General features: G+C 35.3%; 41 protein-coding genes. 23 read left to right on the forward strand and 18 right to left on the reverse strand.

The features are described 5' to 3' along the window. Window positions 1-785: 785 nt before the first annotated feature. From infC to BW926_RS12010, 9 genes are all read right to left on the reverse strand, one after another. Entirely contained in the window at window positions 786-1,286 is a 501-nt protein-coding gene (infC, locus tag BW926_RS11970) for a translation initiation factor IF-3 (protein WP_179078014.1), read from the reverse strand. Window positions 1,287-1,449: 163 nt separating this feature from the next. Then, a complete protein-coding gene (thrS, locus tag BW926_RS11975) occupies window positions 1,450-3,369 on the reverse strand; it encodes a threonine--tRNA ligase (RefSeq protein WP_076447365.1) in 1,920 nt (639 codons plus the stop codon). A gap of 277 nt (window positions 3,370-3,646) precedes the next feature. Further along, complete coding sequence (locus BW926_RS11980) at window positions 3,647-3,841, reverse strand: hypothetical protein (RefSeq protein WP_076447367.1); 195 nt, start codon at window positions 3,839-3,841, stop codon at window positions 3,647-3,649. 53 nt (window positions 3,842-3,894) lie between these two features. After that, entirely contained in the window at window positions 3,895-4,500 is a 606-nt protein-coding gene (locus tag BW926_RS11985; RefSeq protein ID WP_076447368.1) for a DUF4230 domain-containing protein, read from the reverse strand. Window positions 4,501-4,503: 3 nt separating this feature from the next. After that, on the reverse strand, window positions 4,504-5,070 hold the full coding sequence (locus BW926_RS11990; protein WP_076447370.1) for a TlpA family protein disulfide reductase: 567 nt from the start codon (window positions 5,068-5,070) through the stop codon (window positions 4,504-4,506). A 1-nt stretch (window position 5,071) separates the two neighbouring features. Further along, window positions 5,072-5,539, reverse strand: coding sequence for a pyrophosphohydrolase domain-containing protein (locus tag BW926_RS11995; protein WP_076447372.1), 468 nt, complete (start codon window positions 5,537-5,539; stop codon window positions 5,072-5,074). Window positions 5,540-5,718: 179 nt separating this feature from the next. Then, complete coding sequence (locus BW926_RS12000; protein WP_076447373.1) at window positions 5,719-8,649, reverse strand: reprolysin-like metallopeptidase; 2,931 nt, start codon at window positions 8,647-8,649, stop codon at window positions 5,719-5,721. Between the two features lie 202 nt (window positions 8,650-8,851). Beyond that, window positions 8,852-9,349, reverse strand: coding sequence for a DinB family protein (locus BW926_RS12005; RefSeq protein ID WP_076447375.1), 498 nt, complete (start codon window positions 9,347-9,349; stop codon window positions 8,852-8,854). A gap of 21 nt (window positions 9,350-9,370) precedes the next feature. Further along, window positions 9,371-10,510, reverse strand: coding sequence for an acyl-CoA dehydrogenase family protein (locus tag BW926_RS12010; protein ID WP_076447376.1), 1,140 nt, complete (start codon window positions 10,508-10,510; stop codon window positions 9,371-9,373). A 190-nt stretch (window positions 10,511-10,700) separates the two neighbouring features. Here BW926_RS12010 and BW926_RS12015 point away from each other — a divergent pair, with 190 nt between their 5' ends. The 5 genes from BW926_RS12015 to purF all read left to right on the forward strand — a co-directional run bounded on the left by BW926_RS12015 (window position 10,701) and on the right by purF (window position 16,405). After that, window positions 10,701-12,560: an endonuclease gene (locus BW926_RS12015; protein ID WP_076447378.1), complete on the forward strand. Its 1,860-nt coding sequence runs from the start codon at window positions 10,701-10,703 to the stop codon at window positions 12,558-12,560. Between the two features lie 156 nt (window positions 12,561-12,716). Continuing rightward, window positions 12,717-13,322, forward strand: a complete 606-nt coding sequence (locus BW926_RS12020) for a SatD family protein (RefSeq protein WP_076447380.1) — start codon at window positions 12,717-12,719, stop codon at window positions 13,320-13,322. Between the two features lie 2 nt (window positions 13,323-13,324). Beyond that, entirely contained in the window at window positions 13,325-14,020 is a 696-nt protein-coding gene (locus BW926_RS12025; protein WP_076447381.1) for a DUF3307 domain-containing protein, read from the forward strand. 29 nt (window positions 14,021-14,049) lie between these two features. Further along, the gene (purC, locus tag BW926_RS12030; RefSeq protein ID WP_076447383.1) at window positions 14,050-14,769 is read left to right on the forward strand and encodes a phosphoribosylaminoimidazolesuccinocarboxamide synthase; all 720 of its coding nucleotides are present in this window, start codon (window positions 14,050-14,052) and stop codon (window positions 14,767-14,769) included. A 136-nt stretch (window positions 14,770-14,905) separates the two neighbouring features. Then, complete coding sequence (purF, locus tag BW926_RS12035; RefSeq protein WP_076447385.1) at window positions 14,906-16,405, forward strand: amidophosphoribosyltransferase; 1,500 nt, start codon at window positions 14,906-14,908, stop codon at window positions 16,403-16,405. 124 nt (window positions 16,406-16,529) lie between these two features. On the opposite strand, the gene BW926_RS12040 is transcribed toward purF, so the two are convergent. From BW926_RS12040 to aroB, 5 genes are all read right to left on the reverse strand, one after another. Continuing rightward, window positions 16,530-17,237 (reverse strand): porin family protein, encoded by a 708-nt coding sequence (locus BW926_RS12040; protein ID WP_076447386.1) that lies wholly within the window; start codon window positions 17,235-17,237, stop codon window positions 16,530-16,532. A gap of 454 nt (window positions 17,238-17,691) precedes the next feature. Then, window positions 17,692-18,315, reverse strand: coding sequence for a porin family protein (locus BW926_RS12045; protein ID WP_076447388.1), 624 nt, complete (start codon window positions 18,313-18,315; stop codon window positions 17,692-17,694). Between the two features lie 140 nt (window positions 18,316-18,455). Further along, entirely contained in the window at window positions 18,456-19,079 is a 624-nt protein-coding gene (locus tag BW926_RS12050) for a porin family protein (RefSeq protein WP_076447390.1), read from the reverse strand. Between the two features lie 294 nt (window positions 19,080-19,373). Continuing rightward, window positions 19,374-19,958, reverse strand: coding sequence for a porin family protein (locus BW926_RS12055; RefSeq protein ID WP_076447391.1), 585 nt, complete (start codon window positions 19,956-19,958; stop codon window positions 19,374-19,376). A gap of 581 nt (window positions 19,959-20,539) precedes the next feature. Continuing rightward, entirely contained in the window at window positions 20,540-21,586 is a 1,047-nt protein-coding gene (gene aroB / locus BW926_RS12060) for a 3-dehydroquinate synthase (RefSeq protein ID WP_076447393.1), read from the reverse strand. A 103-nt stretch (window positions 21,587-21,689) separates the two neighbouring features. Here aroB and BW926_RS12065 point away from each other — a divergent pair, with 103 nt between their 5' ends. Beyond that, window positions 21,690-22,838, forward strand: coding sequence for a pseudouridine synthase (locus tag BW926_RS12065; RefSeq protein ID WP_228403446.1), 1,149 nt, complete (start codon window positions 21,690-21,692; stop codon window positions 22,836-22,838). Between the two features lie 260 nt (window positions 22,839-23,098). Here the strand turns inward: BW926_RS12065 and pncA are convergent, their stop codons facing one another. After that, entirely contained in the window at window positions 23,099-23,704 is a 606-nt protein-coding gene (gene pncA / locus BW926_RS12070) for a bifunctional nicotinamidase/pyrazinamidase (RefSeq protein WP_076447395.1), read from the reverse strand. Between the two features lie 110 nt (window positions 23,705-23,814). Between pncA and BW926_RS12075 the strand changes: the two genes are divergently transcribed. The 4 genes from BW926_RS12075 to BW926_RS12090 are packed head-to-tail and all read left to right on the forward strand — an operon-like array spanning window position 23,815 to window position 25,776. After that, window positions 23,815-24,351 carry a YfiT family bacillithiol transferase gene (locus BW926_RS12075; protein ID WP_076447396.1) on the forward strand — a complete coding sequence of 179 codons (537 nt, stop codon included), beginning with the start codon at window positions 23,815-23,817 and terminating at the stop codon, window positions 24,349-24,351. Continuing rightward, window positions 24,345-24,806: a DUF1569 domain-containing protein gene (locus BW926_RS12080; RefSeq protein WP_076447398.1), complete on the forward strand. Its 462-nt coding sequence runs from the start codon at window positions 24,345-24,347 to the stop codon at window positions 24,804-24,806. Before BW926_RS12075 ends, BW926_RS12080 begins: the two co-directional genes overlap by 7 nt. Next, complete coding sequence (gene ytxJ, locus BW926_RS12085; RefSeq protein WP_076447399.1) at window positions 24,803-25,183, forward strand: bacillithiol system redox-active protein YtxJ; 381 nt, start codon at window positions 24,803-24,805, stop codon at window positions 25,181-25,183. The genes BW926_RS12080 and ytxJ overlap by 4 nt, the downstream gene beginning before the upstream one ends. Continuing rightward, complete coding sequence (locus tag BW926_RS12090) at window positions 25,180-25,776, forward strand: Crp/Fnr family transcriptional regulator (RefSeq protein ID WP_076447401.1); 597 nt, start codon at window positions 25,180-25,182, stop codon at window positions 25,774-25,776. Before ytxJ ends, BW926_RS12090 begins: the two co-directional genes overlap by 4 nt. Window positions 25,777-25,867: 91 nt before the next feature. Here BW926_RS12090 and BW926_RS12095 read toward each other — a convergent pair whose 3' ends face one another. Then, a complete protein-coding gene (locus tag BW926_RS12095) occupies window positions 25,868-27,298 on the reverse strand; it encodes an aminotransferase-like domain-containing protein (RefSeq protein WP_076447402.1) in 1,431 nt (476 codons plus the stop codon). Window positions 27,299-27,407: 109 nt separating this feature from the next. Here BW926_RS12095 and BW926_RS12100 point away from each other — a divergent pair, with 109 nt between their 5' ends. The 7 genes from BW926_RS12100 to BW926_RS12130 all read left to right on the forward strand — a co-directional run bounded on the left by BW926_RS12100 (window position 27,408) and on the right by BW926_RS12130 (window position 32,667). Next, complete coding sequence (locus BW926_RS12100) at window positions 27,408-28,292, forward strand: DMT family transporter (protein ID WP_076447404.1); 885 nt, start codon at window positions 27,408-27,410, stop codon at window positions 28,290-28,292. A gap of 580 nt (window positions 28,293-28,872) precedes the next feature. After that, the gene (locus BW926_RS12105) at window positions 28,873-29,469 is read left to right on the forward strand and encodes a Crp/Fnr family transcriptional regulator (RefSeq protein ID WP_083672320.1); all 597 of its coding nucleotides are present in this window, start codon (window positions 28,873-28,875) and stop codon (window positions 29,467-29,469) included. A gap of 61 nt (window positions 29,470-29,530) precedes the next feature. Continuing rightward, the gene (locus tag BW926_RS12110; protein WP_228403447.1) at window positions 29,531-30,145 is read left to right on the forward strand and encodes a Crp/Fnr family transcriptional regulator; all 615 of its coding nucleotides are present in this window, start codon (window positions 29,531-29,533) and stop codon (window positions 30,143-30,145) included. A 218-nt stretch (window positions 30,146-30,363) separates the two neighbouring features. Next, a complete protein-coding gene (locus BW926_RS12115) occupies window positions 30,364-30,936 on the forward strand; it encodes a KGG domain-containing protein (protein ID WP_076447405.1) in 573 nt (190 codons plus the stop codon). Window positions 30,937-31,022: 86 nt separating this feature from the next. After that, window positions 31,023-31,646 carry a YciE/YciF ferroxidase family protein gene (locus BW926_RS12120; RefSeq protein ID WP_076447412.1) on the forward strand — a complete coding sequence of 208 codons (624 nt, stop codon included), beginning with the start codon at window positions 31,023-31,025 and terminating at the stop codon, window positions 31,644-31,646. Window positions 31,647-31,713: 67 nt separating this feature from the next. Continuing rightward, the gene (locus tag BW926_RS12125; RefSeq protein ID WP_076447414.1) at window positions 31,714-32,019 is read left to right on the forward strand and encodes a hypothetical protein; all 306 of its coding nucleotides are present in this window, start codon (window positions 31,714-31,716) and stop codon (window positions 32,017-32,019) included. A gap of 147 nt (window positions 32,020-32,166) precedes the next feature. Next, the gene (locus BW926_RS12130; RefSeq protein ID WP_076447415.1) at window positions 32,167-32,667 is read left to right on the forward strand and encodes a CinA family protein; all 501 of its coding nucleotides are present in this window, start codon (window positions 32,167-32,169) and stop codon (window positions 32,665-32,667) included. 15 nt (window positions 32,668-32,682) lie between these two features. On the opposite strand, the gene BW926_RS12135 is transcribed toward BW926_RS12130, so the two are convergent. Then, window positions 32,683-34,164, reverse strand: a complete 1,482-nt coding sequence (locus BW926_RS12135; protein WP_076447417.1) for an aminotransferase-like domain-containing protein — start codon at window positions 34,162-34,164, stop codon at window positions 32,683-32,685. 62 nt (window positions 34,165-34,226) lie between these two features. Here BW926_RS12135 and BW926_RS12140 point away from each other — a divergent pair, with 62 nt between their 5' ends. From BW926_RS12140 to BW926_RS12165, 6 genes are all read left to right on the forward strand, one after another. After that, entirely contained in the window at window positions 34,227-34,850 is a 624-nt protein-coding gene (locus BW926_RS12140; RefSeq protein WP_076447419.1) for a hypothetical protein, read from the forward strand. Then, the gene (locus BW926_RS12145) at window positions 34,843-35,952 is read left to right on the forward strand and encodes an aminotransferase class I/II-fold pyridoxal phosphate-dependent enzyme (RefSeq protein ID WP_076447420.1); all 1,110 of its coding nucleotides are present in this window, start codon (window positions 34,843-34,845) and stop codon (window positions 35,950-35,952) included. Before BW926_RS12140 ends, BW926_RS12145 begins: the two co-directional genes overlap by 8 nt. Window positions 35,953-35,954: 2 nt before the next feature. Continuing rightward, on the forward strand, window positions 35,955-36,602 hold the full coding sequence (gene bioD / locus BW926_RS12150; RefSeq protein ID WP_076447422.1) for a dethiobiotin synthase: 648 nt from the start codon (window positions 35,955-35,957) through the stop codon (window positions 36,600-36,602). Then, window positions 36,602-37,585: a biotin synthase BioB gene (gene bioB / locus BW926_RS12155; RefSeq protein ID WP_076447423.1), complete on the forward strand. Its 984-nt coding sequence runs from the start codon at window positions 36,602-36,604 to the stop codon at window positions 37,583-37,585. Before bioD ends, bioB begins: the two co-directional genes overlap by 1 nt. A gap of 95 nt (window positions 37,586-37,680) precedes the next feature. Further along, on the forward strand, window positions 37,681-38,952 hold the full coding sequence (gene bioA, locus BW926_RS12160; protein WP_076447425.1) for an adenosylmethionine--8-amino-7-oxononanoate transaminase: 1,272 nt from the start codon (window positions 37,681-37,683) through the stop codon (window positions 38,950-38,952). Between the two features lie 611 nt (window positions 38,953-39,563). After that, window positions 39,564-40,484, forward strand: coding sequence for a DUF3078 domain-containing protein (locus BW926_RS12165; protein ID WP_076447426.1), 921 nt, complete (start codon window positions 39,564-39,566; stop codon window positions 40,482-40,484). Window positions 40,485-40,608: 124 nt separating this feature from the next. Here the strand turns inward: BW926_RS12165 and BW926_RS14270 are convergent, their stop codons facing one another. After that, entirely contained in the window at window positions 40,609-40,779 is a 171-nt protein-coding gene (locus tag BW926_RS14270) for a lmo0937 family membrane protein (protein WP_143756546.1), read from the reverse strand. Window positions 40,780-41,057 lie beyond the last annotated feature (278 nt).

Consider the following 41,057-nt stretch of genomic DNA (forward strand, 5'->3'; position numbering starts at 1 on the left):
TACTGATGAGTTCCAGATTATTAGTTTTTTAAATTGCAATCCAAAATTGCTAATTTTCTTGGAACTTTTTTGTCTAAATAAGTTTAAACAACTTCATAGATAAAATTATGACTCAATAAACTCCAATAGATCTTTATTAATCGTCCGATGTTCAGTAGTAGGCATTCCCGTGAGGAAATCCCGGATAAGTAATCAGTTTACCGTTTTTCAATAGTTTAGCTGATTTTATCGCTGAATTTTCAATAGTAACGATATCTTGTCGTCTTCACCATGAAGAAAGTAATACAGGAATATCTACGGTTTTTAAATCTTCAGTAAAACTTTTTCTGAGAAAGCCTTGATTCCGTCATAAAAACCACAATTCCTCCATCATTCCCTGTCTCCACCAGTTGGTCTGTACACCTTGCTTCACTACTGCACCTTCTCTGTTGTAGCCGTAGAAAGGAAAAGAATTTGCTCCTTTAGAAGCAGAATCTGTGTAGAAATAGGAATAAATTCATAAATCAATCCGTAGGATTGGTATCTGGAAACCGACAATATTTCTGAGATAAAGGCTGTCTAAAAAGTACGCCCTGTCTCGGACTCCTTTAGGAGATTCTCAGAGCATCAGTTTACCTTTTGAGACAGCCTATAAACATTTTCCAAATATGATTTCTAAACAGATAAAACGCTATAGAGTTTTATAACTTTTATTTTAAACAACTTCAAAGTTAAAAACAAAAAAACCTCAAAAATAATTTGAGGTTTTGATATTGTGAAATCAGATCCGAAGATCCAGCTGTTGATTATTTAGCAGCTTTTTTAGGACTCATCATCATAATCATCCTTTTTCCTTCAAGCTTCGGAAGCTGATCTACTTTTCCCACATGCTCCAGTTCCTGAGCAAGTTTCAGAAGCAAAATCTCTCCCTGATCTTTAAAGATAATCGAACGTCCTTTAAAAAATACGTAGGTCTTCAGTTTTGAACCTTCTTCAAGGAACTTTTCAGCATGTTTTTTCTTAAACTCGTAGTCGTGCTCATCGGTCTGAGGCCCGAAACGGATCTCTTTCACGACTACTTTCACCTGCTTAGCTTTAAGTTCTTTCTGTTTTTTCTTTTGCTCGTATAAGAACTTTTTATAGTCCAAAATCCTAGCAATAAACGGTTCAGCCTTGTCGGAAATTACTACAAGATCCAATTCCTGCTCCTGCGCAATCTGTCTTGCTTTGTCAGTAGGATAAATTCCCGGCTCTACGTTATCGCCCACCAAACGAAGCTCTCTCACACGAATTTTATCGTTGATCAAGTGTGCGTCCTCCTGTTGCGGACGTCTCTGTGGGCCCCTGTTGTTAAATCTTTGTGCTATTGTATTATAATTTTATTGGTTAATTTTTCATTTAATTAAAAGATTGAAAATTACTGATGTATACTAATCTTTTAATCATTACATTTAAATCTTTTAATGATTTTTATATCGCTGCCTCTTTTTTGAAAAAAGCTGCAAAATCTTCAAGGCTCATTGCTCCAAGATCGCCTTCACCACGTCTTCGTACAGAAATTGTGCCATACTTTTCTTCATTTTCTCCTACTACAAGCATGAATGGAATTTTATTTAATTCCGCATCACGGATTTTCTTTCCGGTTTTTTCGTTTCTGTCGTCAATCCGACCGCTAATATCGTAATTTTCTAAAAATTGTGAAACTTTTTTAGCATAATCTACATATTTTTCGCTGATCGGAAGGATGATAAACTGATCGGGGCTCAGCCATAACGGGAAATCTCCAGCTGTATTTTCAAGCAAAATAGCAATGAAACGCTCCATAGAACCAAACGGCGCTCTGTGGATCATTACCGGCCTGTGTTTTTCGTTATCGTTTCCGATATAGTGAAGATCAAATCTTTCCGGTAAGTTATAATCAACCTGGATGGTTCCAAGCTGCCACTTTCTGCCTAATGCATCTTTCACCATGAAATCTAGTTTCGGACCATAAAATGCGGCTTCACCATATTCAACAACCGTTGTCAGATTTTTGTTTTTTGCTGCTGTGATGATCGCATTTTCTGCTTTTTCCCAGTTTTCATCAGAACCTATATATTTTTCTCTGTTATCAGGATCTCTTAATGATACCTGAGTCACAAAATCTTCGAAGCCTAATGATCTGAAAACGTATAATACCAAATCGATTACTGCTTCAAATTCTCCTAAAAGCTGATCAGGAGTACAGAAAAGGTGAGCATCATCCTGGGTAAACCCACGAACCCTTGTCAGCCCATGAAGCTCTCCACTTTGTTCATATCTGTAAACGGTACCGAATTCTGCATATCTTTTTGGTAAATCTCTGTAGCTCCATTGTGAAGTTTTGTAGATTTCACAGTGGTGAGGGCAGTTCATCGGCTTTAGCATAAATTCTTCTCCTTCATTTGGAGTTTTGATCGGCTGGAAGCTGTCTGCTCCATATTTATCCCAGTGTCCTGAAGTTACATATAATTCTTTTGCCCCGATATGTGGTGACATTACAAATTCGTAACCTCCCTTTTTCTGAGCTGCGGAAAGGAAATTTTCCAATTTTCTTCTTAAAGCTGTACCTTTTGGCAACCATAACGGTAAACCGGCACCTACTTTTTCAGAGAACGCAAAAATTCCAAGTTCTTTACCTAGTTTTCTGTGGTCTCTTCTTTTTGCTTCTTCTAATCTTTCAAGATATTCCGTAAGGTCTTTCTGCTTAGGAAAAGAAATACCGTAAACTCTTGTTAACTGAGGATTTTTTTCATTCCCTCTCCAGTATGCTCCAGCTGCATTCAAAATCTTGACTGCTTTTACAATACTTGTATTCGGGATGTGCCCTCCACGACAAAGGTCTGTAAAATCATCATGTGTCACAAAAGTGATCTCCCCATCATTAAGGTTAGAAATCAATTCTACTTTATATGGATTATCTGCATATACTTTTAGCGCCTCTTCTTTAGAAACAGGATATAATGAGAATGTTGAGCTTTTTTTAGCATTTTCCAATACTTTTTTCTCAATTTTCTCGAAGTCTTTTTCGGATAAATTTTCGTCGCCGAAATCTACATCATAATAGAACCCGCTTTCAATGGCCGGGCCAATTGTCAACTTAGCATTAGGATAAAATTCAAGGATAGCCTGCGCCAGAAGGTGGGCAGAAGAATGCCAGAACGCTTTCTTTCCAAGATCATCATTCCAGGTCAGTAGTTGTACCGTAGAATCCGTGGTGATAGGCGTGGTCGTCTCTACTTGTTTGTCATTAACAATTGCGGAAATGGTATTTCTAGCCAATCCCTCGCTTATAGATTTTGCCACATCTAGCGGAGTAACTCCCGCCTCGAATTCTTTGACACTATTGTCTGGAAGTGTAATTTTTATCATTGTTTACTAAGAAATTTTAAGATGCAAAAATACGGAATTTTTATCTCTTTGAGAAATTGTTGCATGATTATTCATGAAATTTTAACGATAAATCTTACCAATATATGGTTATGGGCTTAAAACTTTAAAATACTGTTGAAAAAGTATAACTTCAATTCTAACCGTTTCGACGCTCGCTTCGCTCGCGCTTCTTATTTTATAAAGAAAGGTCGCGAGCGAAGCGAGCGTCGAAAAAGTTGGTATTAGCGATATAATTAAATAAAAAAATACTAAGCTTTCACTTAGTATTTTCTGTATTATCGGTTTTTCCTGTTTTGTGGTTTTTTGAAGATTTTTGAACATCTTCTTTATCAATATCAGGTGGGTTAGTTTTTTCCGAAGCGGCCGGAATACCCCGAAAATCTTGATTCTGCTCTTTAGTTTCTGCAGCATTTGCAGATTCTTTCTTTTTGTCATTCCCTTTTGAATTCATAGCATTGAAGTTTAAGGTTTAAAGTTTCAAGCTAAGGTTCAGCATTAATTAGGTTAAAGTCCTAAAATCCCGAGCTTGCCTGTCTGGTCTTCAATTTTATAATTCAAAGCCTTTGCCAAAACGAAAATATTATTAAGATTTTCCATTAATTGTTTACGTCCTTCGGTTCGAAGCTGATTTTCATTAACAGATTTAATTGCCGTTTCTTTTGCTTTCTGGGTTACGTTTTTAATATCTTTTTCAGAAATCCTGTTAAAAAATGAATCGTCCAGCGACTGAATTTCAACGCTTGGGGTAATTCTTACGTCTGCATCGGGAAGCTCTTTAATAATCAATTTTTTGTTGATAGAATCTACTTCAAGCTTCATTTTATTAAGATCATAAGAAACCTGTGCATTGGTTTTTGTGTATGTAATAATACCATTGCTGGTCATTTCTTTACCTAAAAATTCGTAGCTCATTTTGGTTTTCTGCATAGAGGAAGAATTCTGTTCCAACACCACCATTTTATTCATTTTTGAAATCTGGTTGGTAAGAATATAATAATCCGACTGCTCCGTCTTTTTATTAGGATTAAAACACGTCCTAAAACTGAAAAACAGAATGGTCATTAAAACAATCCCGCTCAGAAACGGTATTATGATTCTGATATTTCTCAAATCTTACTTCTTAAAAATTTCTTGGATCACAGAAGAGTCATCCTTTTTCAAGATTTCAACCAAATCTCTTTCAATATAGCCTGTGCTAGGCATTTCTACGATTCTTCCGATTTCTTTTCCGTATTTTTGAACGATAATGGTAGGCACTTTCTGGATATTATATAGTCCTTCATCACCGTTTGGAGATTCTTTTTTACGGTTTAAGGCAATAACGGTTAATTTATTATCCGGAAATTTCAATTCTTCTAAAATTTTCATCAGCCTCGGAAAATCCCTGTGACTGTCTTCACACCAGGTTCCCATAAAAACCAGAATATTATATGTATTGACCTTCTGTTTTCTCAGCTGGTCTACCGCCTTTTGATCTATTGCATATTCATCATGCTCCTTCACATACCAATCTGCGTAAGGTGCTTTTAAAAACTGCTCTTTCAGCTGGTTTCCCAAAAGCATTTTACCGTCATTCGTAGTTTCAACTTCGCGGTTTACCACTACTTTTTGAGCGTTGATATGCTGTGCATTAAAAGCCATACAGGAAACAACAGCGATATTTGTAATAAATTTTTTCATACTATTTTTCAATAATTGTCTTCAAATCAGCAGGAGAGTAGTATTTGTTTTTCAAGACTTTATGATCTGCCTTTCTGTAAACATTATACTTTTCGCCTGATTTTTCATAGAACGATTCTACGTCTTTTGCTTTATAAAATTCAACGGTTTCCTGTGCCTGTTCTTCATTATCGCAAGCTTTCGACATATTGGAACGCTGAACTTCGTTGAATAGCTCTACAAATTTACTGCCAAGTCCGAATTCCAGAACCGCACCGCTTAAAACATACTGTAAATCGCAAAGAGCATCTGCAATTTCTACAATATTATTATCGCCGATTGCATGCTTTAGTTCATTTAATTCTTCCTGTAAAAGCTCAACTCTAAGATTACATCTTTCCTTGGAAGGAATCTGCGGAGTATCCAGAATAGGGGCTTTGAAAGTGGTGTGGAATTCTGCTACCTGGTTCAGACTGTCAATTTTATCCATGAATATTTTTATTTAAGGCAAATATAATGATTGGTTAAGAAAAGAGCAAAGATACGAGATACGAGTTTCGAGTTTTTGAATGTGTTTTAAATCCCGGAACACGAAACTCGGAATTCAAAACAAAAAAGACTATCCGTTTCCGGACAGCCTTTATCTCAAAGTTTAATTGAGTCAAGCAATTAGTTTTTAATGAATCTCTTAGTGATTTCTCCTACTTGGATCATGTAAGCCCCTTTGATAAGGTGACTTACTTTCACTGAGCCTCTTTCGAGTTTTCCTGAATTGATTAGTTTTCCACCCATGTCAAAGATTTTGTAATCTTCAGACGTCGTATTTGAAACATTTAAAATGTCTCTGACAGGATTTGGATATAATTTAATATCTGTCATTAAATCTTTTGTATCAAGAATTTCTCCCCTTCCTGAAGAAACAATATTTAAAGTATAATCTTCTACCTGGCCGTAAGTATAAGATCCGCAGGAAGATGTAGGTACAGAGCTGTACTTCATCATCACTCTCATTCTCGTGGTTCCAAGAGCTGCTGATGCCGGAATGGTGATAGGGCCTGTAGCCGGGCTTGTTGTAGAACCTGCTTTAGACCATGCCAATTCTCCGCTGTCTATAAAGTCTCCGTCCTTGTTATAATCGATGTAAACAGCATAAGCCTCATTGTACACTGTAGATGTCCAAACCGGAGTCACGGAAATGGTATAAGCAGAACCTCTTGTAACATTGGTAGATACAGAAGTGAAATCTTCGTAACCTGCAGTTCCTGCTGAAGTATTGTTAATGGTTCCGAATTTTACGTTTCCTATTCTTTCATCAGCTGTATTGGCTGCAGAAGCCGAACAATACGTCACTGTGCTTCCTGCAAGAGTTGTTATGCTTACAATATTGCTTGAAGGAGAAATATTTCCGGCCGCATCTTTTGCTTTTACCGAGAAGATGTATGTAGTTGAAGGAGTAAGACTTGTTACGGTATAAGTCGTTGATGCTGTGGAACCGATCAATGAAGCTCCCTGATAAACATCATAACCTGTAACCGCTACATTATCTGTAGCATCAGACCATGAAAGGCTTGTGCTTGTGGAAGTTGTACCTGAGGCTGCCAATACAGGTGCTGTAGGAGCTATCGTATCTGTGCCACCTGAACCTGCATTTACAGTAATATTTGCATTATTCACATCAAAGAAAATATGATTTGAACCTTTTACCATGATTCTTCCTGTTGTAGTGGATGAATTAGGGATGGTAACCGCTTGGGAACCATCGTTCGGAGTTCCGGCCAATAGGGTAGTCCATGTATTTCCGCTGTCTGTAGACCAAAGAATGTCGACATTTGTTGCATTTACACCATTAGCTGTAGTTCCTGCTACGTTCCAAGTAACAGTTTGAGATGTTCCGCCGGTATAGGTCGTTGCAGAATTCTGTGAGCTTACACTGAATGGGCCTGCGGTTCCGTTTACGGTAATTACGGCATCATCAGAATTATTCCCTGAACCTCCGGCTCTATTGTCACGAACGGTAAACCTGAAATTATATGATCTTGCAACGTTTGATAAAGCCTCAACGGTGATTTCTGAACCTGCTGTAGTAGTGGCTCCTGCTAAAATAGAGGTCATTCTTGGGAAGTATCTCGTAGGTGTAGCCTGCGGTGTCCATGATCTGAAGGTAGGTCCAGAAGCTTTTGTAGCACTTGCTGCAGAGCTTGTTCCTGTCTGGGAAGAAGAAGCATTGTCCATTTGTTCCCAAATATAGGTTAAAGAATCTCCGTTGGCATCAGTTCCGGTTCCTGTTAACATAAATGGTGTGCCTTTCGGAATGGTATAATCTGAACCTGCATTTGCCGTTGGAACTGAATTTCCTGTGTTTGTGCTAACCGGGCAGGTTTTAGCTTTAATATTATTAGTGATTTGCTGTATACTGATCGCATGGAAAAATGCATCAGAATGTGGCTGGATATCCTGTGAAGTGATTCCTGCATAGCCCATGATTGTCGACCCTGATCCGGGCTCCATATTAGCACCAGTTCCTTCATTACTCATTGAGAAGGTATGATTTCCACCAAATTGATGCCCCATTTCGTGAGCTACATAATCGATGTCAAAATTATCTCCCGAGGGAATGGCATCTGCCGGAGAAGTATATCCGCTTCCTTTAGAACCGTTTGTACATACACAGCCAATACAGCCTGCGTTTCCGCCTCCTCCGGAAGCTCCGAATAAGTGACCTATATCATAATTTGCTTCACCGATGACAGAGGTTAAAGTTGATTGTAGCTGAGAATTCCAATTGTTCATCTGTGCTGCTGGAGAATAAGGATCTGAAGAAGCATTTGTGTAAATTACGGCATCATTGTTTGAGATTAAAACCATTCTTGCTGCAAAGTCTTTTTCAAACACTGCGTTTACACGGGTCATAGTATTGTTCATCGCGGCTAAAGCATTGGCTTTTGTTCCTCCGAAATAGGCTGTGTATTCTCCTGTACAGGAAAGCGCTAATCTGAATGTTCTTAATTTAGCATCATCTGCGTTTGGTCTTGCCACAACATTTGTGTTGGTAACACCTTTTTGAGCAACATCAATTACGGTACATTCAAATTTGTTGAGATCGTCTTTCTTATCAAATTTTTTGTAGACAACGTATGTTGAAAGATCTTTATTATAAGGCTCAATGAAAACTGCTGACTTGTCTCCATAAATTTTCATTGTTGAAAGGCCAAGTGGTGAAACACTGAAATAAATTGTCGAATTGGAATCATCTAAACCTTCGCCTACGTAAGACTTGATTTCGGGATATTTTGCTGCCAGCTGAGGATCAAAGTTAGAATTTTCTCTTACTTTAAAATCGTCCATTTTTCCTTCAGAATTAGGGAAGGAGATAATAACCTCTGATTTTTCCCCGGCTGCTAATCTTTTAGGAGCTTTTAACAAGGCATTTTTCAATCCGTTAATGTCCAGGCTATAGATCTTGGGATTGCTGATGCTTGTTTTGTTTTGAAAGATTTCTGAAGTTGTTTTTCCTGAGCTTTCAGACCAGAGACGATCGGTCTGCGCGAAAGAAATGCCCGATAGAAGAAGCATTCCAATCATCGATAATTGTTTTTTCATATTAAATTCTTTTTTGATTGTGGAATATCAAATCTAATAAAAATTTAACTGTCGAAAGAAAATTTTTTAATAAATTTTTAGAATTTAAGTTTAAAATATTATGTAATACATTAAATATAGTTAAAATTTTATTTCAAAAAAGAAAATAGCACTCGTAATTTTACGAGTGCTATTTTCTTATTAATGGTATAATTCTAAATTTCTAAAACTTGTCGTCGGCAGTCGGTCCGTACAGTCCCGGAACTTTATTTCCTGTTGATCTTAAATAAACTACCAACTCCCCTCTGTGATGATATAAATGGTTATACAAAAACGCACGAACTACCTGAATTTTTGGCATAGGAGGGAAGAGTGAATTTCCGTCCATTTCCATTTTCCATTCGTTCATCATGGTACTTTCGTCCCAATTTTCTAAAACTTCTTTTGCTTTGGCAACATTTTCTTCAAACTTAGCGACAATATTTTCTGCTTTAGAAATATCGCCTTTATCATATTTGTATGTTCCCATATCAAATACATCCTGATTGAAAGTTCCATCATACCAATTATAGACCTCTGCAATATGAGAAGCTAATTGAGCTGTTGTCCAGTTCTTTTCCGATGGTTTCCATTCTAAAACGTTGTCCGGAATTGCCTGTAAAAGTTTTCTGGTGCTTTCTGCCTCATGCAGAAATTCTCCTAATAGTGCCTGTTTAATCATTTGTTATATTTTTTGAAATAATTATTTTGTAATATCTCTACCTATTACCAATCTCTGGATCTCAGAAGTTCCTTCCCCGATTGTACATAGCTTAGAATCTCTGTAGAATTTTTCGGCAGGGAAGTCCTTTGTATATCCATAACCTCCAAAAATCTGAACTGCATTATTTGAAATCCTTACACAAGCTTCAGAAGCATATAGCTTGGCCATAGCGCCTTCTTTTGTCATTTTTTGTTTCGCATTTTTCAAAGTTGCGGCTCTTTGAATCAATAATTCTGCTGCATCAATTTCCGTTGCCATATCAGCTAACATGAAGTTGATTGCCTGGAATTCTGAAATTGATTTACCGAACTGATGTCTTTCTTTAGCATATTTTAAAGCTGCTTTATAAGCTCCTCTTGCTGTACCTAAACTTAATGCCGCAATAGAAATTCTACCTCCATCAAGGATTTTCATAGCTTGCTTGAAGCCTTCTCCCACCTCTCCTAACCTGTGAGAATCAGGAACGCGGACATTATCGAAAATCAACTCTGCTGTTTCGGAAGCTCTCATTCCCAATTTATTTTCCTTTTTACCGGAAGAAAAGCCAGGCATTCCTTTTTCTAAAACGAATGCTGTTGAATTGTTTTTTGCTCCTTTTTCACCTGTTCTGGTCATTACTACAGCAATATCTCCTGAAATAGCATGAGTAATGAAGTTTTTAGCCCCGTTGATGATCCACTCATCACCATCTTTCACGGCAGTTGTAGACATTCCTCCCGAGTCTGAACCAGTATTGTGCTCCGTAAGGCCCCATGCTCCGATTACTTTACCTGAAGCCAGCTGAGGAAGCCATTTATTTCTTTGTTCTTCGTTTCCGAATTCGTAAATATGGTTCGTACAAAGTGAATTGTGCGCTGCAACGGAAAGACCTATTGAAGGGTCTACTTGAGAAATCTCGTCAAGAATTGCAACATATTCATGATAACCAAGACCAGAACCTCCGTATTGCTCAGGAATAACGATTCCCATGAAGCCCATCTCGCCTAACTGATGAAACAGATCTTTTGGGAAAGTCTGACTTTCATCCCACTCCATAATATTTGGTCTAATATTCTTTTCAGCAAATTCTTTTGCTGTTTCCGCTATCATTTTAATATTGTCAATAATCTCTGTATTCATATAGATAAAATAGTTAGTTCCAAAGATAACCAAATTGATGGAACGTCCAAAAAAATAATTCAATCTATAGAAATTCAGTCACAAAACTTTAATTTTCAATTTTTTATATTATGAAATTTAATTTAAATTAATGAAAATTTCGGAAATTTGATTAGATTTATTTACTATTTTAGGGTCCAATTTTTAAAGTATGAAAAAACTTTTACTCCTGATAATTTTAATTTCGTTGCATTTCTCAGCCCAGATCCCTACCGGATATTATGATGGAACAGCAGGTTTGACGGGCTATACCTTAAAATCAAAACTTCATGACATTATTTCAGCGAAGAATATCAATTGGAATTATGGGGATCTTACTAATTATTACAATCAGACAGATTTAGATAAATATTACGATCACGATGTATCTAATACGACAATATTGCTGGATATTTATTCTGAAAACCCGGCCGGCCCCGATGCGTATGAGTATACATCTGCAAATTTAATAAGCTCTTCAGGTGGTGAGGGTATGGGATACAACAGAGAACACGCTGTTCCGCAAAGTACATTCAATAGCAATTACCCGATGTATTCTGATTTGCATTATGTTATTCCTACAGATGCCAGGATCAATCAGTTAAGGAATAATTATCCTTATGGAAAAGGAAATTCTACCATACATTATACTTTTACAAACTCTTCCAAAATTGCAAATAGCGCCATCCCCAGTTATGCCTATACCAACAGGGTATATGAGCCTGTTAATGAATTTAAAGGAGATATAGCCCGAATGCTGCTGTATTTTGTGGTGAGATATGAAGATAAACTACCGTCATTTAATTATTCCACCAACATTAATCCGGCAATGGACCGTTCTCCGCTTGATGGAACTGCTGAAAGAGCCTTTGATCCCGCATATATCACCATGCTTATTGAATGGCACGCTCAAGATCCTGTATCTCAGAGAGAAATTGACAGAAATAATGCGGTGTATGCTATTCAAAACAATAGAAATCCTTTTGTTGATAATCCTCAATGGGTAAATGCAATCTGGATTCAGACTCCAGATACTGTTATACCACAAGCTCCTTTAAATTTAATTTCTACCCAGACGGGAGCTTTTTATACAAATTTAGTATGGTCGCCAAGTACAAGCACAGACGTTATCGGATATAATGTTTATCAAAACGGCACATTGATAGCGACCACGAAATCAACATCGATTGTGATAGATCATTTGAATCCAGCCGCTTCGTATTCATTTACAGTAAAAGCTTATGATGCCGGTTATTTACAGTCCGCTGACAGTAATACCGTTACAGTTTCTACTTTAGCTTCTGATCCCAATTCAAAAGATCTTTTTATCGTCAAATATATTGAAGGTACAGGCAATAACAAAGCCCTGGAAATTGTAAATAAAACAGGACATGAAGTAGATCTGAATAATTACAGCATCAGGGTGCAATATTATAATAGTATAAATGATTCTTACTATTTTGGAAACAGCTTTGAACTGGAAGGAAAAATACCAAACAATGAGACTTTTGTAGTGCTTAATCCTAAATCTTCACTCTTATGTTATACCAATTCTAATGCTAAATTTCTTACAGCAGGAGAGGCCTTGACTTTTTCAGGAACACAATATGTTGAATTGGCATACAAATCTGCTACAGTAGATGCTGTCGGAAGTAAATTTGTCAGTAATTCAAATGGTGATGTTTCCCTTTACAGAAAAAATATCATAACTCAACCTAACACATCTTTTACTATCGGAGAATGGGATTCTTATTCAGCAAATTACTGTCAGAACCAGGGAACTCTTTCAGCTTCTGATATATTAGCCGAAAACAATGTTAAAATTTACCCTAATCCTGTACACGACGCTATTTTCGTGAGCGGGAAATTTGAAAATATAAAATCAGCTCAAGTTTTAGATTTTTCCGGGAAATTGATCTACTCTGAACAAAATCCATTTAAAAACAAAAAGAATATTTTAGTTCAACATCTTTCAGCAGGTTCCTATTTGTTGAGTCTGGACGGAAAGGTTTATCAGTTTGTAAAGAAATAATATCTTAAATTAACCTTGAAGATTTGGCGAAAAGAAATTCTTAAAAATAGCTGTTTTACAGTATTATCGATATAAGCAGATTCACTAATAATTAATATCCATAAGTGTTTCTGCTTATATCTTTTATTTATAAGTAATTATGCTTATATTTGTAGAATGATAGCGGTCATTACCGGAGATATTATAAATTCACAACACGCAGAAACAGAAGTTTGGATCACCAGACTTAAAAATCTTCTCGAAAATTGGGGAAGCGCTCCCGGTACATGGGAAATCTACAGGGGAGATGAATTTCAGCTAAAATGTACTATCGATGACGTTTTCTGGCGTTTCTTAGCCATAAAATCACTTATAAAAAGTCTGGAAAATCTAGATGTAAGAATAGCCATTGGTATTGGTGAGGAAAATTTTTCCTCCGAAAAAATTACGGAATCGAACGGAACGGCTTATGTACATTCCGGAAGATTATTGAATGATCTTAAAAGCGACGGACACACCGTTTCTATTAAAACATCCAACGATTCTGTAGACAGGGATTTGAATATTTTACTGAAATGGTCATCCAAAGATTTCGATAACTGGACGATGGCGACCGCGGAAATCATCCATGAAATGATCATGAATAAAGATATCACACAGGAAGATCTTGCGAAGAAGTTTGCCATCTCACAGTCCTCTGTAAGCCAGAGACTAAAGCGCGCAAACTATGAATTGATCGTAGAAACCAATCAATATTTTAGAAAGAAAATTTCAGAACTGTAAGCATGATTTTCATTAAACTCATATTGGCACATTTACTTGGAGATTTTATTCTTCAGCCAAATTCTTGGGTTGCAGAGAAAGAAAGCAAAAAACTGAAGAGCAAATATTTGTATCTTCATGTTCTGATTCACACCGCATTAAGTTTTATTTTCCTTTGGGATTTCGAACTTTGGTGGGTAGCTGCTTTGGTGGGAATTTCACACTTTATTATTGATGCTGCGAAACTTAGTTTTCAGACAATTAAAAATAAAAAGAACTGGTTTTTTATCGATCAGGCTTTACATATTGCAGTAATTGGGGGAGTTTCTCTTTATTTTAATGAATTTAATATTGAATTTTTAAAAGATCAGAGTTTCTTAAAAATATTAATGGCAGCTTTGTTTTTAACGACACCTGCTTCAATTTTTATTAAAATATTATTGTCTTCATGGACACCCGTTCCAGAGACAGCAACGAATATACAAACCGAATCTTTATCAAGTGCCGGAAAATATATTGGAATTTTAGAACGTTTACTGGTTTTCACTTTTATTATGGTGGATCACTGGGAAGGCGTAGGTTTTATGGTCGCGGCGAAATCCGTTTTCAGGTTCAGCGATCTTGCCCAGGCCAAGCAAAGGAAACTTACCGAATATGTATTGATCGGTACATTGTTGAGTTTTGGAATGGCGGTTTTAACAGGAATTTTAATTAAATAATATAAATCTAATAAAAGTAATTTTAGAAAATGGAAAAGTTAGAAATGTTGTACGAAGGTAAGGCAAAACAAGTATTTGCTACCGATAATCCTAACGAAGTAGTAGTACGTTTCAAAGACGATGCTACTGCATTTAATGCTCAGAAAAGAGGATCTGTTGATTTGAAAGGTGAAATGAACAACGCGATCACAACTCTTATTTTTGAATATTTAAATGAAAAAGGGATTAAAACTCATTTCATTAAACAATTAAACGAAAGAGAGCAATTGGTAAAAAAAGTATCAATTATTCCTTTGGAAATGGTGGTTAGAAACTATTCTGCAGGAAGCATGGCTCAGAGGTTAGGAGTGGAAGAAGGAATTAAATCTCCGGTTACCATTTTCGATATCTGCTACAAAAAGGACGAGTTGGGAGATCCGCTTATCAATGATCACCACGCTGTTTTCTTAGGTGCTGCAACTTACGAAGAGCTTGATGAAATGTATGAATTAACTTCAGACATCAACGAAATCTTAATCGATCTTTTCGACAAAATGAACATCATCCTGGTTGATTTCAAAATCGAATTAGGAAAAACTGCTGACGGTGAAATCATCCTTGCAGACGAAATTTCTCCTGATACTTGCAGACTTTGGGATAAAGATACCATGAAGAAGTTGGATAAAGACAGATTCAGAAGAGATCTTGGGGAAGTTACTGAAGCTTACGTGGAGATCTACAACAGACTGAAAACTGTACTTAATAAGTAAGATTTCAGATGTTAGACATCAGATGCTAGATTTTTAGCTCTGAAAATGATTTGTTATATAACAAAATTAAATTGAAGTTAGTTTTAGTCTAAAATCTGATATCTGACTTCTAATATCTATAATAGAAAAAATAGAAATGAAAAGTTTAGACATTCATAAAAGTGAATATTTAAAACAATTTGAAACTCAAACCTACGGAAGAAATCTTTTCAGAACGCAGGAAGAAGAGAGATTGGACGCTCCCAATGAAGAGTGCGGAATCTTCGGAATGTATTCTGATAACGATTTGGATACGTTTTCTCTTTCGCAGTTCGGGCTTTTTGCGTTACAGCACAGAGGCCAGGAAGCGTGTGGTATTTCTGTTCTTAAAGACGGAAAAATCACTAACATGAAAGATGAAGGTTTGGTTTTGGATGTTTATAAAGAGATCCAGGATCCTGAAACTTTTATGGGAAATTCTGCAATCGGACACACTCGTTATACGACTGCAGGAGATAAAAAGAAGTATAATTTCCAGCCATTTTTCGCGAAAAACGAATATGACCAGATTATCCTTTCAATAGCGCATAACGGTAATTTGACAAATGCAAAAGAGCTAAAGGCAGAACTGGAAGCTGAGGGCGTTGTTTTCAGGGCTACTTCCGATTCTGAAGTGATTTTGAGATTAATTCAGAAAAATCTTGATCTTGGCCTTCGTGGAGCTATTAAAGCAACGATGGAGAAAATCGAGGGAGCATATTCAGTGGTGGGAATGACGAGAAATAAATTCTTTGCATTCAGAGATTTCAACGGAATCAGACCTTTGGTTTTGGGAGCAATCAACGAAAATTCTTACGTTGTAGCTTCGGAATCCGTAGCTTTGGATGCCGTTGGCGCTCAATACGTTAGGGATATTTTACCGGGAGAAATCATTTATACCAATGAAAATGAGCCCGGAAAGCTTCACTCCTATATGGTGGATGAGGAAAAAGGTAAGCAAAGGATCTGTTCTTTCGAATATATTTATTTTGCAAGACCTGACTCATCTTTAGAAAATATCAATGTGTATGAAATCAGAGAAAAATCTGGGGAAAAAATCTGGGAACAGGCTCCTGTGGAAGCAGATGTTGTAATTGGAGTTCCGGATTCCGGAGTTCCGGCTGCGATTGGTTTTTCTAAAGCTTCAGGAATTCCTTTCCGTCCGGTTTTGATTAAAAACAGATACATCGGAAGATCTTTCATTGTACCAACTCAGGAAATGAGGGAAAGGGTAGTGAACCTTAAGTTGAACCCAATTATTTCTGAAATTAAAGATAAAAGAGTAGTAATCATCGACGATTCTATTGTTCGTGGAACGACTTCGAAAAGATTGGTTAAAATCCTGAAAGATGCAGGCGTGAAGGAAATTCATTTCAGAAGTGTTTCTCCGCCAATTATTGCGCCTTGTTATTTAGGAATTGATACTCCTTCAAAAGACGATTTAATTTCTGCAAATATGTCTACAGAAGAGCTTAGAGATTATTTAGGAGTTGATTCTTTAGAATTTTTAAGTGTAGAGAACTTAAAAGAAATTTTAGGATCATCTAACCACTGCTTCGGATGTTTTACAGAAGAATATCCTGTAGGAAAGGGTGAAGAAATTGAATTATTTAATTAAAAATCTGTTTAAATTTTGAAAAAAAAAGTTTAAACAAGTTTTAAATTTAAACACATAGACATAATAGTGAAAGGTCAGGTTTATAATAAGCCTGACCTTTTCATTGAAATTAAAATTGGTTATATTAAAATTTGTAGTTTAATCCTATTTGGAAAACGCGGTTGGTTTCTTTATCCTTCATATTTTCCGGCTTACCAGAGTTATTAGCCACGTGGGTAAGGCTGTTTACATATCTTGCATTAATACCTAAATTAGGTGTAAAATAGTATCCAAGTCCAAGCCCAAAGCCTAAATTCAGTTTTTTTACTCTGTCTTTTTCAAGATCACGGGAATAAGATTCCGTCTGGGTAGTTGTATTTCCTCCCACAGTAGTAGTGGTAATCATATCACCAGTATATTTACCATTAATAAAATAGCTTACTTCTGGACCTGCTTCGATATAGAAGTTGTCTGCAGGTTTCATGTGAAGCATTACGGGTACGGAAATATAATTCAGGCTATAATTTTCTTGTACTTTTACTGAAGTATTGTCTGGAAGATCTCTTTCTGTAAGGACACTTTTACTTCCTAATTGATTATATAAAACTTCCGGCTGGATTGCAAATTTTTCTGATAAAGGTATATTAACAAACACCCCTGCATTGAATCCTGGTCTAAGGTTTTTTGTGCTAAGCTGCTGCTCGCTGAACTGAGAAAAATTTACTCCACCTTTAATCCCGAATCTTATAGGCTCTTTTACTTTAGTCATTGGTGCTGCTGTTACATTCTTCGTTTCCTGAGCAAATACTAACGAGCCAGCGACCATAGCTAGTCCTAGAAATAACTTGTTCATAATTTATCTTTTAAAATTTTACTTTATTATTATCTGACATTCAATCAGACTTGGTTTGTTTTGCAAAATGCTTGCCAAATATTGATTTATCCTTTATTAATAAGCATTTACAGAAATTCACATTATTAAAAATAATAATTATAAAAACAAAATATATAAAATAAATTATCAGTAAATCAATTTTAAATTTATTTTATACATAAAATGCATTTAATCAAATAATGAAAATTATTAATTTTTTTTATAAACATGTTGCAGAAAAAATATATAAAAATCAGAGATTATGCTTGATTTTACATATTGATTAGCAAGAAATACTATTTTTTATATTACAATTTATAAAAACAATTAGTTTCTCTGCATTAAAATATGCCTATACTTACTACTCCCCGGATTTCATTAGACTAAAAAACCGGGCATGGAACCCGGTTTAAGATTAAAATATATTAAGTTCTTATTTAAATTTATAAGCTAAACCTAATTGGAATGCACCAGTTTTTACTTTATCTTCTGAATTATTTTTATAAATATTTGTAAGACCTCCCATGTATCTTAATGTAGCACCAAACTGTGGAGTAAAGTAATACCCGGCTCCGATTCCTATGCCCATGTTAAAACCATTTGTATATTGTTTAACATCACCATCAGTAACAATATTGTTATTACTTTCGCTTTTCAATTTATTCTTAGCGCTTACCAAGATTCCAAACTCAGGTCCTGCTTCTAAATAAAAGTTTGGAAGTACATTATATTGCAACATTACAGGAATTGTAATATAGTCCAAATTTTTAACGAATGAATATTTCTTTCCAAAAAGGGTCTGGCTAAATTTGCCTCCATATTGAGAATATAAAATTTCCGGTTGTACACTGAAAGATCCGGCTACAGGAATATTGGCAAATGCTCCGGCATTAAAACCTACTTTTCCGTCTCGATCTTCCATTCCTCCACCTTTCGACATAGCAGAAAAGTTAACGCCGGCTTTTACACCAAAAGTAACTGGTAATGTGGATGTTTTTTGTTGTGCAAATGTAAATGAACCAGCCATAACTGCTAATCCTAAAAAAAAATTTTTCATAATTTGTCTTTTAATTTATTTTTTTGTCTGTTTTAGAGATGGTATTTATAAATTGTTTACCATACAGAGACTGTTAATGGTTATAAAAAACCAGGCATAAGCCCGGCTAAAATTTTGTTTTATGAATGTATATGAAGTTATTATTTGAATTTATAAGCCAACCCAACCTGGAAGACATTATTTCTTACCGCATCACCAGAATTGTTCTTATAAGTATCCGTAAGACCTGCTACATATCTTGCAGTAATACCAAACTGAGGAGTAAAATAATATCCGGCTCCAATTCCTAAGCCCACGTTAAAGCCTTTTGTAAATTGCTTAACGTCACCATCAGTCACAATATTGTTGTTACTTTCACTTTTCAACTTGTTTTTAGCACCTACTAAAAACCCAAACTCCGGCCCTGCTTCTAAATAAAGGTTAGGAAGTGCATTATATTGAAGCATAACAGGAACAGCAATATAATCTAAATTTTTAGAGAAAGAATATTTTTTCCCAAAAAGAGTTTGGTCATACTTGCTTCCATATTGAGAATATAAAACTTCCGGCTGTACACTAAAAGAGCTTCCAACAGGAATATTAGCAAATACCCCGGCATTGAAGCCAACTTTTGAGCCTTGATCCTCCAATTCATTACTTTTTGATAAGGAAGAAACATTCATACCTGCTTTTACACCAAAGGTAACTGGTGATGCAGATTTATTCTGTTGAGCAAATGTAAATGAACCAGCGATAGCTGCCAATCCTAAAAATAATTTTTTCATAAAATGTTTTTACTATGATTAGATTTAATTTTAATTTGTCATTATTGTTATTGACTTTTTATTATTGTCAATACGCATGCCAAACAGGAAAAACATGATAAAACTCATAATAAAATAATATAAAACGATAAAAAATTATAAACTATTATAGTAATTTTATATTAAAAACAAAAACAATAAAACAAAATTTATGTATATTTTTAATTTATATAACTGTTATTATTTAAATTAATTCACAAAAAAAACCGGATTATGATTTAATCCGGCTAATTATTAATACTTTTTAAATTACTTTTAAAACTTATAAGCTAATCCAATTTGGAAAACATTGTTTTTGCCCTCTTCCTGAACACCATTTGACTTTTTGGTAATATCAACAACACCTGCTACGAATCTTGCGGTAACACCAAATCCGTCTACAATATAATATCCAGCCCCTAAACCAATACCAAAATCAAATCCTTTGACAAAATCTTTTGCATCTACAGAGACAGACTGATATTTAAATTTAGAGTTAACCAGGAAACTGAATTGTGGCCCAGCCTCCAAATACAAATTCGGTAATGCGTTATACTGGAACATTACTGGAACTGAAATATAATCAAGATTTATTTTAAGATCATTTACATCTTTTGCTTTTGAACCTACACCATTGTATAATACTTCAGGTTGTACTCCAAATTGTGACGACAAGGGAATATTTGCAAAAGCACCTCCATAAAAACCTGCTTTTGCTTTAGAATCTCCTCCTGTAGTACTTGAGATATTAAGACCAGCTTTCACACCAAATCTCACAGGTGAGGATGATTCTTTAGCTTTTTCCTGAGCGTAAGCTAATGAACTTAAAGAAATTGCAATTCCTAAAATTAATTTTTTCATAGTCATTTATTTAATATGAATGATTTTTTTAATTTGAAACTTCTAGAATGCAAATTTCTTGCCAAAATATTCTGTATTAATATAATTTTGTATAAAAAAAAACATTTCTTTATTGCATATACTATATATCATTCTTTATATTTTAGTTTTAAGCTAAAAAAATCAGGATTATAAATATAAACCTGATTTATTGAAATCAATTTCTGTTATTACTAACTTGTTTTAAATTTAAATGCCGGACCAAATTGATGTGGAAGTAGTTGTTATTGTCTTCATCTGTGCAAATACTAATAAATCTTTGGTAACTGCATATTACTAAAAGCTAAAATTTACTTTTTGATAACTTTTCTTTTATATTTTACTACTTGTCAGTTTTGCTTTCGACGGAGAATACCTTTCAAATTGTTTGCCAAAATAAAAATTTTGATGAAAAATAAAAACAAAATTAATTATTTTAACAAATTGTTTTAATTTACAGTTAACTGTTAATCAATAGCATAAAGCATAATTAAATAATTGTTTAGAAAAAATATAAATTGTAATTTTTTTTATTATAAATCTGAAATTAAATATAATTTTCTTTATGCATCATTCAGTTTTCTATAAAAATCCAAAGAAGCTTTTATATTTTTCTGGCTGCAACGATGATCAAATGCACAAGAGCCAATTCCTGACAGCAGAGAAAAATTAATTCTACTGTCTGTATTTTTCTTATCATTGACCAGCAAAGAGAAAATATCATCATCCTTAAAATCACTAATATCTAGGTAAGGATAATACTTTTGAAGGCTTTCGATAATCAGTACAGCATCTTCCTCAGAGATCAACCCCTCAAGGAAAGCTAGATGAGCTTCGGTAATCATCCCCATCGCTACAGCCTCACCATGAAGAATCGGGTTCCCTTGATCTAAGTATAAACTTTCAATGGCATGGCCGATTGTATGCCCAAAATTCAGTGTTTTTCTGATGTTTTTCTCATGAAAATCCTTTTCCACAACATCCTGTTTAATATCTATAGAAGCCTGAATATGAGGTACAACACCTTCCACATCCAATTTATTGATTTGAACCAGATTTTCCCAATGATGTTTGTCTGCAATTAATCCATGTTTCATCATTTCTGCGAAACCGCTTCTTAACTGCTTAAAAGGAAGTGTTTCTAAGAATTTTGGATAAATGAAAACCTGTTCAGGGAAAGAAAATGTTCCTACCATATTTTTATAATGCATCAGGTCGATCCCCGTTTTTCCACCGATTGATGCATCACACATAGACAAAAGGGTGGTGGGAATATTAATAAACCGTATACCTCTTTTATAGGTAGAAGCCACAAAACCTCCCATATCTGTAATCACTCCGCCTCCCAGATTTATAATCAGGGCTTTTCTATCCGCCTGCATTTCTGTAAGAATTTCCCAAAGCTGATTGGCTGTCTGAATATTTTTCATTTCTTCGCCGGCTTCAATCTCAAGAATTTCAAAACCAAGGTCTGTTTCCATATTTCCCAAAAAAATAGGAAGACAGTATTCGTGTGTATTTTCATCAACCAAAATAAAGATTTTACTGAATGATTTTCCGTGAAGGAAATCATTTAATTGAGAAAAATTATCGTTTAATAATGTTATCATTTTGAGATTTTCTGTTGAGTTAAGAATAAAACTATAATACAAAGTTATGATTCTTAATTTTTAACTCGTTATTAAATATACTATCTTTGCAGAAATTTTTAGAATGAGCAGAGATAATAACAATTCAGAACGACCAAAGAGACCAAGAATTTCAACCAAGAAAAATTCTGATCATTCTCGTGCTTCCAAATCTGGAAATTCTTCAGAATCAAAACCTTTTAAAAAGTCTTATCCAAAAGCAGGAGAGAGAAACTCAGACTCAAGGAGAAGTGGTGGTACCAGCTACCAAGATCGAATGGATAAGAAATATGGAAAAACCGAACAACAGCCTTTTATAACCAATTCAAATGAGGAGAAAAAGACCTTCGGGAAATCTGCTCCGAAAAGAGGCGCCGGGAAGAACTTTGATACAAGAGATAAATATGAAAGAGGCAGCCTGAAATACGGAAGAAGACCGTCTGCAGGTGGAGAAGAAAGACAAGACAAGGCAAAATCTTTTGTTCAGAAAAGAAAATTGAACAAGATTGATAAAGATGTTCATAAAGACACTATCCGTCTCAATAAATACATTGCCAATTCCGGCATCTGTAGTAGGAGAGAAGCTGATGAGCTGATTACACAGGGCCTTGTTGAGGTAAACGGAAAGGTGGTGACAGAAATGGGGTATCAGGTTCAAAAAACAGACAGAGTTGTTTTTGACGGACAAAACATTACACCAGAAAAACCTGTTTATGTTCTTCTAAATAAGCCAAAAGGTTATATTTCTACCACCAAAGATGATAAAGCAAGAAAAACAGTAATGGACCTTGTAGCCAACGCTTCACCTTACCGCCTGTTTCCTGTGGGAAGGCTTGACCGCTCTACAACCGGAGTTATCTTGTTAACAAATGACGGGCATATGACAAAAAAACTGACACACCCTTCTTTTGATGCAAAAAAAATTTATCATGTAACGTTGGATAAAAAGCTTACCCATGAGGATATGAAGCTGATTGCAGAGGGAATCCGTCTGGATGAGGGGATAGCTGTTGTAGATCAGATCTCTTTTATTGAAGGAAAACCGAAGAATGAAGTTGGGATAGAAATTCATATCGGCTGGAATCGTGTGATCAGAAGAATTTTTCAAAGATTAGGATACGAGGTGGAAGCTCTTGACAGGGTAATGTTTGCCGGACTGACGAAGAAGAATATCAAAAGAGGACACTGGAGAATCCTTACGGAACTGGAGGTGAATAATCTTAAAATGCTTTAATAGTTATAAGTTTTGAGTTATGAATTATGAGTTTTGATTGATCGTAGCTTATATCATATTTATTATAAAAAAGACGTTGAATTTTTTCAGTGTCTTTTTTATTTATACTTAAAACTTAATGCTTCGACTCCGCTCAGCCTGACAATCCTAATACTATTTGTAGTTTAACCATTGTCAGGCTGAGCGGAGTCGAAGCATTATTTATAACCAGTTTATTAAAAAGCTACTTTAAAAAAATCATAATCCATAATTCAAAAAAACTAACCCAAAACAGTAACTCCTTTCTGGATCATTTCATAAATCGCATCCCTTCCGTTATCCGGCTTTACATTGACAGCACGAGTTCCGTTGAAGTGAAGACAAGTGATATAGCCGTTTGCAACCGCATCCGTACAGGTAAACTTAACGCAATAATCCATCGCTAAGCCTACAATTTCCACCAATTGAATATCATGATATTTTAAAAAATCATCAAGACCGGTTTTCATAAAATGATTATTGTCCTGAAAGCCGCTGTAGCTGTCGATTTCAGGATTTTTCCCTTTTTGTACGATATGGGTTACTTTATCTCTGTTCAGATCCTTATGAAATTCTGCCCCGAAAGTTCCCTGTACACAGTGATCGGGCCACATAAATTGCGGAACCCCATTTAGAATAATACTTTCCCCAACATTTCTACCATTGTTGCTGGCGAAGCTTTTATGATTTGCAGGATGCCAGTCCTGAGTTAAAACAATCTGGTCGTACTCATTCTCTTCCATGAGCGCATTGATGTATGTAATAACTTCATTTGCACCAGGAACTGCCAATGCACCGCCTTCACAAAAATCATTCTGTATATCAACGATTATTAACGCTTTTTTCATATTTAGATTTCTCGAATTTTTGATAAATTTACAAAAACTAACACGCAAAAATTTGTCCAAAGCCAGATTATCGGACAAATCGGCAACATAAAAATTTTAAATCTAATAAAATGAGTGATTTAGAGAAAAAGAAATTTCCTATCGGCCAGTTTGAAATGCCTGAAAACATTTGTGATATCAAGCTTGATGAATACATTAAAGTAATTAAAGATTTCCCCGGAAGACTTAAAAACCTCATCGAAAACTTTACTGATGACCAGCTGGATACACAATATAGAGAAGGAGGATGGACGGTAAGACAGCTCGTTAATCACCTTGCAGACAGCCATATCAATAGTTTTATGAGGCTCAAACTAGCCCTTACAGAAGATAATCCTACCATAAGACCGTATGATGAAGCAAAATGGGCAGAACTTCAGGATAGTGCAAGCATGCCCATAAAACCAGCCATGAGAATGATCAAAGGGACTCATCAGCGATGGACAGCTTTATTAAAAACCATGACCAACAAACAGTTTGAAAGAACTTTCTATCACCCGGAACAAAATAAAAAATTTGATCTAAGGAGCTATCTGGCTCTCTATGCCTGGCATTGTAATCATCATTTTGCTCATATTGAATATTTGAAGAAAGATAAAGGTTGGTAAAGAAAAATCTGCATAATCGGGTTCATTTTGAGGAAATTATACACAGGATTTCCGGCCTGTCTGAAAACTCGAAAAGGAAATGGGGAAAAATGGATGTCTGTCAAATGATGAGACACTGTAATCTTGTACTTCAGATTCCTTTAAAAAGGCTGGAATTACCCGCCATCAATCCTCTTTTTGGGACAATAGGAAGAATTACTAAAATCGAAATGCAGATTTTTAATAACGGAATTCCCAGAAATATGCCTACTTTTCAAAAACTAATCATTAATTTTGATTGCGAATTTGATAATGAAAAACAAAACCTTTTGAAAACACTCGATGAGTACTGGAATGCTTTTAAAAATACAAATCTTCCTGATCATCATGTGCTTTTTGGGAAAATGAAAGAAAAAGACTGGGGTTTCCTGGAGTTTAAGCATCTTGATCATCATTTAAAACAATTTAATGTATGAGTTTTTTTGATAAAATATTCAGTGGAAAGAATGAAAATCCTAAAAAAGATTCTTTCTGGAAAAAAATTGAGTCTGAAGAAGATCTGAAAAATGCCATTGAGGAATCTTTTAATTACAGAATTGCAATTTTTAAACATTCTACAAGCTGCTTTATCAGCAAAACGGTTTTGAGGAATTTTGAGAAAGAAATTGAAAACCTTGATCAAAAAACAGATTTATATTTTCTGGATCTGCTGAAATACAGGACAATTTCTAATAAAATAGCAGAAGATCTAGAGGTAAGGCACGAAAGCCCTCAATTAATTGTGATAGAAAACGGAAAAGCAATCAATAACGCTTCACACCAGCACATATCGATAGAGCAAATTATACAATGAAAAATATTAATAACTATTTAGCGAGGGTTTTAAGTGTTCCTGTAGAAAAGGTGAGCATGTGCAGCCTGCAGTATGAGGTAAAAAAAATACAGAAAAATCAGTTTCTTTTACAATATGGCGAGGTCTGCAGATATATCTACTTTGTTGAAAAAGGGCTTTTAAAAATGTATTCTATCGACAAAAACGGGAAAGAGCACATTATACAGTTTGCGCCTGAAAGCTGGCTGATTTCCGATCGAAGCAGTCTTTATTTCAACGAAAAATCGGTATATTATATTGAAGCGGTTGAGGATTCTGAGGTCTTGTTGTTTCACCCTGACTTTATGAGTAAATTAGTCGGAGAATTCCCGAACAGCCTTGAAAAAAGTGATATTTTAGTACAGAAACATATTAAAAGCTTACAAGACAGAATCAATTCATTACTAGCCGAAACCGCCGAGGAACGCTATATGCAATTTATTAAGATGTACCCGGATCTGCTTTTGAGGGTTCCGCAATGGATGATCGCTTCCTATCTGGGAATCACTCCTGAAAGCCTTAGCCGTGTAAGAAAAGAGCTGGCAAGAAAAAATTTCGTTCCGAATAATAAGTAGGTGGGGAGAGTGCAGCTGGGTGCTAGGGGTTTACAGATAAGCGTTATGTTTCCCCTTCAATAAATTTGAACATACAATTTTTAGACTTAAACTACGTTCCTCTTCCAGTTTCCATCATCCTGCCCAATTTTCCCACTTGCCTTAACTTCGACTGTGTTTCCTCAGTCCATGGAAGGCCAATGCAGAGCCGCATACAGTTTTCAAACTGATTCTGAAGCGTAAACATTCTCCCGGGAGCAATGCTGATATTTTCCTTAATTGCAAAATCGTATAAAGCTGTTGTTTTAATATTCTTATCAAATTCCACCCATAGAGAAAGGCCTCCTTGCGGACGGCTGGTTCGGGTACCCTCAGGAAAAGATTCTGCAATCGTCTGCACATAATTTTGGTAATTATTATGCAAAGCTTTCCGCATATACTGCAGGTGTCTTTCATATTTCCCGGACTTCAGGAAATTGGCAACCGCTTCATTAACAATCGAAATTGAAGATGTAGAATGTAAGAGTTTCAGTTTTAAAATTTTATCCTTGTATTTTCCAGGAGCAATCCATCCTACACGGTATCCAGGAGCCAGTGTTTTTGATATAGAGCTGCAGTAGAGGACATTTCCCTCTCTGTCAAAAGATTTACAGCATTTCGGACGGACGGCGCCAAAATAAAGATCCCCATAAACATCATCTTCAATCAAGGGAATCCCGTTTTCGGAAAGGAGCTTCACTACTTCTTTTTTGTTTTCCTCAGGCATACAGCTTCCCAAAGGTGCATTATAATTCGGGATCAATAGGCAAAGATCAATCTTTTTTAATACTTTTTTGAGTGCATCAACTTCAATGCCTGTTGTAGGGTGGGTTGGAAGTTCCAGAACTTTCAGTCCTAATCCGTTGGCCAGCTGCAAAATCCCCGGATAACAAGGGCTTTCGATAGCAATAGTATCTCCGGGCCTGCCCAGGGCCATCAGGCAGAATGACAGCGCATTCATACCTCCGTTTGTTGTAACCAGGTCGTTCTCATGAAAATTTCCTCCCCATTGCAAAGACCGCTGGGCAATCATTCGTCTTAATTTTACATTTCCCTGCAGTTCTTCATATTCTGTTCCGCCATCTCTTAAAGTTCGTGTGGCGTTGATGATTTCTTTTTTAAGCTTTGCTAAAGGCAAAAGGTCTCCGGACGGAACTCCTATGGAAAAAATAGTCAGGTCTTTTTTACCTATATTTTCATAGATTTTATTAATCAGTTCATCAGGTTCGTCGTTATTAGCTATTAAAGAAGGCCTGCTCACCTCAGGAAGTGGCAATGTTACAGAAAGAATATTACTTACAAAATAGCCCGACTGCGGCTTGGCATCTATAAGAGATTGAGATTCCAGCTCAAGGAAGACACGTTTTGCTGTGTTCATACTGATCTGGTGGTCGAGACATAATTTTCTTATAGAAGGAAGTTTTTCGCCAGCCTTTAACACCCCGCTCCGGATATGAGATGCGATTCCGTTGGCGATTTCCGTATACAAATATTCTTTATTCATTTCTAAAAGGTTTAATTCAACATTAAACTGTATCCATGCAAATATACAAAATTGATACTGTGTTTATCTATTCCCTTTTTTAATTTTGACTTCAATAAATTAAATTAAAATGAAAACAAATACTATATCAAAAGACCAGACTCTAAATGGCTGGATCAATGGCTTCATCGGAGTTTTGCTTTTCAGCGGATCAATGCCTGCCACAAAGTTAGCCGTAATGGAAATGAACCCTATTTTTGTAACCATTGCAAGAGCCGGAATTGCCGGAGTTCTCGCACTTTTTGTGTTATTGATATGTAAAGAGAAGCGTCCGTCAAAAGAACAGTTTTTTCCTTTGATTTTAGTATCGTTAGGATGTGTGATAGGATTTCCTTTGCTTTCATCTTTGGCCCTACAGTATCTCACCTCAGCACATTCCATTGTCTTCCTGGGGATGCTGCCATTAATGACCGCTCTGTTTGGGGTATTCCGTGGAGGTGAAAGGCCCCATCCTGTATTTTGGTTTTTTTCTATTGTAGGGAGCTTACTGGTGATGGGGTATGCTTTTTCCCAAGGGATTTCTGCATCTCCCATAGGCGATATTCTCATGCTGTCGGCCGTTGTTCTATGCGGGATGGGATATGCGGAAGGTGCTAAACTTTCAAAGACATTGGGCGGATGGCAGGTGATTTCCTGGGGCTTGGTTCTGGCTTTACCCTTTGTGCTTCCTTTATTTTTTATTTATTTTCCCGAAAATATTGAGGTGGTAAGTTTTAAGGGATGGTTTGGGTTATCTTATATCTCTTTATTCAGTATGTTCATTGGTTTTATATTCTGGTATAAGGGCCTTGCACAGGGCGGGATTACTACAGTGGGCCAGCTACAGCTTTTACAGCCATTTTTTGGATTAGCCTTAGCAGCTTATTTCCTTCATGAGCCGGTAAGTATTGGTATGGTGGGAATCACAATCGGGGTAATTCTTTGCGTAGCCGGGACTAAGAAATTTGCTAATTAATTTCAGATAAATAGCTATTATGATCATAATCATGAAAAGATAACATTATATATGCATATATTTGAATTATACCATTGTTAAAATTAAATATTATGAAATTTGTCTTGCCATCTACAATCTTAGAATTTCTTATCCTGGGTTGTCAAAAGAAAACGAAAATCACGATACTTCCATACCAGAGTTATCATCTAGTGTTAATATGGCTACGACATGAGATTTGCCAAGTTGAGATTCAGCTGTATACAGGAACATGCTATATACCGATACACTTGATACCATTACAACTTCGAAATAAATTTACCCTTCAATAGATTTATAATCCGTTTTAGTAAAAAGAAACGGAATAATTACATTTCTCACTTGTTCAAAACAGTCTTAGTATAAAAAGGTTGTTGTAATCCACACATACTATTTACAAATTTGAAATAAAATATTTTAAATATAAATATTAAAATACAATTAAAAAATTACTCTGAATTATAAAATTAATATTAATGAGGTTTAATTTTTGCATTCATAAAAAAATTATTTACCAATTAATTTTCTACATAAGAATGCTTTAACACTAAAAACAGTTATTATGATTATTAAAGAAGAAATATTGCATTCTGTAGGAGCAAGCATAAGACATTATAAATCCTCGGAAATTATATTTAGCGAGGGAGATCCTCCTAAATACTACTATCAGATCATCAGAGGAGAAGCGAAACTAAACAATTACACAGATGATGGAAAAGAAATCATCCAATCTCTTTTAGAAGATGGGCAAAGCATCGGGGAATCTTTACTTTTCATGGATAGGCCTTACCCCATAAATGCTATCGCAACTACCATCTGTAAGATCCTGCGACTTCCAAAAACCATATTCTTTGATCTTTTGAAGCTTTATCCGGAAATATGCCTTGACATGAACAGATTACTTTCACAAAGACTATATTTTAAGCTGATTATGGCACAAAACTTGTCTTCTCAAAATCCGACAGCCAAACTCATCGTCTTAATGGATTATTTAAAAAGTTTCCAGAAAGAGCAGTCCCCATATTCATTCATGATTCCATTAACGAGGCAACAGATGGCAAGTCTTACCGGTCTTTGTGTAGAGACGGCCATAAGGACAATTAAGGTCATGGAAAAAAACCGAATAGTAAAGATCAAAGATCGTAAAATATTATATTAAAGCTGGCTTCAATACTAATTTTTATGATTTTTTATTAAGAAAATTGTTTAAAATAATAGCTATGAAAACAATCAGCTGTATGAATATTGATCCTCAAACATTATACAAATTCGGAGGACAGGGCAAAAAATACAATGCTAAAGATATTATTTACCAAGAAGGCGATCCCGCACTTTATTATTATCAAATTACAAAAGGAAAAATAAAACAAAATAGTTACAATGAAGAAGGGAAAGAGTTTATTCAGAATATTTTAGGAGAAAATCAAAGTTTCGGGGATCCGATGCTTTTTTTAGAAAAATATTATATTATGAATGCCATATGCTTAACTCCGGCAGAGGTAATAAGAATGCCCAAAAATAATTTCCTGGAAATGCTGGAGAAAAACCCGAAACTTTCCCTGGAAATGAATGCCTGCCTTTCTCAAAGACTATATTTTAAGGCAATAATGCTTCAGAGCATTTCTTCACAAAATCCTGTGTTGAGATTGAAAGGCTTATTAAATTATCTTAAAAGCTATAATGCAGATGAATGCGAACAGTGCTTTCATGTGGAGCTTACTAGACAGCAAATTGCTAACCTAACCGGCCTGCGCGTCGAAACCGTCATCAGAGCCTTAAAAAAAATGGAAAAACAAGGCGAACTTAAAATAGATAATCGGAAAATTTTATATTAATATCGATGAACATGACTCCGGTCATAAAAAAGTGAATCATTGCAACGTATATTTGACTTAGTAATTATCGATATTTCATCTAACCTCTGTTGAGGATTCATTCATAAGAAAGCTTTTTAGCTTTTGTACTCAATTTAAATTAAACCAAAACCATTGCTGTCTAATACTAGTCACGGCCGGCAATACATCATTTAATATTAATAATAAAAAATTCAGTTATGAACACTAGAAATTCAAAAAATCGTAGTTCAAGAGGAAGTTCTTCAAGCAATCTAGAAGAAATTTATCAATTAGGTTATGACCACGGTTATAATGACGCATCTCAGGATGAAGAGTATGATGATGATTTTTCAGAATATGAAGACTATTTCGATGAAGATGAAGATTACGAGGATGACGACTATGATGATGAAGATTATGACAACAGAAGAGTAGGAAGAAGCAGTAATGGCAGCCAGGGAAGATTCACTTCAGGAGGCAGATCATTCAACTCAAATAGTGACAATTATGACAGAAGACATGACAATCCGGGAAGGCCAAGAGGAAGCAGAAATGGCGGCGGAAGGTCTTCAGGATCAGGTTCAAATTCTAATTCAGGAAGATCAGGAAACAACGGCGATTCAGGTCGAGGTTCAAATTCAGGATCGGGAATATCCAGAAGAGGTTTTGCATCAATGAGCAAAGCTGAACGTACGAGAATAGGTCGTATGGGAGGCCAAGCTTCTCACGGAGACGAAAGATCTTCAGGTTCCGGCAGGTCAGGATTTGGAGGCAGACGTAATAATTCATAATTCTTTTTCCATGATTACCTCTTTATTGATTTGATTATTTAAAGGAAAGGGGTAATCTTTTAAAAAACCAAACACCACATCAGATTATGGCAACAAAAACATCAGATTCTAAAAGCAGAACTACCGGTATTGGTACAGTTTCTACATCAAATTCAGCATTCACAGAAAAAACTACGACAAAAGACAATGCAAAAGTGTATGAAAACGAGATGAAAAATTCTCTTCTTCACAAATTCTTCGTTTCTGCACTTAAAGATATTTACTATGCAGAAAACGCAATCATCGATGCATTGAAAAAAATACAGGATGCCGCAACTACAGATGAGCTGAAAGAGGTTTTTGAAGACCACCAGCTTCAGACAAAAAAACATGTTAGCCGTCTCGAAAAAGTATTTAAACTAATTGATGAAACTCCCGAGAAAAAAGAATGTAAAGCCATCAAAGGCATCATCGAAGAAGTTGAAGAAATCATCAAATCTACAGAAGAAGGTTCTATGACACGAGATGCAGCCCTAATTATCACAGCACAAAAAGTAGAGCATTACGAAATTGCCACCTATGGCGGACTGGCACAGCTTGCCATCACAATGGGCCATGATAAAGCAGCGGATCTTCTTGAAAAAACATTACAGGAAGAAGAAGACACAGACTATGAACTTACGGAAATTGCGGAAACTTATATCAATTTCGACGCAGAACAGGAAGATTAGTCTTAAAAAATAAAGCCATGTAGAGCTTTCTATATGGCTTTTCACTAACCACGAATACTCAAATTATATGAACAGCAGAAACATCATAAACAGACTAAAGTCTGGACACTTCGTAGAGATAAACAATAAAGGAAGCTGGTTTGAAGATGGCTCTACCATCTATGCTAAAGAAATTAAGGATAATATTTTTCTGCTTTTTATTGTTTTAAAAGATTTGCAGATCGAGAATATGCGAGTACTTATAGCTCATTTTGAAAGTTTTCAAAGCATAGGCATCCGGAAACCGGCGCAGATCATGTTTTATCTTTCTATTAAAAGTAAGGAAGACCTTCATTATTTTGAAAAATATTTATGTCAACTGAAAACGAATTAGTAAATTAAGATTGAGGTTAAATTTTTTAATCTTTTAAATAAAAAGCACACCCAATCACAAGCCATTGCAGAACACACAGAGTATAGCATCTGGGACTGGGAAGAAACACCGGAATTAAATAAAATAAAACACTTAAATATTAAAATCATGGAATTTCAGAAAAACCTTTTAGAATACATCAGCCAGTGTTTACTGACTTCAGGTGAAACAATTTCCGTCGTAGAAAGCGTTACATCAGGCTGCTTACAACTAGCTTTTTCACAAATGCCGAATGCTTCAATGTTCTATAAAGGAGGTATGACGGCATACACATTACCAGAAAAAGTAAGATTATTAAACGTAGATAAAAATGAAGCTGAAGATTGTGACTGCGTATCAGAAAATATCGTAGAAACAATGGTCTTAAATATTGCTAAAATTTTTGAGTCCGACTGGTCAATTGCTACAACAGGCTATTGCACACCGATTCGCAATTCTTTTTATAAAATTTTTGCTTATTTCTCTTTTGCTTATAAAGGGGAAATTATTTTAACTAAAAAACTCGAGCTGCACCCAAAAATTCAGGCGTTAAATGCACAGCTGTATTACACGGAGTTTATCTTGGGATGTTTTAAAAGTGAGATCAACCAATTATTAATCTTAAAATAAACTGGCTTTAACCAGTTAAGTCATAAACCTTACTGTTTTTGAAAAAATTTCAACAGACTTTTCCATTTCGTTAAAATTTAAATTTCCAAATCCTAAACGCATTGCTGTAAGTTCCTTATTTTGGTATAGCAAAGTCTTAGGTATGAACAGGTTATTTTGAGCGCAGTTCCTCGACAGCTGCATAAGATTGATCGGCACTTTCCATTCTGTCCAAACAGCAAGCCCGCCCGATGGTGTTTCAAAACCTAAAAAATTCCCTAAGTTTTCCTGAATTAAATGAATAAAAAAGTCTCTTCTTTCCTGGTAAATTTTTAATGATTTTTTTAAATATCGGTTAATTTCTCCTTCCGCAATCATTTCTCCTAAAACATGTTCCATCAGAATATCTCCCTGTCGATCAATAATTCCCAAATATTTTCGCATTTCAATCATGAGATTTTCCGGAGCAACAATAAATCCTGTCCTGAAACCCGGAGCCAGAGACTTTCCAAATGAGCCAATATAAATCACCATCCCATTTGTATCTGCGCTCGCCAGAGGAAGAATAGGACTTTTATCATAATGAAAATCGTAATCATAATCATCTTCTAAAATAATGAAGCCAAACTCATTTGCAAGATTCAGCAGTTCTAGCCTTCGCTGTGCGCTCAATGTAACTGTGGTTGGATAATGATGATGGGGCGTAAGGTATAACATTCTGATTTTTTGTCTTTTACACAGCTCCCTGACCGCATCTACATTAATCCCATCATTGTCAATAGGTACAGTGATAATGTTTACGCCCGTCTTTTGAAAAATCATATTAACCGAAAAATAGCTTAAAGCTCCGATTATGACGGTATCATCTTCTGAAAGAAGAATTTCTGATACAATATATATGCTCATTTCCGTGCTACGGGTAATCAGTAAATTATCATTTGAAATAGGTAAACCTCTTGATAAATTTAAATATTGTGAAAGATTTTTTTTAAAAAATTCACTACCATCTTGATTATAATATCCTATTTTATGAGCTTTCCTTTTCAGTATCGAACTGTAAATTCTTGAATGCTGATCAATCTGAGTCAGACGGATGTCGGGAACACCGTCGTTGAAAATAAATTCACAGTTGGAATGCTCAAAAGGATTATCTAAAATATTGGATGTTTTGAAAGAAAAACCGGTAGTTTCGGGGTAATTTTTGAGATTTATTGAAAAAATATCATTAAAATCAAATGGTTTTTCGTCATTTTTCCCCATCACAAAAGTTCCTTTATTTGGAACGCTTTCTACCCATCCCTGAGCAAAAAGTTCGTCATAAACGGCAACAATTGTATTCCTGTGAACCTCTAAAATTTGGCTTAATGATCGTGTTCCTGGGAGCTTAGTACCAATAGGAAGGAATCCTCGTTGAATAGCATTAATCAATTGATTGGTGATCTGCATATATATAGCAACATCGGAATTTCTATCGATTTTAATAAAACTTTGATAAGGAATCTCAACCGGACTATTCATAATGTAAAAACTGGCACCATTAAACCATCCGGCAATATACTATTTTTGGTAAAACAAAAAGAATGGAATTTTACAATCTTTTAGAAAAAATAGTTCAACACGATGAAAGTCATGCTAAATGGCTCAACACACTTTCATTTATGGAAAATGCAGGTGCAAGAAAAATTTCCGCTTGCGAACATTCTACAAAAGTAGATCTGATCCAGCTAAAGCATGCAGCAGAAGAGCATCGACATGCTTATTATCTCAAAAAACAGATCCTAAAAATTAACCCGCAAATCTGTAAAAGCTATGAAAATTATGAACTTCTTGCTTCAGTCGCAACAAAGCATTATCTCCACTCATTAGATATCAAATCCTGTAAATATCTCCAAGAAAAATTTCGATTGACAAAGGAAGAGCTTAAATATGCAGCCTATCTTTTCGTTACCTATGCCATTGAAGTTCGGGCTGATGAATTGTACCCAGTATATCAGGAAATTTTAACAAAAACTTCTTCCAAAATTATGGTAAAATCTATTATTCTTGAAGAAGAAGGGCATTTGGAAGAAATGATCAGCCAGCTTAATGAATTTTCTGAAGATTGGAAAGCGCATGCTGAAAACATCTTAATGATTGAAAAGAGGCTACACGAAGAGTGGATCAGTGCAATTGCAAAAGAGATTTTAGAAATTAACTATGCTTAATAATTTCTGTCACTTTGAACAATTTTTAGAAAAACGAAAAGAAAATGGTACGCTTAGAGTTTTAGGCCAAAAGCGGGAAGGGATAGATTTTTATTCTAATGACTATTTAGGATTGGCAAAAAATGATAAGTTTAAGAATCTATTATTAAAAAAAGTTTTAGAAAACCCCAAATTACTTTCAGGAAATACCGGTTCAAGATTAATAAGCGGAAATAGTTTTATAACAACGGAGACCGAAGATTTTATCGCCAAAGAGCATCAATATGAAAGTGCTTTGCTTTTTCCGTCCGGCTATAATGCTAATCTGGCTTTATTTTCAACACTTCCAACCCGTCATGATACCATTATTATCGATGAACAAATCCACCGTTCCGTTCATGATGCCTGCAAAATGTCTCATGCTAAAAAATTGAAATTCAAGCATAACGATATACAACACTTAGAAGAGATTTTAAAAAAGCAAAAGGAAGTTTGTTATATAGCAGTTGAAAGCCTGTATTCAATGGACGGAGATATGGCTCCCATTATACAAATCGTAGAAATCGCAGAAAAATATAATGCAGGATTAATAGTGGATGAAGCTCATGCTTTTGGAATTTTTGGGTATGGTTTAGTTGAAAAATTTCACCTTCAGGAAAAAGTATTGGCAACAATAGTTACTTACGGAAAAGCTCTTGGAACACACGGTGCAGCTATCTTGACAAAAGACATTATCAAGCTTTACCTCATCAATTATGCATCGCCTTTTATTTATACCACCGCGCCACATGATTTTCTATGGATGAGCATAAAAACAGGATATGATTTTTTAAAGGCAAACAAAATATTATCAGCCCAATTACAGGAAAAAATAAAAATTTTTAGAGAGCAGAATATAAAAAGTCCATCTTCTGAAAACAGTCCTATTCAAGCTATTTTACTTCCTGATAATCAACAACTAAGAAAACTAAGGGAAAATCTTTTTGAAAGTAACTTTCTAACTTATGCCGTTTTTAGCCCGACGGTAAAAGAAGGTACAGAAAGACTGAGAATATGCCTGCATAGTTTTAACACAGAGAAAGAAATTTTGGGATTAACAAAGATTGTAAAGGCTTTTATTTAACTATGGATACAAAATTTAAATTAAATAAATCAAAACAAAAAAAACTTTTCATTACCGGAGTCGGAACTGAAGTTGGGAAAACGGTTTGTTCAGCTGTTTTAACGAAATATTTCAATGCAGATTACTGGAAACCCGTACAATCGGGAGATCTCCATTTTTCAGACAGCATGAAAATAAAAAAATGGGTAGGAGAAGGCACGGTATGCCATCCTGAAACCTATCGTTTTCAGCTTGCTGCCTCGCCTCATCAGTCTGCATTTGAAGAAGGAGTAGTAATAAATCTGGATAAATTTATGCTTCCGGAAACCAGCAATAACCTGATCATAGAAGGAGCAGGAGGCTTAATGGTACCATTGAATGGTAGTGATTTCATCATTGATTTAATTAAAAAATTACGTATTCCTGCAGCAATGGTGGTAAGAAATTATTTAGGATGTATCAATCATAGCTTATTATCCATTCTAGCTTTAAATCAAAAAAAAATAAAACTAGAATATCTCATTTTAAACGGAAATTTTCCACCAGCTACAGAAAAAGTCATTTGCGAAAATATTCAACCGGAAACACAAATTATAAGAATTCCTGATATTGAAGAGATAACACAGGAAAATTTAGAAAATATTGTAAAAAATTTAGAAAGAATAAAATAATGGATAAAAAAAATCAACTCAGAACCAATTGGACAAAAGAAGAAATTGAAGAAATTTACAATCTTCCCCTTTTAGAATTAATATACAAAGCAGCCACAATCCACCGGAAGTGGCATAATCCTGAAGAGATTCAGATCTCAACTCTGCTTTCTATAAAAACCGGCGGCTGTCCCGAAGATTGCTCGTATTGCGGACAAGCCGCCCGTTATCACACCAACATCAAAGTGCAGGCATTACTGCCCACAGAGCAGGTAATCGAACATGCAAAAAAGGCTAAAGAAAGCGGCTCATCACGTTTCTGTATGGCTGCGGCATGGCGAGAGGTGCGTAATAACCGTGATTTTGACAGGGTAATTGATATGGTAAAAGGTGTCAATGAGCTTGGGATGGAAGTTTGCTGTACCCTCGGGATGCTGACAGAAGAACAGGCAATCCGCCTTCAGGAAGCTGGTTTGTATGCATACAACCACAATCTGGACACTTCGGAACAATATTACGAGGAAATCATTTCTACAAGAACTTTTGACAACCGAATCAATACCATCAATAATGTAAGAAAAGCAGGAATTACGGTATGTTCAGGAGGAATTATCGGGCTTGGAGAAACGCATAGAGACAGAATTTCGATGCTATTAACACTTGCAACCATGCCAAAACATCCGGAATCTGTTCCTATCAATGCTTTGGCAAGGGTAGAAGGAACTCCTCTTGAAAATAATGAAAAGGTTGACACCTGGGAAATGGTGAGAATAATCGCTACAGCGAGAATTGTAATGCCTTCATCCATGGTGCGTCTGAGCGCAGGAAGAATTGAAATGACAGAATTTGAGCAGGGTTGGTGCTTTATGGCGGGAGCAAATTCCATCTTTACAGGCGAAAGGGAAACCTTGCTGGTAACACCTAACCCGGGCGTTTCTGAAGATATGCAGATGTTGCAGACATTAGGATTGAAGCCAATGATGAGACAAAAAACAACATGTTAAAATATGAATGGTGAATGGTATTTTTTTTAATTGGAAAAGTTCACCGTACATTTTTTCAGATTCATAATATTACTCATATTTTTATATCAATACTCATGAATTTAGCAATGCGAGATAAGGCCGTCAACTGGCATCCGTACACACAGATGAAAACCGCTGAAGATGTAATTCCCATTGTAAAAGGAAAAGGTGCTTATCTTTTTGATGAAGACGGGAAAAAATATATTGATGCCGTTTCTTCCTGGTGGGTAACCTTACATGGTCATTCCAATCCTTATATTGCACAAAAGGTTTTTGATCAGTTAAACATCCTTGAACAGGTAATTTTCGCTGGATTTACCCATGAGCCGGCAATTAAGCTGTCTGAAAATTTATTAAGGCTTTTACCCAAAAATCAAGAAAAAGTGTTTTATTCCGATAATGGTTCGACTGCCGTGGAAGTAGCTTTGAAAATGTGCATTCAATATGCCTATAATCAGGGAAAAGAAAAGACAAAAATTTTGGCTTTTAAAAATGCCTATCATGGCGACACATTCGGAGCTATGTCGGTGAGTGGCAGAAGCGTATGGACCAAACCTTTCGGTGAGATGCTTTTTGAGGTTGTTTTCATTGATACTCCAAATGCAGAAAATATTGAAAGATTAAAGAATGAGATCAAAAGCTGTAAAGATGAAATTGCCTGCTTTATTTACGAACCGCTTGTACAGGGAGCTGCAGGGATGCTTATGCACCAGCCGGAACACTTATCAGAATTAATGAAATTTTGCAAAATGCAGAATATTTTACTCGTTCAGGATGAAGTTTTCACAGGGTTCGGAAGGACAGGAAATTTGTTTGCAGCCGATTACCTTTTGGAAAAACCGGATATTATGTGCTTTTCAAAAGGACTGACCGGAGGAACAATGCCAATGGGGATTACCACCTGCTCTCAGGATATTTTCAATGCTTTTTTATCTGAAGATCAATATAAAACTTTATTTCATGGTCATTCATTTACGGCCAATCCTCTGGCCTGTACTGCTGCTTTGGCTAGCATGGAACTTTTATTAAAAGAGGAAACTTTAGAAAATATTAACCTTATCAGTAATAAGCATTTAAAATTTTCAAAAATTTTACAGCAACATCCGAAAGTTGAAAATGTTCGCCATATAGGAACCATCTTAGCATGGGATTATAAAACCGGTGAAGGAACTTCTTATTTTAATGATATCAGAAAAAAATTGTACCAAGAGTTTTTAAGCAGAGGAATATTGATACGTCCTTTAGGAAATGTAATGTATCTTGTTCCACCATATTGTATAACTTCGCAGGAACTAGATTTTATATACCGGAATATTTTAAGTGTTATGGACCAATTAAAAGCTTGATATTTTTGATTTGAAGAATAAAATTAAAATTACTTTTAAGCCGGGACTTTCAGAGGTTTCTCACTTCAACAATTATTTCAAAAAGCATACATGAACCGATCCCGTACAATACAAAAAAGATTGCAGGTAATTTATAAAAAGAGGCTGTCTCACTTTTGAGACAGCCTCTAAAAAAACACAAATGATGAAAAAAAATTATTTCGATTTGCAAATATAGTAAAAATACCTATGTAAAACATAATAGATGATTACTATTTTAAAAATTTATCCTGCATTTATTCTCTGAGAGGTCGTAAAAAATCCTAAACTCACTAGTACTATATTATAACACCTACTGCAAAGAGTTTCACAGTATTTTCAATTGATTTTACACCATAATTAATATTCTAATTTTAAAATTCATTTGATAATCAATTAAACATATTATTTTTAAATTAGTCTGCATGATTATAATCATGAAAAAGTATGTTCAATGATTCATTAATTTCAAAATCTTAAAACAAATAATATTTTGTCATTAAAAAGTATTATTTTAAAGCCACCTTAAATTCATTTGAGATTATTTAACAAAATATATTTTTTTTTAATTTTGTGTCAACATATTATTTACTATGAAAAAAATTTTATTACCATTATCTTTTTCCTTGGGATTTTTTGCATTTTCGCAAGTGACAAAAACTGAAGCTCCTGCTGTAGATTCTACAAAAGCATGGAGTATACAGGGACAAAATACTCTAATGCTCAATCAGGCGGCATTTTCAAACTGGGTAGGCGGTGGTGCCAATAATGTAGGCTGGCTTGCCGGAGTGAATTACAATCTAACCTACGAAAAAGGAAAAGATCTTTGGGAAAACACCGTCCTTTTAGGTTATGGTCAAAATAATACAAAAGGTGTAGGCACAAGGAAAACTCAGGATGTTATCAATCTTTCCACAAATTACGGCAGAGAATTTGTAAAACATTGGTACCTTTCCGGCGGTGCGAGCTTACAGACACAGTTTGCTGCCGGTTATCAGGATGGGAACAATCCGGAAGCCGCAAAAATTTCCAATTTTATGGCTCCGGGTTATCTGAATATTGGAGCAGGAATCACTTACAGGCCAAATGATAATTTTACAGTAACTCTACGTCCCGCAAACGCAAGATGGACTTTCGTTCTTGATAAAGACCTTCAATATGCAGGAAATTATGGATTAAAAAATGATGGAGATTCTTCATTATTCCAGTTCGGTTTTCTGGGAACTGCCATGTATAAGCTGAAAATTATGGAAAATATTACACTTACCAATACAGGTTCTGTATTCTCAAACTACCTCAATCATCCTGAAAGGCTCGTTCTTTCCTACAGCGGAATTTTAAATATGAAAATTAACAAATTCATCTCCACTAATATTACTCTAGATCTGCTGTATGATCATAACCAAATCAGGAGAACCCAGCTGAAACAAACGCTTGGAGTAGGTTTCGCATACAATATCGAAAACGGAAAAAAACGATCTGAAAATAAAAACAACCAATCCTGGCTGAAATAGTAATCATTCAATGTAAAAATAAAAAGACCAACTTTGCAGGTGGTCTTTTTATCTTATGAATGCAAGTTAAGAATTTATGTTTTTCTAATTTCCTGCTTTTTATCCTCAGTTTAGTTTTTTCACATTAATCTAAAGGTCGTCTGCCTGTAATAATATTATAAAGAATTACTACAATCGCAATTACTAGTAATACATGAACTAAATATCCTGTACTCATGCCCGGTACAATACCTAACATCCCTAAAAGCCAAACTACAATACAAATGACTGCTACTAACCATAATATACTTCTCATGACTAAAAATTTTAATGTTATTTGAATAAATTAATACATATATTGTGCCTTTTTATATAAAAATTTAAAATAAATACTATAGAAGTTGTTTAAACTTATTTAGACAAAAAAGTTCCAAGAAAATTAGCAATTTTGGATTGCAATTAAAAAAACTAATAATCTGGAACTCATCAGCAAAGATAAGTAACAAGAGATTGTTGGATATGTCTTGTGTTCAACTCGACGGAAGCCAAACCCGATGCAGAATGGGCGGAGAATCAACGGGATATCAAAGCAGG

Source organism: Chryseobacterium sp. RU37D, from assembly GCF_900156075.1.
Lineage (GTDB): Bacteria > Bacteroidota > Bacteroidia > Flavobacteriales > Weeksellaceae > Chryseobacterium.

Bases quoted from the DNA above. Each gene is read 5' to 3' on its own strand.
- thrS (WP_076447365.1), bottom strand. From the start codon at position 3,369: ATGATAAAAATTACACTTCCAGACAATAGTGTCAAAGAATTCGAGGCG.
- BW926_RS11980 (WP_076447367.1), bottom strand. From the start codon at position 3,841: ATGAATTCAAAAGGGAATGACAAAAAGAAAGAATCTGCAAATGCTGCA.
- BW926_RS11990 (WP_076447370.1), bottom strand. From the start codon at position 5,070: ATGAAAAAATTTATTACAAATATCGCTGTTGTTTCCTGTATGGCTTTT.
- BW926_RS11995 (WP_076447372.1), bottom strand. From the start codon at position 5,539: ATGGATAAAATTGACAGTCTGAACCAGGTAGCAGAATTCCACACCACT.
- BW926_RS12000 (WP_076447373.1), bottom strand. From the start codon at position 8,649: ATGAAAAAACAATTATCGATGATTGGAATGCTTCTTCTATCGGGCATT.
- BW926_RS12005 (WP_076447375.1), bottom strand. From the start codon at position 9,349: ATGATTAAACAGGCACTATTAGGAGAATTTCTGCATGAGGCAGAAAGC.
- BW926_RS12010 (WP_076447376.1), bottom strand. From the start codon at position 10,510: ATGAATACAGAGATTATTGACAATATTAAAATGATAGCGGAAACAGCA.
- BW926_RS12015 (WP_076447378.1), top strand. From the start codon at position 10,701: ATGAAAAAACTTTTACTCCTGATAATTTTAATTTCGTTGCATTTCTCA.
- BW926_RS12020 (WP_076447380.1), top strand. From the start codon at position 12,717: ATGATAGCGGTCATTACCGGAGATATTATAAATTCACAACACGCAGAA.
- BW926_RS12025 (WP_076447381.1), top strand. From the start codon at position 13,325: ATGATTTTCATTAAACTCATATTGGCACATTTACTTGGAGATTTTATT.
- purC (WP_076447383.1), top strand. From the start codon at position 14,050: ATGGAAAAGTTAGAAATGTTGTACGAAGGTAAGGCAAAACAAGTATTT.
- purF (WP_076447385.1), top strand. From the start codon at position 14,906: ATGAAAAGTTTAGACATTCATAAAAGTGAATATTTAAAACAATTTGAA.
- BW926_RS12040 (WP_076447386.1), bottom strand. From the start codon at position 17,237: ATGAACAAGTTATTTCTAGGACTAGCTATGGTCGCTGGCTCGTTAGTA.
- BW926_RS12045 (WP_076447388.1), bottom strand. From the start codon at position 18,315: ATGAAAAATTTTTTTTTAGGATTAGCAGTTATGGCTGGTTCATTTACA.
- BW926_RS12050 (WP_076447390.1), bottom strand. From the start codon at position 19,079: ATGAAAAAATTATTTTTAGGATTGGCAGCTATCGCTGGTTCATTTACA.
- BW926_RS12055 (WP_076447391.1), bottom strand. From the start codon at position 19,958: ATGAAAAAATTAATTTTAGGAATTGCAATTTCTTTAAGTTCATTAGCT.
- aroB (WP_076447393.1), bottom strand. From the start codon at position 21,586: ATGATAACATTATTAAACGATAATTTTTCTCAATTAAATGATTTCCTT.
- BW926_RS12065 (WP_228403446.1), top strand. From the start codon at position 21,690: ATGAGCAGAGATAATAACAATTCAGAACGACCAAAGAGACCAAGAATT.
- pncA (WP_076447395.1), bottom strand. From the start codon at position 23,704: ATGAAAAAAGCGTTAATAATCGTTGATATACAGAATGATTTTTGTGAA.
- BW926_RS12075 (WP_076447396.1), top strand. From the start codon at position 23,815: ATGAGTGATTTAGAGAAAAAGAAATTTCCTATCGGCCAGTTTGAAATG.
- ytxJ (WP_076447399.1), top strand. From the start codon at position 24,803: ATGAGTTTTTTTGATAAAATATTCAGTGGAAAGAATGAAAATCCTAAA.
- BW926_RS12090 (WP_076447401.1), top strand. From the start codon at position 25,180: ATGAAAAATATTAATAACTATTTAGCGAGGGTTTTAAGTGTTCCTGTA.
- BW926_RS12095 (WP_076447402.1), bottom strand. From the start codon at position 27,298: ATGAATAAAGAATATTTGTATACGGAAATCGCCAACGGAATCGCATCT.
- BW926_RS12100 (WP_076447404.1), top strand. From the start codon at position 27,408: ATGAAAACAAATACTATATCAAAAGACCAGACTCTAAATGGCTGGATC.
- BW926_RS12105 (WP_083672320.1), top strand. From the start codon at position 28,873: ATGATTATTAAAGAAGAAATATTGCATTCTGTAGGAGCAAGCATAAGA.
- BW926_RS12110 (WP_228403447.1), top strand. From the start codon at position 29,531: ATGAAAACAATCAGCTGTATGAATATTGATCCTCAAACATTATACAAA.
- BW926_RS12115 (WP_076447405.1), top strand. From the start codon at position 30,364: ATGAACACTAGAAATTCAAAAAATCGTAGTTCAAGAGGAAGTTCTTCA.
- BW926_RS12120 (WP_076447412.1), top strand. From the start codon at position 31,023: ATGGCAACAAAAACATCAGATTCTAAAAGCAGAACTACCGGTATTGGT.
- BW926_RS12125 (WP_076447414.1), top strand. From the start codon at position 31,714: ATGAACAGCAGAAACATCATAAACAGACTAAAGTCTGGACACTTCGTA.
- BW926_RS12130 (WP_076447415.1), top strand. From the start codon at position 32,167: ATGGAATTTCAGAAAAACCTTTTAGAATACATCAGCCAGTGTTTACTG.
- BW926_RS12135 (WP_076447417.1), bottom strand. From the start codon at position 34,164: ATGAATAGTCCGGTTGAGATTCCTTATCAAAGTTTTATTAAAATCGAT.
- BW926_RS12140 (WP_076447419.1), top strand. From the start codon at position 34,227: ATGGAATTTTACAATCTTTTAGAAAAAATAGTTCAACACGATGAAAGT.
- BW926_RS12145 (WP_076447420.1), top strand. From the start codon at position 34,843: ATGCTTAATAATTTCTGTCACTTTGAACAATTTTTAGAAAAACGAAAA.
- bioD (WP_076447422.1), top strand. From the start codon at position 35,955: ATGGATACAAAATTTAAATTAAATAAATCAAAACAAAAAAAACTTTTC.
- bioB (WP_076447423.1), top strand. From the start codon at position 36,602: ATGGATAAAAAAAATCAACTCAGAACCAATTGGACAAAAGAAGAAATT.
- bioA (WP_076447425.1), top strand. From the start codon at position 37,681: ATGAATTTAGCAATGCGAGATAAGGCCGTCAACTGGCATCCGTACACA.
- BW926_RS12165 (WP_076447426.1), top strand. From the start codon at position 39,564: ATGAAAAAAATTTTATTACCATTATCTTTTTCCTTGGGATTTTTTGCA.
- BW926_RS14270 (WP_143756546.1), bottom strand. From the start codon at position 40,779: ATGAGAAGTATATTATGGTTAGTAGCAGTCATTTGTATTGTAGTTTGG.